Source organism: Amycolatopsis sp. EV170708-02-1, assembly GCF_022479115.1.
Classification (GTDB): Bacteria; Actinomycetota; Actinomycetes; order Mycobacteriales; family Pseudonocardiaceae; genus Amycolatopsis.
On the sequence record NZ_CP092497.1, the window covers coordinates 114,114 to 171,784 of the forward strand.

Genomic DNA, 57,671 nt, shown 5'->3' on the forward strand with positions numbered 1-57,671 from the left:
GTTGAACAGGAAGGTGTCCTGCGGTACCAGGGTCATGAGGCCGCGCAGGTCTTCCTGGGGGAAGTCGCGGACGTCGTGCCCGCCGACGGAAACCGATCCGCCGGTGACGTCCCAGAACCTCAGCAGCAGGTTGGCGCAGGTCGATTTGCCGGCGCCGGAGCGTCCGACCAGTGCGACGGTCTCGCCGGGACGGACCTCGAAGCTGATGTCCCGTACAGCGGGCCGAAGATCGCTGCGGTAGGCGAAAGTGACGTCGGTGAAGCGGACATGCGGCACGACCGGCCCCTCCGGCGGGCGGCTGACCAGATCGGTGACCGGGGCGGGCGCGTCGAGCAGCGTGTTGATGCGATCGGCCGACGACGCGACCATCGACAGCTCGCGCGCCACCTCGGTCACCTTCAGCACCGGCAGCATCGCCATCGAGGCGAGCACGACGGCGACCGGGAAGAGCGAGCGGTCGAGCTCGCCCGCGATGACGAGCCGTGCGCCCAGGACGAGCACCACGAGAATCCCCAGCAGGGCGATGGTGTCCGTGGCGGCGTACTCGATACCGCTGCGGCGCCCGTGCGCGGATTTCGCCTTGGCCAGCCGGACACTCTGTTTGCGCAGCAACCCGAGCCGCTGCGAGTGCGCGCCGAAATTCACCAGTTCGCGCAAGCCCTGGAAGGTGTCGGTGCTGTCGGCGCTCATCCGGCCGAGAGAGTCACGCAATTCGTTCCCGTGCAGTTCGGCCTGACGCCGCAACCAGGCCGGGACCGAGGCGAGCAGGATCAGGATCGGCACCAGAACACAGGCCAGCGACCAGTGGAACCAGCCCAGCGCGACCGTGGTGGCCACCGGGACGGTCGACGCGACGGCCAGCGGGCTGAGCGTGTGGGCGAAGAACAGCTCGATCTGTTCGACGTCGGAGACCGCGGCCGAGCCGAGGTCACCGGACCGCCGTTCGAGCATGTAGCCGGGCGAGAGCCGTTCGAAGGCGGCGAACACCTTCGCCCGGGTGTCGGCCAGCGCGCGGAAGGCCGCGACATGCGCGTACGTGTTGTCGGCGATGCTCAGGACCACCAACGGAAGGATCAGGCAGGCGAGCGTGATCAGCCAGCCGGTGAGCTGCTCCAGCGAGGCCCCCGACGCCGCCCGCGCGACCACGTACGCGCCGATCCCGGACGATGCGAGCAGGAGCAGCTGGTGCAGCACCCCGGCCAGGTAGGCCACCGTGATGAGCCGGCGGTGCTCCCCCAGCAGGGGCATCAGGCTCCGCAGCCTGGCGACGAGCGACCGGTCCGACCTCGGCGGCCCGGCTTCGCTGTGGCTGTGGCCGTGGCCGTGCTCGTGGATGTGGATGGTCGAGGTCATGCCGGCACTCCAGTCTGGGTCGCGACGAGTTCGGCGTAAAGGCCCTTGCGTGCCAACAGATCCGGGTGGCTGCCGAATTCGGCCACCCGGCCGGAGTCCATCACCACGATCCGGTCGGCGTCGCGCACCGTGGACAGCCGGTGGGCGATGATGATCGTCGTGCGGCCGCGGGTCAGCTCGCCGAGGGCCTCGGTGATCTCCGCTTCGTTGGCGGCGTCGATACTCGATGTCGGCTCGTCGAGGATGAGTACGGGAGCGTCTTTCAGCAGGGCGCGGGCGATCGCGATGCGCTGGCGCTCGCCACCGGACAGTTTCAGGCCGCGTTCGCCGACGATCGTGTCGAAACCCTGAGGCAGGCGGTCGATGAAATCGGCCGCCTGAGCCGCCGTCACCGCACGCCGGATCTCCTCGTCGGTGGCGTCCGGTTTGGCGAGCAGCAGGTTCTCCCGGATCGTGCCGTGGAACAGGTAGGTGTCCTGCGCCACGACGCCGATCAAGGATCGCAGGTGCGCCAACGGGAATTCGGAGATGTCGCGACCATCGACGCGGATGGAGCCCGCGTCGACGTCGAAGTACCGCATCATCAGTCCGAGCACGGTGCTCTTGCCCGCTCCGGACCGGCCGACGATGGCCACCCGCTCCCCCGGTGCGACGGTCAGGCTGAACCCGTCGAGAGCCGGAGCACGCCGGGTCGGGTAGCAGAACCGGAGATCGGTGAACTCCAGGCCCGGAGGGTTCTGCCGCAGCGCCGGGGCCGTGGTCGCGGTGTCCCGCGCGTCCGGTTCCAGGCGCAGCACGTCGGCGACCGCGCGTCCGGCCGGGATGGCGTGGTACGCCGAGTGATACGCCGCCTCCAGCTCGGTCATGGGCCGGAAGGTCTCGCGGGTCAGCATCAGGATGGTGAACAGCCCGGCGATGCTCACCGCGCCGGTGGCCGCGTGCCAGGCACCCAGGCCCACGGCGGCGGTCGTGCCGATCGGCACCATCAGGGCGCCGATGCTCGATGTCCCGCACCAGGCGATCATCAGCCGGATGGAGTCCCGGCAGAACGCCTCGCCCCGCTCGACGATCTCGCGGCCGCGCCGTCCGCTGGCGTTGAACGCCTTGAGTGTCCCCATTCCCTGCACCGCGTCCAGGCTCTCGGAGTACATGCCGCGGTAGGACACCATCCAGCGCCCGCCACGTTCCCTGATCGCCTGTTCCCGAACAACTTGGACAGTGGCGCCAGCAAGGCGCACGCGAGCACGACCAGGCCCACCAACGGATCGACCGCGATCACGTACACCGAAGCCAGGCAGGACCCCAGCACCGACGCCACCACGGACGGCACGAACCGGCCCACCAGCGGGTCGAGCAGCTCCACCGAGTCCACCAGCGTCGACTGAAGATCCCCGGTGCGCATCCGCTGCGCCTGGCCGGGCCCGATCTCCATCAGCTTGAGAGTCAGCCCTTCGCGCACCGCCTCCTTCACCCGCGCCGACACCCGGGGCGCCCACCAGTCCCGGACGACGATCAAGCCGATACGCGCCAGCTGCAGCACACCGATGACAGCCAAAGACGCCAGCAGACCACCGATGTCACCGGAGGAGAAGGCCTTGAACAGCAGATCCGCGATCATCAGGCCCTGGCCGACATACGTCGCCGTGATCAGCAGCATCAGGCCGACAAGACCGGCTATCTCCACCCAAGCCCGCGGACGCAAGCCCAGGAACAACTTGATCGTCGACCACACGGCCGCACCTCCACAGAAAGATTCGTTCGCTTGCGGACGGGCGATCCCGCCGGAACGGGACGGCGGCCGCCCGGCCGACGGGATCGATCTCGCCGGACTCACCGACGCAACTCTACAATGAAAACCGTTATCAATATCAGTCAGGTGGCCCGGGTTTCCCGGGCGCATCCAAGGAGCGGCGCACCTGCACTACGTTATTGATAATGATAATCATGTCAAGGTAGACTACGCGACGGCTCGCGGACCACACTTCCCGGCACCCGCGACGACCGGGCGCGTGACCGAAGAGAGTCCTCGTGGGCGGCATGCGCGGAGGCCTCTGTGAAGCCGACGCCGGTGTCGGTCCGGCGAGGACCTACCCGGCCAGTTGACCGGGCTGCGTCGTTCGAGGAAGACGATGTCGTGGCAGTGAGCGATGCGCCCGGGGATGCCGACGGTGCGGCAGCAGGCGTGGTTGTCGAGCCCTTCGCCGCATACCGGCGGACCGCCTCCACTCACGTCGGCCACATCATGCCCAAGCCGACCTCACCGACCGGACTCGGATCGCCACCGACGCGCCTGGCCTACCGCGCATCCGAACCAGGCGGGTTCCCGCGGGCAGGCGAATACCGAAAGCTCCTTACGTCGCATCGGACTCGACGAAAGGAGCCTTCAGCCCACCGCGACCCCACCCACTGGTCAGGACCGCTTCCACTCCTGCTGTTCCCACGCCGGGTCCAGCGGGGTATGAGCAAGGTGATTGGCGTACTTGGACAACGTCTTCATGCCCACGCCGAGGATCCACTCCAGCACGTTGCGCATGCGCGACCTTGCGGACACTCACGTTCCCGCGCGCGCTCGTTCAAGCCGATCACGACACATTCGTTGCCTTGCAAGACATCCACGAACAGACTGCGCACCACGGAACCTTCACCGACGTCGCCACGGCCGTCCGCTATCGCTCCCCGAAAAGGAGCCCGCCGAGGCGCGACGTTCGCCCCGGCGAAGGCACGCGGCGGATCACAGGGCCGTGCCGAGCCCCCGGGTGATCCGATATGCCGCCTCCGCGACGGCGCGGCCGTGGTCGTCGAACACCGCCTCGGTCATCCGCACGGTGGGGCCGGACACGGACACGGCGCCGATCGGGCGGCCGTCCGCGTCCAGGATCGCCGCGCCGACAGCGACGATGCCGTCGCTGAGGCCTTCCTGGTTGAGCGACCAGCCACGGGCCCGGATTTCCGCCAGCCGGGTACGCAGCGCATCCGGATCGACGATGGTGCGCCGGGTACGTTCCTCCAGCGCGCCACCTTCGAGGTAGGCGTCGACTTCGAGATCGGTGCACGCCGCCAGATACGCCTGCCCGGTGGCGGAGGCGTTGAGCGGGATGCGGTAGCCCAGCGGCAGGAACGCGCGCAAGGAATGCGCGGTGTCGAGCCGTTCGAGAAGCACCAGTTCCCGGCCGTCGGCAGCGGCCAGGTGGATGGTCTCCCCGGTGCCGAGCTGAAGCTCGTGCAGGATCGGCAGCGCGCGTTCCCGCAGCCCCCCGGCGTCACGCGCCTGGTTCCCGACGGCGAACGCCCGATACGTCAGCTGCCAGCGGGCGGCGTCGTCGGTGCGGCACCACCCGACCTCCTCGAGCGTCCGCAGAGTCCGCTGCACCGTGCTCTTCGGGAGTCCGACGGTGCGAGCCAGTTCGGACAGGCCGACGGGCTGCGACTCGCCCACCGCCTCCAGCACCTTGATCGCCGAGAGAACGCTATTCGTCGTCATCCGCTTGACCCTCCTCGCGTGTCCGTCTTACGGTAGCCGCCAGCGGTCCACATGGCGCACCATTGTGCCACACAGTGGACCGATCGGGCGGCGGTACACCAACGGAGGTGCGCACATGACCGTGCAGATCGTGGCGTTGACGATATTCGCGGCCGTGTTCGTGATCGCCGAGATCCGCCGCACGCATATCGGTATCGCGATGTTCGCCGCCGCCGCGGCGATGGGGCTGCTCGCGGGTGTGCCGCTCGACGACATCGTCAGCGGCTATCCCATCGACATCCTGATCCTGCTGGTCGGGGTGACGTTCTTCTTCGGGATCGCCAAGTCCAACGGCACGATCGAACGACTCGTCGACCGGGCACTGGTCTTCGTCCGGGGCCGGACCGGAGCGCTGCCCGTGGCCTTCTTCGTCCTCACCGGGCTGATCTCGGCGATGGGTTCCCCGCTCGGCGGCCTGGTGATGGCCCCGATCGGCATGTCGGTGGCACACCGGCGCGGGATCGACCCGATGTTGATGGCGCTCGCGATCGGCACGGGGTTGTCGGCCGGCGGGTTCGCTCCGACCTCCCTGTTCGGCATCGTCACCTGGGGCACCGCCGATTCGGCCGGTATCGAACTCGACCCGCTCGTCCTGTTCGCCGTCGCGATCGGCGTGAACCTGCTGCTACTCGCGGCGGCCTACCTGATGTTCGGCTCCCGAGGCGACCGGCGGACCCTGCCCTCGGACGACGACGTGGCCGACCCGGCCGGGATCCCGCCGCTGCGGGCGATCCACGTCATCACCGCCTTCGCCGTGCTGGGCCTGCTCGCCGTGGTCGTCGTGCTCGCGCTGCGGGACAGCCGGCCCGATGTCGGCGTACTCGCCTTCGGGTTCGGCGCGGTCCTCGCGCTGATCGACCCGGAGAGCGGCCGGACCGCGCTCAAGGAGATCGACTGGTCGACCGTGCTGCTGGTGGGCGGAATCATCACCTACGTCGGTGTCCTGCAGAAGATCGGCGCCATCGACCTCCTCGGCGACCTCGCCTCCGGCCCGAGCGCGCCGATCTTCGCCGCACTCGTGATCTGCGCGGTCAGCGGCCTGGTGTCGGCCTTCGCCTCCACGACCGGCATCCTCGCCGCCCTGGTCCCGCTCGCCATCCCCCTGGTGCAGCACGGGGATCTGCCGGGCTGGGCGCTGATCTGCGCACTGGCCCTCTGTTCCTCCATTGTGGACATTTCCCCCTTCTCGACGGTGGGTGCGGCGCTGGTCGCGACCACCGTCGATCCCGAAGCGCGGCCCCGCGTGACCGCGTTGCTGACCAGGTACGGCCTCACCATGGTCGTGCTCGGGCCGGTCGTCCTGGTCGGCGTGCTCGTGTTGCCCGCGATGGCGCTCTGATCACCCCAAGAAAAGAAGCCGGAGATCCCGTTGTTACTCACCTCGCTTGGTTCAGGACAAGACCTCGAGCGCGCCGTCGTCGTCGGAGACGAAGTGCTGTCGAGGTCCGGGCTGGCCGATCGGGCCTGCCGGTTCGCGGCCGCGATCCCCGACGCCGGGCCGATCGCGGTCCTGGCGACGCCGACGATGGACACGGTCGTCGCCGTGACCGGCTGCCTGCTCGCCGGCGTACCGGTGGTGCCGGTCCCCCCGGACTCCGGTCCCGCCGAGCTGTCGCACATGATCCGCGACTCGGGTGCGACGGCCTGGTCCGGCGACCTCCCGCCGTGTGTCGATCTGCCGACGATCACTCCCGGCCGGACCGCGATAGCGCCGCGAGCCGTCGATCCGGAGCGAACGGCGATGCTCGTCTACACCTCCGGGACGACAGGTGCGCCGAAAGGCGTGCAGCTGTCCGGCGCCGCGATCGCCGCCGGCTTGGACGGCCTGTTCACCGCCTGGGACTGGACTCCGGACGACACCGTCGTACACGGTCTGCCGCTGTTCCACGTCCATGGCCTCGTGCTGGGGGTGCTCGGCTCGCTGCGGCGAGGATCCCGTGTCGTGCACACGGTGGCGCCGCGCCCGGATCGGTACGCGGCCACCGACGGCACCATGTACTTCGGCGTCCCGACCGTGTGGAACCGGATAGCGCAGGACCCTCGGTCGGCTCATGCCCTGCGCAAGGCCCGGCTGCTGGTGTCCGGGAGCGCGCCCTTGCCGTCCCCCTTGTTCGAAGCCATCGCGGAATTGACCGGGCAGTCGCCGGTCGAGCGTTACGGCATGTCCGAAACCATGATCACGGTGAGCGCGCAGGCGTCGGGCGAACGGCGCGCCGGCTGGGTCGGCCTACCGATTCCCGGTGCCGAAACGCGGTTGATGTCACCCTCGGAGGACGACGCGGGCCCGGTCCCGGACGACGGCCGAACCGTCGGCGCGCTCCAGGTCCGCGGCCCGATGCTGTTCAGCGGCTACCTCGGCCGACCGGACGCCACCGCGGAAGCCTGGACCGAGGACGGCTGGTTCCGCACCGGCGACCTGGCCGTCCGCGATCCCGGCGGCTTCCACCGGATCGTCGGACGCGAGTCCACCGACCTGATCAAGTCGGGCGGCTATCGCATCGGGGCGGGCGAGATCGAGGCGGCGCTGATGGACCATCCCTCGGTCGTCGATGTCGCGGTGGTCGGAGTCCCGGACCCCGACCTCGGCCAGAAGATCATCGCGTTCGTGATCAGTCCCGATCGTGACGGCCAAGTTCTCATCGATCACGTCGCCCAACGCCTGTCCCGGCACAAGCGGCCCCGCGAGGTCGTGTTCCTCGACGAGCTGCCGCGCAACCAGATGGGCAAAGTCGTCAAACAGCGGCTGAGGCCGCGATAGCCCGATGCGGAACGCGGTCGGCCGGTGATGACTTCAGGGCGGCACCCGCCGAACTCGCGGCTCGACAGGCGCGCTCGAAATTGAGGAAATCAGGGCAGCCCGCCATCTCGACGCCGTAGGCGATGAGATGGCGGGCTGCCCTGACGGACTACATCGCTCAGGGAAGGCGGTGTCATGTCAGAGGCCGTCACGCTGGTCGATGCGTTCGCGGATGCCCACGGGGCGGTAAGCCCGGCTTGTCGGAGACATGGCACTTGACATGGCAATTCCAATCAAGGAAATCGTAGATGATCAGCTGAACTTTTCCCTTAATCGTCACTGCCAGGCATGCCCGCGCCTTGAATCGCAGGCGCCTCGAGTTCGAGGTGTTTACGTGCCACTACGACGAACATATCGGCCAATGGCGGTTCAGGGGTGACGGGCTCGCGCGCGATGATCGCGTGTAATGTCCCCCGGCGTGCCCTTGTTGCGCCACAATCCCGAACGAGCCGGCTCTACCCGATCGGCCAACACCGCCGCGCCGCCTGACCGGAGTGCTCTCGCGGTTCCGCCAGGAGCTCGCGACATCACGCTTGCAGCACCGAAGTCGGTATCCGTGCCGGCGTCATTCCTCTCCCCGGAGGACGAGCGACTGAACGCCGTCTTCACCGGCCACGAGTCAGCGGTACTCGACGTTCTTTCCTGGCTCGACGAAAATGCGGCATTCGCACACAGCGGGACGGATACATTCGGCTGCCGGGGGCTGAACACCATGGTGGTCCTGCACACCAGCAGCGCCCGCCGGCACCCGCACATCCACTCCCACGTCCTGGTCGATCCCACCGTCACGGGCATGGACGGTCGCCCATACCCGGTGGACTGGGACGTGTTCGAGCAGGCGCTCATTGCCGCGGCTCCGCTGTACAGAGCCTCACTGCGACACAATCTCGTCCAATCACTCGGCGTGACTTGGACTCGCGACCACCACGGGAGCGAGTGGCAGATCGCCGGCGTTCCCGAGGCACTGCTGTTTCAATGGCCGGACACAACCTGCGACTTCCCGTCATTTCACGAAGTCCGGTAATTCACCCACGCTGAGTGGGCCGCTCCAGCCGAGGCCGGGATCATGTGGGGGTAACGTGATCGATCCACGAACCGAAGCGGTGCTGATCCGCGATCGCCAGACCGGTGTCTTCAAGGATGAAACATCGCGAGTGGCGCGATACGAGTTTCAGCCTGCGAACCAACGGATTCGAATAACCTTCACCGGTCAAGGCAAGGTCTTCCCGTATGGGCAGGATCGCGTGCAGGTCCTGCGCAACGCGGTACGACGCATCGTGACGGGCGAAGACCGGGTCGAAGTCGACGGAGCCCTGTGGGAAAGCGCGACCGAAACCGTCACGTTCTCCGGAGTCGACGGCGCATGGTGCCGGGTCTTCTATCGAACTCGCGCTGGAGAGTCGTACCGGACCTACCCCGCTGCCCAAGTCCGCGTCATCACGTCGGGAACTGCGATACCCCTCGTCAATGCCGTATTGAACTACTGGCGCGCGATCGTGTCCCGCCTCGACTCCGATGATCCCTTGCGATCAGCGTACGACCGGCTCGCCTTCGTCCACCCGGAGAGCGTCCTCAGTTCGTACCTGACAGGAGCGCCGATAGCGTCGCGTCCGCTGGAGGCCGTCCCGATCTTCCCGTTCCGGTGCAATCTCAGTCAACGCGAGGCTGTCGAGAACGCCCTGAGCAGGTCGATCTCTGTCATCGAGGGACCACCGGGAACCGGGAAAACCGAGACGATCCTCAACCTGATCGCCAACATCACCGCCGTCCAGCACAAGACAGTCGGCATCGTCTCGTTCGGCAATGCGGCAGTCGACAACGTTCGCGACAAGCTCGACGAGCTTGGCTTCGGACACGTGCTCGGCAACCTCGGCCGTAAGGAGAAGCGAGAGGAGTTCTTCACGCGGCAGTCGCCCCGAAACGCGGCGGTCTCTCAGTTCGTGTCCGGTGCCCCGCAGCCGCCTGACCCGAGACAGCTGGCGGATCTGGATCGACGACTCCGTGATCTGCAGGAGCACGAACGCTTCCGTGCAGACCGGCGCCAGGCGCTCGACGCGCACCGTCTCGAACTACGGCACTTCGAAGGCCATCTCAACCGGGTACAGCTTCCTGATCTGGAAAAACTCCCGCTACTGAGGAAGTCCGCCGACCGGATCATCGACTACCTGGCCGAGAGTCAGCTAGAACTGACAGGCTCGCGCCCACGAATACTGAGGCGGCTCAGGAACTACTTCAAGTACGGGTCGCTGCGTGCACTCGACAAGGCCGACACCGACGTCGTACTCCGTCTGCAACTGGCGTACTACACCAAACGAATCGCCGAGTTGGAGCACGAGGTCGAGCTTGTCGACGCCCGACTGCAAAAAGCCGCCTTCGAGCAGATCGCTCAAGACCACCAACGGTTGTCCATCCAGCTCCTCCACGCCGAACTCGCCGATCGATACCGAAAACTGTCCCGTACCGACTACAAGGCGGACTCATATCGGAACGGGCGCACGTTCGCGACCTTCATGGAGGACTACCCGGCGTTGTTGAGCACGTGTCATTCACTGCGGGCCAGCATCGCCGACGGATACCTGCTCGACTACCTCATCATCGATGAGGCTTCTCAGGTCAACCTCCTGCTCGCCGGCCTGGCGATGTCGTGCGCCCGCAACGTGATCGTGGTCGGTGACCAAAAGCAGCTTCCGCCCATCCCTGTCGAAGCCGCGGCCGATCTCGCACCGCCGATGCCTGCTTATGACTGCCGACGCCACAACCTCCTGTCCTCGCTTTCGGAGCGGTACGGCGCGGAACTACCAAGTGCGCTGCTGCGAGAACACTATCGATGCGATCCCGCCATCATCGGCTTCTGCAACAAGAAGTTCTACGACGGCGAACTGATCCCGTACACGACGAGCGGCGCCGAGCAGCCGATGATCGTGGTACGGACCGTCGAGGGCAACCACATGCGCCGCCACCACACAGGGGGTCGCTCGAACCAGCGCGAGGTGGACGTCATCAGCCAAGAGGTGATCAGGGATCACTGCCGGGGCTTCACCGACGCGGACATCGGGATCACCACCCCTTACCGACTACAGGCTGACAAGACCCGCGACGTACTCGATCAGATCCAGGCCGACACGGTTCATCGATTCCAAGGCCGCCAAAAGCAGGTGGTCATCCTGACCACCGTTCTGGACGAGACCTGGCGCGGCCATACGGGGCTACCGTTCGTCGACGATCCGCAGATGATCAATGTGGCGGTGTCGCGCGCGGTCCGACGCTTCATCCTCGTTACGAACCACGCCATGATGCCCACCAGTCGTCATATTCAGGACTTGGTCGGGTACATCCGCTATCACAACCCCGGCGACGAAGTCGTCGACAGCACCGTGGTCTCCGTGTTCGATCTGCTCTACAAAGCCTATTCGCAGCGGCTGCGACCACTGGCCGCACGACTCAGGAAGGAACGCAAGTACCTGTCCGAAGACATCATCTGGACCGTGCTGCATGACATCTTCGCCGAGCGGCGTTACGCGCACCTGACGGCCGTTCCTCAGGTACTTCTGAAGAATCTGCTGCCAGATCTTGATCGACTCAACCCGGCCCAAGCCGCTTACGTGAAGAACCGGGCGTCGCTCGACTTCGTGGTGTACAACCGGGTGACCAACCAACCGCTGCTGCCCATCGAGGTCGACGGGTTCGCGTTCCACGAGAACAAGCCGGCCCAGCTGGCGCGGGACGCACTCAAGAACGAGATCTTACGTGTGCACGACCTGCCATTGCTGCGGCTGCCGACCACCGGCAGCGGCGAGCAGCAACGAATCCTGGACGCGCTGGGCAAAGCCGAAGACCACTGGGCGCGTCGATCAGCACAGTGACAGCGTCGGACGGTATCCGCACGTACCGAAGCCACGAGCAAGCAGGTAGATCGACGGAATGCGCTACCCGCTGAACGGTTGATAGGGCATTTTCGGCGGCTGTGCGGGTGGCGCGACAAGGTTGTCGCCTGGCCAAAAGGGACCGCCCTGCGCGACGTAGCCGCGGATGTGAGTCATGAGTTCATCAATATGCCGTTCACGCTCCTGCCACCCCACCTGAACCTGTCGCCCGTCTGGATAATGAAGCGTCAAGGTGGAGGTGGGGCCTTGTGCGAGCAGCGCGGCCATTGCTTCCGGAAGACCCATCGGCATCGCATCGCAGCCTTTGTGGCGAGCGATATGCACGACAGCGTCGACGACCCGTTCCCAGTTCGCGACCACGGGCCACAGCCGTCCGCCGTCAAGCTCGAAGGTCAGCGTGGAGAGAGGCACGAGACAACCCGGTTCGCGGAGCGGAAACTCCGTGAGGCACCTGTACATGCGGCCACCATCGGGCTGCGGAACGGACGGGTGAAGCAAAGTCGTCGCGTGCACGATGGTGGCGTTGATCGGCACCGGGTGCTCTGGAACCCGATAGGGCTCGTGCATCGCCAACAAGTAGACGTCTTTGACCGCCACACGTTCCCCTCGGTCTTCCGGAAGTTCGATCCCCTTCGTCCGCGAAGTATCGCAGACGAAGGATTGTCGTCGGCCGTGTCGGCACGACTACATGATCAGCTCATAATGCCCGGCCCTGGGTAGCGCCGGAGGTGCTGACCGTTCGCGTCGGATCAGATCTCCCACCCGTCGAACTGAGAATAGTTGCCGCAGTTCACCGTCCAGGTGCATGTGTGACACCGACGGCGCTCAGGCGACAGCGTGGGCCGATCAAGGACCGCCAGGGGGCTCGGCGACTTCCACGAGCCTCACCGACGAGGGCCGCGAAGTCTCCTGACTGGGCGGCCGTTCGCCTGACGAGACGACCAACGCGCGTTCAGCGGGTGCTCACCGTGATCCGTCCCGTTGCTCGCCCCTCGCCGAGGTCTGCTCGGGACGTCTCCGGGTGGCGACCGAACGGGGCGGTTCGGCGCGCATGTGGTCGCGGACGCGGGTCATGATGTCGCCCAGCACGTCCAGGTCCTTGCCGGACAGCGGGTCGAACAGCAGCCGGCGCGCCACCTCGATATGCCCGGGCAGCACCTTCGCGACCAGAGCCCGGCCTTCCTCGGTGATGGTGACGACGGTGGCGCGCTGGTCTTCCGCGCTCGGGCCGCGGGTGACCAGGCCCGCCTTCTCGAGCAGGCCCGCCTGATGGGTCAGGCCGCTGCGGCTGTAGACGACGCCGTCGGCCAGCTCCGTCATCGTCGCCTGACCCGTGGAGTCGGCGAGCCGGGCCAGAAGCTCGAACTGGACGTAGCTGATGCCGCCCTCGGCCTGCAGCTGCTGCGTGACGGCGTGCTGCAGCAGGCTGACGGCCTCCATGAGCGCGAAGTAAGTGTTGAGCTGCTCCGGTTCCAGCGCGTCCGACATTCCTCCAGTCTAGTTGCTTCGACATCGAAGCATTGTGGCAACCCTCACACCTTCGACGACTTGCTTCGATATCGAAGCATAGTAGTCTCGAGATTGCTTCGATATTGAAGCAGTTAGGGAGGATGTCATGAAGGCAGTGCGCTATCACCGCTACGGCGGCAGCGAAGTACTGATCCACGAAGTGGCCGAGCGGCCGACGCCTCGAGAGGGGCAGGTGCTGGTGAAAGTGGCCGCCACCTCGTTCAACCCGGTCGACATCGGGATCCGCGCCGGCGGCTTGCAGGAGGTGTTCCCCCTCTCCTTCCCGCACGTGCCGGGTATCGAAGTCGCCGGGACCGTCGCCGAGCTGGGTCCCGGGGTCGGCGGCCATCAGGTCGGGGACGCGGTCGTGGCCTTCCTGCCGATGAACGCCGACGGCGCGGCCGCCGAGTACGCGATCGTTCCGGCCGACGCATTGGCCACCGCGCCGCGGACGGTCGAGCTGGCCGACGCCGCCGCGCTGCCGGTCGGTGGGCTGACCGCCTGGCAGGCGTTGTTCGACGACGCCCGCCTGGAGGCGGGCCAGACGGTCTTGGTCAACGGTGCGGGCGGGGCGGTCGGTGGGTACGCCGTCCAGCTGGCCCACGAAGCGGGCGCGACCGTCACCGCGACATCGAGCCCTCGCCACGAAGACCGCCTTCGCGGCTACGGAGCCGACCGGATCATCGGTCACCTCGACTTCACGGCAGGCCCCCTCTCCGTCGACGGCGGACCGTTCGACGTCGTGGTCAACCTCGTGCCCACCACGCCGGAGGAGACAGCGGCGCTGGTCGGCCTGGTCGCCGACGGCGGCGCGCTGGTCAGCACCACCACTCCCCCGCCGGAGAACACCGCGCGCGGGGTCCGCACCGCTCGCGTGTTCGTCGTCAGCGACGCCGGCCGGCTGGCCGAGCTCGTATCCCGCGTCGACGCGGGAACGCTGCGGATCCATGTCGCCGATCGACGGCCGCTGACGGACCTCCCTGCCGTCCACGACGAGGCGACCGCCGGACGCCTCGCCGGCAAGACCGTCCTGATCCCCTGAAAGCACGAGAGGAACCTGAAATGACCACCGCATTCGACCCCGTCGACCTGGCGGGCAAGCGCCTGCCCAACCGCATCGTGATGTCGCCGATGACGCGCAGCCGTGCCTACGGGCCCGGTGCCACGGTGACCGACCTGACCGCGACCTACTACGCCCAGCGCGCGTCCGCCGGCCTGATCATCACCGAAGGGACCCAGCCTTCGGTGATCGGGCAGGGCTACCCCGACACGCCCGGTCTGCACTCCGCCGGACAGGTCGACGCCTGGCGAGGCGTGACCGAAGCCGTCCACGCCGAGGGCGGCACGATCTTCGCCCAGCTCATGCACACCGGCCGGATCGGCCATCCGAGCCTGCTGCCCGACGGTCTCGTCCCGGTCGGCCCGTCCCCGGTCCGGCCGCAGGGCCAGGTGTTCACCCACCAGGGCATGCAGGATTACGTCACCCCGAAGGAGCTGACCGAGGAGGAAATCCAGGAGACGATCGCCGACTTCGCCCGGGCCGCCGTCAACGCGATCGCCGCCGGTTTCGACGGCGTGGAGATCCACGGCGCGAACGGCTACCTGATCCACCAGTTCCTCGCCCCGAACTCCAACGTGCGGAGCGACGGCTGGGGTGGCTCGGTGACGGGCCGGATCCGGCTCGGCGCCGAGGTCGCCAAGGCGGTCGCGGAGGCCATCGGCGGTGAACGAACCGGTTTCCGCATTTCCCCCGGCAATCCGCTGAACGACATCGCGGAGACCGACCCCGCCGACGTCGAACGCACCTACACGGCTCTGGTCGCCGAGCTCGCGCCGCTCGAGCTGGCCTACCTGCACCTCCTGGAAGGACCCGACCGGGAGCTGACGCGGCGGCTGCGCAAGGACTGGCCAGGTGTGTTCGTCCTCAACCCGTTCACCTATCCGGAGCCGACCGGGCCGGAATCCCTCGACCTGGTCCAGGACGGCACCGCGGACCTGATCTCTTTCGGCGCGCTGTTCCTGGCCAACCCCGACCTGCCCCGCCGCCTCGCCGACGGCGGACCGTTCACCAGCCCCGACAAGGCCACCTTCTACGGCGGCGACCACCGCGGCTACACCGACTATCCGGCACTGCCGGCCTAGGAGACCGAAATGCCGTTCAAGGATTCGGCCGTCGCCTGGCGGCCCGCGCTGCTCGCCCGCACGTTCCAGGCGGTCTACCCGGTCGTCACCCGGCTCGCGCTCAAATCGCCGAAACTGCAGTTCGCGACGAAACCCGTCGCCGGGCCGGAGCGGATCACCATCCCGACCCGGCACGGGGACATCCCCGCCCTGCTCTACTCGCCTCTGCCCGCGGACCTCGAAGCGCAACTCGCAGCGGGGCGCCGTCCGCCTGTCCACCTGCTGGTGCATGGCGGGGCGTTCGTAGTGCGCCACCCGGAGCAGGAGGACAACGTCGCCAGGTACCTGGCCAGCGAGGTCGGCTGCTACGTGGTCCTTCCCGATTACGATGTCGGCCCGCAGGTCCGGTTCCCGGTCGCCGAACAGGAGTGCTACGACGCGTATCTGTGGATTCTCGAACAGGCAGGCACGCGGGGCTGGGACAAGGACCGGGTGTCGGTCGGCGGGGCCAGCGCGGGAGCGAAGCTCTCGCTCAGCGTGCTCGTCCAGGCCCTGCAGGACGGCCAGCCCGCCCCCGTGGCCGCCAGCCTGGAATACGGGGTCTCCGACATCTCCCTCCCCGACGAAAGCCGGACCTCACCGCGGAGAATGCCGATCATCGGCCCGTGGATGATGCGGATGATCCGGGAGACCTACTTCCTCGGGGCCGATCTGACCGACCCGGTGGTATCCCCCGCCAAGTACCCGAAGCTGGGCGACTTCCCGCCGCTGCTGATCCTCACGGGTGGTCTCGACACTCTTCGCCACGACATGCGTGCCCTCGCCGACGAGGCCGGCAAGAACGGCGTCGAAGTCGTCCGTCACGAGTTCGACGACTCCGACCACGGCTTCACCCATGTCAAACCCGTGGAGACCGCCCGCGCCGCCATCACGATGGTCGGCGACCACCTCCGCACCGCCTACGACACCACAACGAATCGAGGCACGGCAGCATGACCGACGTCACGGCGTTCAACGAGCGCACCATCGCCGAATTCCGCCGGAACGACGGAAAAGTGGGCGGGCCGTTCGCGGGCGCACCACTGTTGTTGTTGCACACCACCGGCGCCCGCAGCGGCAAGCCCCGGGTGAATCCGATGATGTACCTGGCCGACGGCGGCCGCTATCTCGTCTTCGCGTCCAAGGCGGGCTCCGATCGCAACCCCGACTGGTACTGGAACCTGCGGGCCGAGCCGCGGGCGCGCATCGAGGTCGGCGACCGGACGCTGGACGTGCGCGCCGTCGAACTGGACGGCGCCGAACGCGACGAAAAGTACCAAGTACAGGCGGAGCACTACCCAGGCTTCGCCGAGTATCAGCGCATGACCGACCGGGTCATCCCGGTCATCGCGCTCGTCCCCGACCGCGACTGACCGGAGGCCGCGGCGGATTCCGGCCGTCCGGCGGCGAAACACGGCTGTACACGAGCGTCGTCTGGACCTACCGTGACGCCGGTCGGAGAAACACCACATCGCAGTGCCGCGATGTGCCGGGAAGACCGCCGAGGTGAAGGCCATGTCGCCGACGAACGCCGCCGGGCCGGGTCCGTGGGACGTGCCGGACTCGATCAGCGAACCGGCCGGGCGGTTGCTGCGGACCGCCGACGTCGACCAGGCGGTGGCGGCGATCACGGAGAACTACCAGCCGGGGCGGCTGGAGATCGCCGACGCGAGACGGCCGCTGGACATGGTCATGTGGACCAACACCCTGCCGAACCTCCGCCTGAACTACCTCTCGTACGGCACGGACGTCATCGTGACGGCACCACCGATGGAGCGGTACGTCCTGTGCTTCCCCGTGACCGGTCGCCTGCGAATCGGTTCCGCACGGACGCAGATCGAGGCTTCGGCGAACCTGCTCGGCACGGCGATCAGCGCCGGTATCCCGATGTTCTTCGAGAAGTGGAGCGACGACTGCCGGGTGCTGACCGTCCGGTTCGCGCCGGTACAGCTGGAGGAACTGCTGACGACCATGCTGGACCGTCCGCTGACCGGACCCATCCGGTTCGACCTCCGGATGGATCTCGCCGATCGGGCCGTACAGCCGCTGCTGCGCACGCTGACCCTGGTGCGCACCGAACTGGACCGCCCCGGCGGGATCGTCTCGGATCCCGCGATGGGCGCCGGGCTCACCCGGTTGGTGATGACCGGGCTCTTGCTGGCCCAGCCGCACAACTACAGCGCCCTGTTACGCCAACCGGCGAAACCCGCCGCTCCGGGTCAGATCCGCGACGCCATCGAATTCATGGAGTCCCATCCGACCGAGATCGCCGGCGTCGCGGATCTGGCCAGGGCGGCCAGGTTGAGCGTGCGGGCACTGGAAGCGGGTTTTCGCAAGCACATCGGGATGCCTCCGATGACCTATCTCCGCAAGATCAGGATGGCCGGGGCGCGGTCCGATCTCGAGCGTGCCGACGCCGCCGCGGCCACGGCGGCGTCGATCGCGCGACGCTGGGGTTTCCACCACTATGGACGGTTCGCGACCGCCTACCGCGAAAGGTACGACGAGGCACCTTCCGACACGTTGCGGAAATAGCGGCCCACCGCGGTCGCATCGGGTGGATCCGTCGCAATCCGGCTCATGCCCGGCGGGAAACGGACCTGTCGACACCGTCATCGTTCCTACGCTGTCCGGCGAGCCAGTCGGTGAGCGTGAAGGAGGGTCACGATGTACCCGGATCTCGAAGACAAAGTCGTCATCGTCACGGGGGCAGGCGGAGGGATCGGCCGCGAAACCGTCAAACGGTTCGTGCGCAACGGCGCCCTGGTCATCGCCGCGGATCTCGACGAGACGGCGGGCCAGGAAACGGTCGCGAGTACAGGTGAGGAAAAGCGCGTGACCTATGTACGCGCCGATGTGAGCGACCCCGAGTCCATGGCACGGCTCGTCGAGCGGACCGTGGAACTCCACGGCCGCCTCGATGTCGCACACAACAATGCCGGGATCGAACTCAACGGTCCCTTGCTCGCCGATGTCACACCCGAACAGTTCAACCGGGTCATCGCCGTCAACCTCTCCGGGGTGTTCCTGGCGATGCGCGCGCAGATCCCCGCGATGGCACAGGGATCCGGCGGCTCCATCATCAACACCTCGTCCGGGCTCGGGGTCGTCGCGTTCGCCGGCCAGTCCGCGTACGTCGCCTCCAAGCACGGGGTCATCGGCTTGACCAAGACCGCGGCACTCGAGTATTCGTCCCGGGGAATCCGCGTCAACGCCCTCCTGCCAGGCGTCGTTCGCACTCCGATGGTCGAGGCCATCGAAAGGGATGTGCCCGGCTTCCTCGAAATGGCGACCGCGAAGCATCCGATCGGCCGGCTCGCGGTACCCGCCGACATCGCGAACGCCGTACTGTGGCTGGCCTCCGAGGCTTCGTCGTTCGTGACCGGCGCCTCGATCGCCGTCGACGGCGGATTCCTCGCCCAATGACCGCGAAAACCGGTACCTCACCGGCGAATACCGGACACCACGCGGACGGTCGGATTCCTATGCTTTTCCCATGGTCAAATCGTGGTTGTTCGACATCTTCAACTATCCTTACGATTCCCGGCCGGAAGGTCTCGATCCGGAATTGGTGCAGGAAGAATACGACTGGCACCTCGAAACCTGGGCGGGCGCGGAAGAGCTCGGCTACGACGGCGTCTTCTTCTCGGAACATCATTTCACCGCGTACAACATGAGTCCTTCGCCGAACCTGCTCGTCTCGGCGGTGGCGCAGCGCACGAACACGATGCACCTCGGCGTGATGTGCAACGTGACCGCCTTCCACAATCCCCGGCGGCTCGCCGAGGAGACCGCGATGCTGGACTACCTGACCAAGGGCAGGCTCGAAGTCGGTCTCGGCCGGGGTTCGGACGACTTCGAGTTCCGGAAAGAAGGCTTTCCCCTCGAAGACACGCGTGCCTGGTTCGAGGAATCGCTCGAACTGATGCACAAGGCGTGGGACCAGCCCCGTTTCACCCACCACGGCCGGTTCTTCGACTACGAGGACGCGTCGATCTATCCGCGGCCGAAGAACCCGCCGAGGATCTGGGTCACCGCGCTGAGCCCCGCCACGATCACCTGGGCGGCCTCCAGGGGATACCGGATGGCGATGTCGTTCCTGCCCAGTTCGGGACTCGCCGCCATGCGCGAGGCGTACAACGAGGCGGCCGCCGTGGCGGGCCATTCCACCTCGCCGGAACAGGTCGCGGTACTTCGCAACATCTTCGTCGCCGACACCGACGAACAGGCTCGAGAACTCGCCGAACCGGCGCTGGATCACGTCTTCCGCCTGTTCAAGGACGCGGCCGTACCCGAGGACATCGACCACATGGCGGAGGGATACGAGGGTTACTCGTCGTTCTTCCGGCCGTTCGTGACCGAGGGCGGCGTGACGTTCGGGGACTGCAGGACGCCGGGATCGTCGTCGTCGGCTCACCGCGGACCGTGCGCGACCAGCTCGTCGCGCAGGTCGAGGAAATCGGCTGTGGGCACCTGCTCAACTGGTTCTCCTTCGGACAGCTGACCAAGGAGCAGACCCAGCGATCGGTGGAGCTGTACGCGAAGGAAGTCATGCCCGCCCTGCGCTCGATCACGAAGGCAGACGAGCGATGAAGTTCTCTTTCCTGTGTTCGCAGATCTACGGCGACACCGCCCACTACCGGACCCAGACCGGCTGGCCGGTGCCCCCGGCGGGCTACCGGGCCGAGATCGGTGAACGCTCCACCGATTTCGCCCTCGATCAGGCCGCGCTGGCCGAAGAGCTCGGTTTCGACATGGTCAGTGTGTCGGAGCACCACTACTGGCCCTCGCTGCCGACCCCCAATCCGGCGGTGCTCGCCGCGGCGTTGACGCAACGCACCAGCCGGGTCCGGATCGGCTGGATGGGCCCGTTGGTGTCGATCGGCAATCCGCTTCGGGTCGCCGAAGAGGCGGCGATGCTCGACCAGCTCAGCCACGGCAGGCTCGATCTGCTGTTGTTGCGCGGGACCCCCAACGAGTTCGTCTCCTACAACACCAACCCCGCCGAATCCCGTGGCCGGACACAGGAGGCGATCGCGCTGATCACCAAGGCACTGACCGAACCACAGCCGTTCGGCTGGCAGGGCCGCTACTACCGCTATCCCACGATCTCGGTGTGGCCGGGGGTTTCCCAGCATCCGCATCCGCCGATCTACGGTTCGGGCAACAGTCCCGAATCCGTCCGCTACGCCGTCGCGCACGGGCACAAGATCGGGATCTCGTTCTATCCCTCGGCCTTGACCGCGAAACTGGTCCGGTCCTATCAGGACGCTTGCGCCGAGGCCGGCCGGAAGACCCGGCCCTCGGACATCCTGTACCGCGCGCACGTCGCCGTCGCCGAGACCGAACGCGACGCCAAGGCGCTGGCCGACAGGTACTACGGCGAGGGCGGGCTCGGCCAGGCCGCGGCGTTCATGGGCCGCGGTGCGACCGTCGCGTCCGAACTGAGGCCGCCACCCCCGACCGAGCTGGGCACCGACGCCGACGGAAAGAACCGCGAAGCCGACGCCAAGGGAACGGCCGCCGGGTTCGCCCTCGGCAAGCTCGACTTCTTCGGCACCCCCGACACCGTGGTGCGGCAGCTGACCGAGTTCTCCGAAGAGAGCGGGGTCGGACTCTTCGACCTCGGTTTCTCCGGCGGCGGCCTGACCGAAGACGAACGCGCCCGCAGCCTGACGCTGTTCGGCCGCGAGGTCATGCCGAAACTCCGGCACCTCGGTGCCGACCGCGACGAGGAGTACGCCGATGCCCAATGAGACCAGCACTCCCGTGACGTTCACCGAATCCCGCCTGCGCGCCGAGGGCTTCGACATCCGCTATCGGGAAGCGGGAACCGGGACGCCGCTGGTGTTCCTGCACGGTGCGGGCGGACCTGCCATCGCGCCGGCGCATGAGATCCTCGCGCGGACTTCCGTGTGATCCTCTTCGAGATGCCCGGATTCGGCGGCTCCCCGGCCGACACCCGCCACGAAACAGCTCGGCAACTCGCCGACACGATGCATGCGGCGGCCCAGCAGGTCGCCGGGGAACTCTACACGCTGGCAGGCACGTCGTTCGGCAGCCGCGTCGCCTCCTGGCAAGCGGTACGGCATCCCGGCGAGGTCGAAGCGCTCGTACTGCTGGCGCCGACCGGGATTCTGCCCGACGGCTTCGTTCCACCGACGGCGGACGCGATGCTCGGCGACCGAGCCGGCCTCTACGCGCACCCTGAGAAGTTCGACACCAGGTCCCCGCTCGACCGTGAGACGGCGCTCAGGCAGGCGGACGTCGTCGGTCGGCTGCTGACCCCGCGCGACGAAGAACTCGAGGAGGCCTATCGCGTCTTGGAGGTGCCGACGCTGCTGCTGTTCGGCACCGAGGACCGGCGCGTCCCCTCGTCGCTGGCGCGCCGTTACCTCGAATTGAACCAGGAGTTCGCCGTGTTGTTCGTCTACGACGCCGCCCACGTGCTCGAAGAGGAACGTCCCGAAGCCACCGCCGACGCGATCGGGAATTTCGCCAGGCACCGGCTCGGGTTCGTCGTCAATCGTGCCGACGAACGGGTCTTCCCGTGACCGGCCGGCTCTCGGGCAAGGTCGCCATCGTGACGGGAGCGGCGGGCGGGATCGGCGCCGCCGTCGCCGGACTGTTCGCCGGTGAAGGCGCGACCGTCGTCGCCACGGACGTCCGCGCCGGCCAGGGCCTCGTCGAGCTCGACGTATCGTCCGAAGTGGACTGGCGCGACGTCGTCGCCCAAGTCGAGCAGGAACACGGCAGACTCGACGTGCTCGTCAACAACGCGGGAATCGGTGCTCCGGACGGCATCGTCGACACCGCGCTGGCCACGTTCAACCACGTCGTCGGGGTCACGCAGACCGGCACCTTCCTCGGCATGCGGGAAGTGATCCCGCCCATGCGGCGCGCCGGTGGCGGTTCGATCGTCAACGTCTGCTCGATCTGGGGCGTCGCCGCCGTGCCCGGGCTCGCCGCCTATCACGCCGCCAAGGGCGCGGTACGGATGCTGAGCAAGAACGCCGCGATCAGCCATGCGCCGGACGGTATCCGGGTCAACGCGGTGTACCCGGGTTTCGTCGACACCCCGTTGACACAGGCCAACGACCCGGCGGCCAACGCGGCGATCATCGGCGTCACCCCACTCGCCCGCGCGGCCCAGCCCAGCGAAATCGCCTACGGCTGCCTGTTCCTCGCCTCCGACGAAGCGAGCTTCGTGACGGGTGCCGACCTCGCGATCGACGGCGGCTACCTCGCCCGCTGAAAGGAATCCACCGTGGACTTCATCCGCAGGTTCGACCCCGATCGACTGGCCGGGGACAGGTTCGACCACCACCCGCTCGCCGACTTCGAGAGCTGCCTGATCGAGGGCGTCCGGGCACCGCACGGAGCGGTGGCCTACGAGCGCCACAAACACGACGACGCCGACCAGCTCTACTACATTCTGGACGGCCGGATGTCGTTGGACCTCGACGGTGTCCACCACGACGTCGATGCCGGGTCGGTCGTGTTCATCCCCGCCGGGACCCCGCACCGCAACCACTATCCCCATGACGGGACCGAACTCCACCTCGACGTCATGGTGGCTCCCCCACCACGCGGCCGGCCGCTGGCCACCCCGGCCGAACCGGACGAACGAGGTGGTCCCGGCACCGGCTACGTCCGCGCCGCCGAAGACATCCCGGGCATGGAAGTCCTGCCGGGCTTCCACATGCGTGTCCTCGCCGACCGGGAAACAGGCAGCGGCCGGGTGTCCTTCCGGCTCGCGACGGTCGAACCCGATTCGCCCGGCACACCCTGGCATATCCACGACTTCGACCAGTTCTACTTCATCCTCGACGGCACTCTCGACATCGACATCGCCGACCGGCACTACCGCGCGGTGAAGAACGACCTCGTCGTCCTGCCCGCCGGTGTCCCGCATCGCAACCGCAACGCCGGGCCGGGCCCGGAAAGCCATCTCGTCCTGCTGGTGCCCGAACCCCTCCCCGGGACGCCGCCCGATCGCGAGGTCGACTTCGCCGCCACCACCCGCAGCTTCGGCTGAGGCAGAAAGGAACCCCGAACCATGGCAACGATGACCGTGGACGGCGACGTCCGCCTCCACTACCGGCTGGCAGGCACCGGGCCCGCGGTGGTGTTCCACCCCGGCTTCGCCAACACCCTCGACATCTGGAACTGGGTCGTGCGCGAACTCGTCCCCGACCGCACGTGCGTGACCTTCGATCCGCGCGGCCACGGTGCGTCGGACAAACCCGATTCCACCTACACGCTCGACGAACTCGCCGCGGACACGGGGGCATTGCTCGCCCACCTCGACCTCGCCGACGTCACCCTCGTCGGGCACTCCCTCGGCGGGGCCGTCGCCTTCCAGACCGCGCTCAAGCACGACGACGGGCGGATCGCGCGACTCGCCCTGCTCTCACCCGCGATCCCGACCTTCGTCGCCGCCGGCGACCTCGGCATCGGCGTTCCCCGCGAGGAATTCTCCGCCATGCGGCAAGGATTGGGCGCCGGGATGGCCTCGATGGTCTTGGGCATGGCCGAATTCTTCTTCCACCGTACCGACGACGCCACCGCGCGCTGGCTGCTGGAGAAATGCCTGGAGATGCCGGTCCACCTCGCGGAACGGTACTTCGCGCAACTCGGCACCATCGATTTCCGGCCGGTGCTGGCCGACGTCGGGGTCCCGGTGCTGACGGCGTGGGGCGAACACGACCGGATGGCCGACCTGCGGTGGGTGGAGTGGCTGCGGGCGGCGAACCTGCCGGGCTGGTCGGTGGAAACGCTGGCGCACAGCGGGCACGGGATGATGGTCGACGAACCGGAGGCACTCGCCGCTCTGCTGCGGGACTTCGGCGGGAGCCGGTCATGACCGGCGACCTGCGTGCCCTCTTCACCGACGTCATGGCCGCGGTACCCACCCCGGTGTCGGTGGTGACCGCGATGGACGGGGACCGTCCACACGGGACGACGGTCAGCGCGTTCGCCTCGCTGTCCTTGGAACCGCCCATGGTCCTCGTCGCCCTCGACCAGCGTTCGGATCTGCTGAAAGTCGTACGAGCGACGAGGCGGTTCGGGCTGAACGTCCTCGCCGGCACACAATCCCCGCTCGCGATGGCCTTCGCGCGCAAGGGCGAGACGAAGTTCGAAGGGGTCGCGTGGCACCGGGCGGACGACCTGCCCCTGCTCGACGGCGTCTCGGGCTGGCTCGCCTGCGACGTGTCCGACCTGACCGACGGCGGCGACCACGTGGTCGCGCTGGGGTCGGTCGTAGCGGCGCACCTGGGCGACGCCGTCCCGCTGACCTACCACGCCCGCACCTTCGGCACCCCGGTCGCGCTCGACGGAGCGACGCGATGACCGGGAGCTCCTCCGCCGACGCCGTCGAGCGCGCCGTATCCGCGCTCGCCGGTGGCGGACTGGTCGTCGTGGTCGACGACGCCGATCGCGAGAACGAAGGCGACCTCGTCATGGTCGCCGAATTCGTCACCGCCGAGCAGATGGCGTTCCTCGTCCGGCACACCACCGGGATCGTCTGCGTACCGATGCCCGGCGAACGCTGCGACGAACTCGGCCTGCCCCAGATGGTCGCGGACAACACCGACACCCATGGCACCGCGTTCACCGTGACCGTCGACCACGCCGGTACCGGCACCGGCGTGTCCGCGGCCGACCGTGCCGGGACCGTGCGCGCCTTGGCGGACCCCCACACCACCCCGGACCACCTGCGGCGGCCGGGCCACGTGTTCCCGCTCCGCGCCCGGCCCGGTGGCGTGCTGAGCAGAGCGGGGCACACCGAAGCCGCGGTCGACCTCGCGAAGCTGGCCGGTGGCAGCGGGGTCGCGGTGATCGGGGAACTCGTCGCCCCCGACGGATCGATGCTGCGCGGGGACCTGCTGGCCGCTTTCGCCACCTATCATGACCTGCCGGTGCTGACGGTCGCGGAGCTCATCCGGTACCGGCGAACCACCGAATGCCTCGTGGAGCACGTCGCCGATGCCACCCTGCCAACGAGGTTCGGCGAATTCCGCGCTCGGGCGTACCGGTCCACCTCGGATGGATCGGAACATCTCGCGATCACCCTCGGCGACGTGTCCGCGGCCGGGAGCACACGGGACGGTGTGCTCGCCCGCGTGCACAGCGAATGCCTCACCGGCGACGTGTTCGGCTCGCTACGGTGCGACTGCGGAACACAGCTCGATCAAGCCCTGCGAACGATCCAGGCCGAGGGCCGCGGCGTGGTCGTGTACCTGCGCGGGCACGAAGGCCGTGGAATCGGTCTCGCGCACAAGATCCGGGCCTACTCTCTCCAGGAGCAGGGACTGGACACAGTGGACGCCAACGTCGCACAAGGCCTTCCCGTCGACTCGCGCAGTTACGACGTGGGTGCGCACATCCTCGCGAAGCTGGGTGTGCGGCGGCTGCGGCTGATCACCAACAACCCGGCCAAGTACGCCGGGCTGGACTCCTACGGCCTGGAGATCGTCGGCCGGGTCGCCCTTCCGGCGGTGACCACGGCCGAGAACCTGAGCTACCTGCACACCAAGAAAGAGCGGCTGGGCCACCTGCTCGACATCCGGAGGAGCAGCTGATGAGCCACCTCGACGACCGTCGTTTCCACGGGTTCGGCCCGCGGCCCGACGGCCTCTACGCCCTGGACGGGGTCCGGATGAACGCCGCCGACCTTCCCCGCGAGATCGTCGCGCTCATCCCCGACGTCGTCGCGGCCGCCGAAGAACCGTTCGTCGGTGTCACCACCGACGGCATCCCCGTCCCCGATCTGTTCGCACTGCAGGACGAAGGTTTCGATCCTCGGCCTGCCGCGCGCGCGGCAGGCCGGTTCCTGGCGGACCTCACTCCCACGCAAAGGTCGACGGCGTGGTTCGACATCGGCGCGAAACACTGGCGTTTGTGGACCAACGCCTTCCCGACCTGGGAGCCGCACGGCGTGTTGCTCGAAGATCTCGAACCCGGGCAGCGTGACACCGCCTTCGCGGTCATGGAGGCGAGCCTGTCCGCGAAGGGATTCGCGGACGCGCGGGCCGCCATGGCCCTCAACGCCGCGCTCGGTGAGCTGATCCGGCAATATCCGGACACGCTGACGGAATACAATTACTTCTTCGCCGTCTACGGCACACCATCGGACACCGCCCCGTGGGGCTGGCAGCTCTGGGGCCACCATCTCGTCCTGCACTGCTTCGTCCTAGGCGGCCAGATCGTACTCACCCCCGCCTTCATCGGCGCCGAACCGACCATCGCGGACCGCGGACCCCATCAAGGGACCCGGCTTTTCGACGCCGAACGGGAAGCAGGCCTGGCCCTGCGGAACAGTCTCGACCGCCGGCAAGCAGGCCGTGCCGTCCTCCATCGGTCACTGCTGTCCGCCGAACTGCCTGCCGACCTGGTCAACTTCGTGGACGGGCGGCACAAGGGCGGAGCGGGGAGGGACAACCGAGTCATCCCTTACGAAGGTCTACGCTCCGACGCCCTCTCTCCAGGGCAGCGGGACCTGCTCCTCGCGCTGATCGGCACCTACGCCGGCCGCGCGCCGGAAGGTCCGGCGGCCGCGCTGATGACCCGCGTCCGCGCGCACCTCGACGAGACGTACCTGACGTGGATCGGCGGGGACACCGATGCGGACGCCTTCTACTACAAGGTGCACAGCCCGGTGCTGCTCATCGAGTTCGACTGCCATCAGGGCGTGTTCCTCGACAACGAGGAGCCGGAGCCGTTCCACGTGCACACGATCGTGCGCACTCCCAACGGTGGCGACTACGGCCAGGACCTCCTGCGTCGCCACTACGCACTGCACCACCACGGCACACACAAGCCGTAAACGCCCAGGAGACAAGGAAACCCATGCGCATCGCCAACCTCGACGGACGGCTGGTCCTCGTCGAAACCGTCGACGGCGCCGAACTGGCCGTCGACGTCGAGACGCTCAGCGACGGCCGGTTCAGCGCTGTCCCCCACCAGGTCTATCAACGCTGGGATGAATTCCGGCACTGGGCCGACGGTGCGGCCCGCCACGGCGGGGCACCGATCGACCAGTCGCGACTCGGCGCGCCGTCACCGGCCCCGCGCCAGGTGTTCGCGATCGGACTCAACTACGCGGAACACGTCCAGGAATCGGGAAGCACGATGCCGGCCGACGACCCGGCCGTGTTCACCAAGTTCCCCTCGTGCATCACCGGACCTTACGGCGAGATCGCGTTGCCGCCGCACGGCCATACCGACTGGGAGGTCGAACTCGTCGCGATCATCGGACGGCGGGCACACCACGTGTCGATCGAAGACGCGCTGGATCACGTCGCCGGCTATGCGATCGGACAGGACATCTCGGAACGGATCCTCCAGATGGCCACGCGGCCTCCCCAGTTCAGCCTCGGCAAGTCACTGCCCGGCTTCGGGCCGATCGGTCCCTGGCTCGTCACTCTCGACGAGTTCATCGATCCGAACGACCTCGAGCTGGGCTGCTCGCTCAACGGCGAACCCGTCCAGCTCGCCCGGACGAGCGAGTTGATCTTCCCGGTGCCCGCCCTGATCGCGAAGCTGTCCGAAGCCGTGATCCTCCTGCCCGGAGACGTGATCTTCACCGGCACTCCGTCGGGTGTGGGGCTCGGGAGGACACCGCAGCGGTGGCTCCGGGACGGTGACGTGCTCACCAGCCATGTCGAGGGCATCGGCGAGCTCCGGCATCGGTTCGCCGTCCGGCGGAATGCCTGACCGGCAGGTGGCGATGACGAAACAGAACCGGGCGCGGGTCGCGGGGATGGCCGGCTTCGTCCTGGCGCTGCACCTGCTGGGGTGGGGTCTGCTGCTGCTCGCGGTCGTCCCCGGCGGCTATCACATCGGACCGGCGGACGTCTTCGGCGTGGGTCTCGGCGTCACCGCGTACCTTCTCGGCGCGAGGCACGCGTTCGACGCCGACCACGTCGCCGCGATCGACAACACCACGCGCAAGCTGATGTCCGAAGGCCGCACCGCTCCGACCGTCGGGTTCTGGTTCGCCCTCGGTCACTCCACCGTCGTCATCGGCCTGTGTGTGCTTCTCGTGTTCGGCGCGCAGGCGCTCGCCGGTCCGGTGGCCGACGACGGATCCGCGCTGCACAACACCACCGGAGTCATCGGCAGCCTGGTCTCCGGCATGTTCCTTCTGCTCATCGGGCTGGTCAACCTGCTCGCGCTGCGGCACATCCTGCGCATGGTGCGACGGATGCGGCGGGGTGAGTACGACGACGCCGAACTGGAGCGGCGGCTGGACGAACGCGGTTTCCTGGCCAGGCTGCTGCGCGGCGTGATCGGCAGGATCCGCGAACCGACACATATGTACCCGCTGGGGTTCCTGTTCGGGCTCGGATTCGACACCGCGACCGAGGTTTCGCTGCTGATCCTGGCCGGCGGTGCCGCGGCCGGCAGGCTGCCGTGGTTCGCCATCCTGACGCTCCCGGTCCTGTTCACCGCGGGCATGACCCTGTTCGACGGGCTGAACGGCTTCGTCATGACCTACGCCTATGGCTGGTCCTACGCCTCGCCCGCACGGAAGGTGTACTACAACCTGGTGATCACCGGGCTGTCCGTGGCCATCGCGCTTCTGATCGGCGGGCACCAGCTCGTCGGGCTACTGGCCGAGCGGCTGCACGTCACCGACGGCCCGCCGGCCTGGATCGCCGGACTGGACCTCGGCACGCTGGGCTTCGTCATCGTCGGGATGTTCCTGCTCACGTGGATCGCCGCGGTGACCGTATGGCGATTCGGCAAGGTCGAGCAGCGCTGGGCGCCCCGCTCCCCCGCGGAATGACCTTCATCCGCCAGACCGCGCGGTTTCATCCGTTTGCCGGTCAACCTCACGGCCTCGCAAGGCGTAAGTGTGTCGTTACGTCCAGAAGCGAAAGGGTCGCCGGCGAGGGGAATCGCATCCGTGGCGGACAACTGGAAAACGATCAACGGAAACCGGGTCAACCTGGGGTCGAAGAACGGCGGGAAGGTCGCGGCGGTCGCGGCCGGCCTGGTGATCGCCGGGGTAGGGGGTGCAGGCGGGCTGGGGGCGTTGGGCGGCTCCGCCGGTTCCGGCGCGGGCGCCGGAGCGGAGGCCCTCTCGGGTAATACCGGTGGCGTCGCGGACGCGCTGCCCGGCAGGTCACTGAAGACACGGCGGGCGGAAGGCCGGGAATCGGCCAAGCGCGGCAACACCACCGAGGCATGGGGACGGCTGCGATTCAAGGAGCTCAGACGGGCACCCCGCAAGGCCCTGCGCCAGGCCGACTGCGTCGCGGCGGCCTCGGACGAAGTCCGGGACTTCCTGATCACCACACCGTGCACGTCGCTGGACGGAATGCTGCTGGCCGTGGGCGACGGCCACGGCAACGCCGCGGTCATTTCCGTGGTCCGCGTCGGGTTCGCCACCAAGAAGCGGGCACGCGACTTCGAGAAAGTCGAAGCGGTGCAGGGCAGCGGTGACATCCGGCCGTTCGACGTCGCGACGGCTTTGGGGATCACCGGCGTCACCATGACCGGCCATCACTACCATGCCCGGCCGGACGGCACCGCCATGGTCATCGCCGAAGCCGACGCCGCCGACGGCCGCGTCGACAAGCAGACCCTCGACGCCTTGGCCGACGTCGCGGCCCACCTTCCTGTTCGGTAGCTGTCGCTCGCCTCGCTTCGGCGCTCATGACGGTTCTCGGCGAGCGCCCCGGCCGTTGAGGATGTCCCTGATCCGATCGAGCGCCGTGGCGTCCTCGATCGTCGAAGGGACCGGTTCGTCCCTCCCTTCCGCGATACCCCGCATCGTCTTCCGGAGGATCTTGCCCGACCGGGTCTTCGGCAAGCGCCGTCGTCAACCGGTCGAGCCGCTCGGCCACGCGACCTGCGGCATCGAAGCGTCGATGAGCGGCGAAGCGGTGGCAGAGTCGCAGTGACCACCGAGCACCGGTGCACGCGCCACATCCCTTGCTGAGGTACCCCGTTTGAGGGAGCGTCCGGGTTACTCCGGGTACCACTTCCAGCGAGTTTGCTCTCGCCATCAAACTGTTACCCCAGTCGGACTAACGGCGTCGTATCTTTCGGACCAACACCTCTGACGGTTACCACCTAACGGAAGAGAGCAGCAAGCAGTCTCGCACCTTTCCCGCGGTCGGCGCGGCCACGGAGTCCCCCAAAGGAGCGAGTAAGGCGAGATCGAACTCGCCAGGTCGCGTCATCGGCGTACATCCCGGCCCCTCGCCGGGATCGCGCGACATCGTGAAAATTCCTTTGCCGGGCAAGGCAACGGGTTCCTTCGTCCGATATGGACAAGCAGGTGCAGGCGCCTGTTTGCCGTCGGCGGAATCGCGTCGCGCCCCGCAAACTTCGCGTTCGACGGGACGGCGGTCCCGTCGACGAATCGATCCGGGAGAACGTGGCGATGAAGACTGTCCTCAGCCCACTGTCCACAATAGACATCGAGGGTGGCCGTCGCCGGACGTATCTGTGTTTTCCTCCCGCCGGGGCAACCGTTCTCTGTCTGCGCGGGATCGCCCGCTTCTCGGTCGGCTGCGAGGTATGGGGGGTGGAATACCCCGGGCGCGGCGAGCATCTGACCGAGCCGCCCGCGGAGTCGCTCGGAGATCTCGCCGACCGGATCACGCAGGACATTCTCGTCCACTTCGGAGCCGAAAGACTTTCGCGAACCGTCCTCATCGGATTCAGCATGGGCGCGTTCGTCGCACACGAGGTGGCCCAACGCGTCCATTCCCGGGCACGCACGGCACCGGCGGCGTTGGTGGTCGTGGGAGCGTGCGCGCCCCAGCGGCGTGTGCCGGGAAGGTACGCGGAGATGGACGCGGCCGAGGTGGAGCGGCTGCTCGACCGGACCGGGCTGACGCCCGCCGCCGGCTACCGGGACTCGCCCGAACTGCGGGAATACGCGGTGGATCTGCTGCTCGGTGATCTGCGGCTGATGAGCGAATATGCCGGCCCCGCGAAGGTGATGCTGTCCTGCCCGATCGTCGCGATCCGCGGCGACGACGACCCGGCCTTCGCGGCGGGCGAGGAGGAAGTCCGGGCGTGGCAAGCATGGACGTCCGGGCGGTTCACCGGCGTCGCCGTGCCCGGCGGGCATCTCGGGATACTCAAGCCCGGACGGGAAGCCGAGTTCTGGTCCTGTGTCCGCCGTCCCGAACCCGCCCGGCAAGGAGCCTGGCGATGAGCGGCCCGGCACCGTCCACGGTGAACGGCACTCGACGGCGGCTTCCGCGGGTCGGCTGGTGCGACCTGTTCGAGCACCAGGCCCGGCGGACTCCGGACGGCATCTGCCTGGTCGCCGACGAGGTCGCCTGGACCTTCCACGAACTCGACCGCTGGGGTGACCGGCTCGCCCGCGTCCTCCGGGACACGGGCGCCGCACCGGGAACGGTGGTGGCCTGCGCGATGACGAGGTCCGTGCGGGCGGTGCTGGCCGTACTCGCCACGGCGAAGGCGGGAGCGGTGCATCTGCCGATCGATCCGTCCCTGCCCGCCGCACGCGTCGGCGCGATCCTCGCCGACGCCCGCCCTTCCGTGGTGCTGACCGATGCCGCGAGCCTCGCGGATCGGGCGGATCTGCTGCTGTCCGGCGAGGACTGGCAGGGCGAACTCGCCGGGCGGGACGAGCGGCGGCTGCCGCGGACCGGCGACGGCGCGGCGTACGTCATCTACACCTCTGGTTCGACGGGACGGCCCAAAGGAGTGGTGGTCGGCCATCGCAGCCTGGTCAACCTGCACGGCGAACTGACGGCCCGGTTCTTCCCGGCCGGTCGCGGCCCTCAGCGGGTGGCGCACGGATTGCCGCTGGTCTTCGACGCGTCGTGGAATCCGCTGTTGTGGATGGTGGGCGGGCACGAGCTGCATCTGGTCCCCGATCCGGTACGCGCGGATCCGGAGTCCTATGTGGACTTCGTGCGGGAGCACCGGTTGTCGGTCGTGGAGGCGGTGCCCGCGCAGATGTCTGCGCTGCTTCAGGCCGGGCTGCTCGAAGACCGCAACCGCCCGCGGACGCTGCTGATGGGCGGCGAGGCCATCGGCCAGGAACTGTGGTCGCACCTGCGTGGAGCAGTGGGCGTCACCGCGGTGAACCTCTACGGCCCGACCGAGTGCACGGTGTTCACCACGGCGTGCCGGCTGAGCGACCGCGCGACGCCGTCGATCGGGCGGCCCATCGGCAACACCGCCGTCCAGGTCGTCGACGACGAGCTGCGGCCGGTGCCGGTCGGGGAACCCGGCGAACTCCTGATCGGCGGCTCCTGCCTCGCGCTGGGCTACTTCGGGCGGCCGGAACTGACCGCGGACCGGTTCGTCACCACGGGCGAGCGCCGGTACCGGACGGGCGACCGAGGCCGCCTCGCGCCCGACGGCCGGCTGGAATGGCTGGGCAGGCTGGACGATCAGGTCAAGATCCGGGGTCATCGGGTCGAGCCGGGTGAGGTGGAGCAGGCGCTGCTTTCGCTGCCAGGGGTCCGGCAGGCCGTCGTCCGGGCCGAAGGCGCCGAGCCCCGGTTGGTCGCCTACGTCGTGCTCGGCACCGGCACCGTCCCTCTCGTATGGGAACGGCTGCGAGCGACGCTGCCGCCGTATCTGTTGCCCTCCAGTGTGATCCCGCTCGAGACGATGCCGCTCGGGCCGAACGGGAAGATCGACCGGGCGGCCCTCACCCCACCCGTTCCGGCGGTGCGGGTGAGCGTGCTGACCCCCACGCAGGAACTCGTCGCGACCGCCTTCCGGGTCCAGCTGGAGATTCCGGCGGTCGACGCGGACAGCGATTTCTTCGCCCTCGGCGGGCACAGCCTGTCCGCCGCGGCGCTCGCCGTCCGGCTGAGGGCGCTGGGCGTGCCGTGTTCGCTGCGGGACGTCCTGGCGCGCCGCACGGTCGCGCGGCTCGCCGAACTCGTACCCACCACACCGAAAGGAGCGACGCCGTCATGGACGACTACGACGTGATCGTGGTGGGCGGCGGTCCGGGCGGCTCGACCGCCGCCGGGCTCACCGCCGCGGAAGGCCACCGGGTACTGCTGCTCGACAAGGACGTCTTCCCTCGCTACCAGATCGGGGAATCCCTGCTGCCGGCCACGATCCACGGGATCTGCGCGATGCTCGGCGTACGCGACGACATCGAGCGGGCCGGATTCGTCCGCAAACACGGCGGGACCTTCAAATGGGGTACCAGGCCCGAGCCGTGGACGTTCTCCTTCGCCGCGTCCGACCGCATGGCCGGGCCCACGTCCTACGCGTATCAGGTCGAGCGCGCCCGGTTCGACACGCTCCTGCTCGACGGCGCCCGCCGGCTCGGCGCCGAGGTCCGGCAGGAACATCGAGCGCTCGGCACGATCCGGACCGGCGACCGGATCGGCGGTGTCCGCTACCTCGACGACACGGGACGGGAACGGCGGGCGACGGCCCGGTTCGTCGTGGACGCCTCCGGTCACGGCAGCAGGCTCCACCACGATGTCGGCGGCACCCGCGAGTATTCGCCGCATTTCCGCAACCTGGCGCTGTTCGGCTATTTCGAGGGCGGCGGCCGGATGCCCGCGCCCGGCTCCGGGAACATCCTGTGCGTCTCGTTCACCGACGGCTGGTTCTGGTACATCCCGCTTTCGGACACCCTGACCAGTGTCGGTGCCGTCGTCAAACACAGTTCGGCGAACAGGGTGCAGGGCGACCCCGCGGCGGCCTACACCTCGCTGATCGGGGAATGTCCGCTCATCGGCGAACTCCTCCGGAACGCCCGCCGCGCGACCGAACCACCGTACGACCGGCTCCGCGTCCGGAAGGACTATTCCTACGATCGGACCGCCCTGTGGGCCCCGGGGATGGTGCTGGTCGGGGACGCCGCCTGCTTCATCGACCCGGTGTTCTCCTCGGGAGTGCACCTGGCCACCTACAGCGCGCTGCTGGCCGCTCGATCCATCAACAGCGTCCTGGCCGGTTTCGCGGACGAGAAACGGTGCTTCGCGGAGTTCGAAGCCCGCTACCGCCGGGAGTTCGGCCTGTTCCGGGATTTCCTCGTCACCTTCTACGAACTGGACACCGACGAAGACGCCTACTTCGCGCACGCGCGACAGCTCACCGATCATCACGGGAGCGACGGCGAGGCTTTCGCGGATCTCGTCGGCGGAGTGTCCTCGAAGGACTTCTCCCGCGCGATGTTCGGCGACGTGCTCGCCGAAGGTGTGCAGCTGCAGTTACGCGGCCTGCTCGGTGAAGCCGCGGGCGACGAGCCGCCGATGTTCCCCGGCGGGCTCGTCCCCACCGCGGACGGCAGGCGGTGGCGGGTGCCCGATGCCTGACCTCCCGCTCCTGCTGGCCGCGCTCGCCGTGCTGCTGCCGCTGGCACGCTGCTTCGGCTGGGCCTTCACCCGGCTCGGGCAACCGGCCGTCCTCGGGGAGATCAGCTGCGGGCTCGTCGTCGGCATCGCCCTGCAAACCGGCTCCGGCCTTCCCGGCAGCGTCGAAACGGCGCTGGACGCCTTCGCCCAGCTCGGCCTGATCGTGTTCCTGTTCGGGGTCGGCGCCCGCCTCGCCCCCTCGATCACCCCCGCGCGGATCACGGCGGCGTTCGTGCCCGCGCTCGGCGCGATCGTCGTCCCGGTCGCCCTCGGCGCGCTGCTGGCACTCCTGCTCGCCACCCGCCACGCCCCCGCCGGTGTGACCCCGTTCGTCCTGTTCGCCGCCGCGGCGATGGCGGTGACCGCCTTTCCCGTGCTGGCGAGGATCCTGGCCGAACGACGCATGCTGGACGACCCGGACGGCCGCTGCGCGCTCACCGCGGCCGCGCTCACCGACGCCGCGGCGTGGGCGGCGCTCGCCTTCGTCGCCGCGTCCGTCCACAATGGAGCCACGGTCTGGTCGATGCCGGCCCTGATCCCGTTCCTGCTCGGCCTGACCGTCCTCGCCCGCCCGTGGTTCGGCCGGGCACTGGATCGGCTGTCCGCCCCGGCCGCGGCGTCGACCATGGTCGTCCTCGCCTGCGCGGGGGCGGCGGTGACCGGCGCGATCGGCTTGCACGCCGCGATCGGCGCCTTCCTCATCGGGGCCGCAGCCGGCCGCCCCGCGTCCCGCCACGACGCCGCCGCGGTGACCGCGCCCGTCGTGTCCCTGCTGGTCCCGCTGTACTTCGTCCTCATCGGACGGAAGGTCGACCTCGGTGACCTCGACGCCGTCCTGGTGACCGAAACCCTCGCGATCATCGCGGTCGCCGTCCTCGCCAAGGGCGGCGGCGCGTACCTCGGTGCCCGCCTCGCCGGGCAGGAACCCCGCCGCGCCGCGGTGTTCGCGACCCTGATGAACACCCGCGGTGTCACCGAACTCGTCTTCCTCGGCGTCGGGCTCGGCCTCGGCGTCATCGACAGCGCCTTCTACACCGCGATGGTCGCCATGGCCCTCGTCACGACCGCCATGACCGGCCCACTCCTCAACCACCTCGAACGGAACAAGGTGACCCGAGATGCCTGACCACCCGGCCGAACCCTGGCGGATCAAAATGGTCGAACCGATCCGCGCCACCACCCGCGAACACCGTGAACGGGCGCTCCGGGCCGCGGGCTGGAATCCCTGCCTGCTCCGCTCCGAAGACGTCTACATCGACCTCTTCACCGACTCCGGCACCAACGCCATGTCCGACCGGCAGTGGGCGGCCCTCATGCGCGGCGACGAAGCCTACGCCGGCGCTCGCAGCTTCTACCTCTTCGAACAAGCCGTCCGCACCCACTACGGCTACGAACACGTCATCCCCGTCCACCAAGGGCGCGGCGGCGAGAACATCCTCTCCCGGTGCCTCATCCGCCCGGGTACCCATGTCCCCGGCAACATGTACTTCCCCAGCACCCGCGCCCACCAGGAGCTCAACGGCGCCACCTTCCACGACGTCATCATCGACGAAGCACACGACCCCGCGGGCGAACATCCGTTCAAGGGCGACGTCGACCTCGGCAAGCTGCAGGCGGTCATCGCCGAACACGGCGCCGACATCCCTTACGTCTCACTCGCCGCGACCGTGAACATGGCGGGTGGCCAGCCCATCAGCGTCGCCAACCTCACCGCCGCCTGCGACCTCGCCCACGCCCACGGCATCCCGGTCTTCCTCGACACCGCCCGCGCGGTGGAAAACGCCTGGTTCGTCAAACAACGCGAGCCCGGCTGGGAGCACCACTCGATCGCGGAGATCCTGCTCGCCCTCTGCGCCCCCACCGACGGCGCCGTCATGTCGGCCAAAAAGGACTGTCTCGCCAACATCGGCGGCTGGATCGCCCTGCGCGACCCCGATCTCGCCGAACAAGCACGCGGGCTCGTCCTGCTCTACGAAGGACTCCACACCTACGGCGGCATGGCGGGCCGCGACATGGAAGCCATCGCCCAGGGCATCACCGAATCCGTCGACGAGGACCACATCCGCGCGCGCGTCGCCCAGATCGAATACCTCGGCCACCGGCTCCACACCGCGGGCGTCCCGATCGTCCGCCCCCTCGGCGGCCACTGTGTCTGCGTCGACGCCACCGCCGTCCTCGGCCATCTCCCCCGCACCGAACTCCCCGGCCAGACCCTCGCCGCCGCCGTCTACCTCGAAGGCGGTGTCCGCGGCGTCGAACGCGGAACCGTCTCAGCCGGACGCGACCCGGCCACCGGCGAAAACCGCTACCCGTCGCTGGAGTTCCTCCGGCTCGCCATCCCCCGCCGCGTCTACACCCAAAGCCATATCGACCACGTCGCCGACACGCTCATCCGCGTCCACAAGGACCGGCACCACATCACCCACGGACTCACCTTCACCCACGAACCACCCCACCTCCGCTTCTTCCAAGCCCGCTTCGCCCCGACGGCCGGCACGAGTATCCGCACCACCTGAACCTGCCCGTCCCTCTCCTCGTGCCCTGGAAGCCGCGGGAAACGTTGCGTACACGAACACGGATCCCGCGCTCACGGCCTGCCTTGTCGCTGCGGGGGCGTCACACTCCCGCCAGACCTTTCGCCATCTCCGTCAACGACTCCAGCCCCTCCCGGGCACGGGTGTCGTCAGGGTCGCAGACGTATTGCAGGGTCAAGCCGTCCACGCCGGCGACGATCATGCGCGCCAGGTGGTCGAAGGGAACAGCGGCGGTCTCGCCCGCGCGCTCGGCGGCGTGCCGGCACCAGTCGGCCACGACGGTGGCGTAGCGCTCGTACTGGAGCCGGGCGAGATCTTCGTGGCCCGCGGTGCGCAGGGCGTACATGGTGAGCTCGTACTGGAGCAACTGCAGCTCGCGCCCGTTCCGGACGAGTCTGCCCCAGTAGGCGTCGAGTCCCTGATGGATCGCGTTCGCCAGCCCCTGGTCGGTAGCCGCGGAGTCGGCGAGGACCTGGGCGATGTCGTCGACGACGCTCTCGATCACCGCGCGGAGCAGCTTCTCCTTCGACGGGAAGACGTACTGCATGGTGGCGAGCGGGGCCCCGGCCTCGGCGGCGACGACGCGCACCGATGTCTTGGCGACGCCGTGGGTGGCCAGCGCGGTGCGTGCGGCCGCGATGAACTGCTGCCGGCGTACCGCCGCCTCGACGTACGGCATGGCCACCTCTTTCGGTCGGATGACCGAGATTTTGCCACGAACGCTTGCCAGGGCAGGCGTGACGCTCCTAATCTGAGGCAACTCGGTCAATCGACCGAATCTCCGGATCCGAGGAGTGGGTCATGAAGGTCGTGGTCGTCGGTGCGGGACTGGCTGGGCTGTCCGCCGCCCGGGAACTCAGCCGGGCCGGAGCCGAGGTCGTGGTGCTCGAAGCCCGCGACCGGGTCGGCGGCAGGCTCGAAGGCGGCGAGCTCGCGGGCCATCCGATCGAGCTCGGCGGGACTTGGATCGGCGAGGGACACTCCCGGATGCACGGGCTCGTCGAAGAGCTGGGGCTGGAAACCTTCCGCACCTGGAACGACGAGGGCAAGGTGCTCATCCGGCTCGGCGGCAAGCGCGCCCTCGTCAGCGGCACCAAAGGCACCGTCCCCGGCTCAACCCCGTCGCGCTCGCCGACCTCGCCCAGGGCTTGGCCCGCTTCGGCAGGCTCGCCCGCACCATCGACCCCGCCCAGCCGTGGGCGCACCCGAAGGCGCGGCTGCTCGACGGCCAGACCTTCGAGACCTGGGTACGCCGCACCCTGCGCACGCCGAGCGGGAGGGCTTACTTCAGGATCGCGACCGAAGCGATCTTCGCCACCGACACCCACGACCTCTCCTTGCTGCACGCGCTCTTCTACGCGGTCAGCAACACCGACCTCGAGACCCTCCTCGCCGTCGACCGCGGCGCCCAGCAGGACCGCGTCGTGGGCGGCTCGGTCCTTGTGGCCCAACGGCTCGCCGACGGTCTCGACGTCAGGCTGTCCACCCCGGTCGTCTCGGTGGCCCACGACGCCACCGCCGTCACGGTCGGCACTCTCACCGGCGAGGACTTCGTCGCCGACCGTGTCGTCATCGCCCTCCCGCCCACGCTCGCCGGACGTCTGCGGTACGACCCGGTGCTGCCGGCGTGGCGCGATCAGCTCACCCAGAAACTCCCCGCCGGCACCGTCGCGAAGACCTTCGCGGCGTACCCGTCCCCGTTCTGGCGCGAGCAGGGACTCAACGGTCAGATCGTGTCCGACACCGGCCCGGTCAAGGTCACCTTCGACGTCTCCCCGCCGGGCGGCGAGATCGGCATTCTCCTCGGCTTCGTCGAAGGCGGCGACGCCCGGCGCTGGCAACGGCTCCCCGACGCCCAGCGCCGCCAGGCCGTGATCGACTCCTTCGTCGGCCACCTCGGTCCGCAGGCAGCCACCCCGACCGCGTACACGGAGAAGAACTGGAGCGCCGAGGAGTTCACCCGCGGCTGCTACGGCGCCCACTTCGCACCCGGTGTGTGGACCGGCTACGGCGACATGCTGCGGCCCGCGATCGGCCGGATCCACTGGGCCGGGGCCGAATACGCCGTCCACTGGAACGGCTACATGGAGGGCGCTGTCCGCTCCGGCAGCGCGACCGCACAAGAGATCATCGACGGTTGACCGCGAAGTCCGTTCCTCCGAGCTGCCCCGGGCTCAAGAAGCGACGGTGTCGATCAGCCGGTTGAACCGAAGTCGCGTCGCGCGTTCGACGGCGGAAAGCGCGGTCGCGACACCCAGCGTGATCTTTCCCCAAGCGGGCAGATTCGGTGACGGCCTCGGCGCCGTGCATGAGCCCGCAGTCCTTCCTGGGAGCGATCGTGCGGGCGCAGTGCCGGGCCGGGCCAGGGCCCGCCCGGCACCTACGGCCGGCGCGCTACTCGGAGGGCAGGACCTCGTCGTCGGCGTGCGTGCCGAACTCGGCGACCCGTACCTCCGCGATGTGCTCGTACCGGTTGATCCGGTCGGTCCACTCGGTGTCGACCCCGAACGCGGCCTGCGCGAAACCCACCCGGCCGATGGCCTCGGCCAGCCCCGGATCGCCGGGGGCCATCAGCCGCACCGGCGCGTCGAGGGCCACGGTGTGCGGCGGCACGAAGTACTCGTCCGGCACCACGGTCCGCGCGTGGACGAGCGCGCCGACGGCGACGACCGAGCCGGCCCCCAACCGTGCGCGCTGCAGGACCGTCGCCGCGGTCGCCACATAGGAGCACCGGCCGACCTCGCAGCCCAGCAGCGTGGCGTGCGGCCCCACGAAAACGTGGTCACCGACGAGCACCGGCTGTTCACCGGCGACCGCGGACCCGCGCACCACGGCGTTCTCGCAGATCACCGACGCCTCCCCGACCTCGATCCGGGCCCCTTCGGCATCGAGCACCGCCCCGTACATCACCCGAGCCCTCGGCCCCACCCGGACATCACCGACCAGCGTGGCCGTCGGCGCGACGTAGGCGGTCGGATGGACCTGGGGTTCCCGCCCGCGGTGCCGGATGCGGATACCCCGCGTTTCACCGATCATCAGCCGATATTCGCCTGGCCCGCCGCCGGCCTGCTGGCGGATTTCGGACATCGTGTTCGCCGCGCGGAGTCACGGTGTCGTCGGCTCGGGCAGCACGGCGGTCATCGCGCCGTCCACGGTGACGGTCTCACCGGAGACGAACCTGGCCTGATCGCCGAGGAGGAAGGCGATCACGCTCGCGACGTCCTCCGGCCCGGCGAGTTCGCCGACCGGCTGCAGCCCGGTCAACGCTTCGCGAGTGGCGGCGTCCTGCCAGCGATGCGCGTTGCGCGGCACTTTGACGAACCCCGGCCGGACGGTGTTGCACCGCAACCCGCGCGGTCCGAGTTCCACGGCGGCCGCGCGGCCGAGCGCCTCCAGCGCGGCCTTGGCCATCGCGTACGGGGCCTGCCCGCCCCACGCCAGGCCCGCGTGGATCGAACTGACCAGCACCGCGGCGCACGGCCGTCCCCCGGCACGGGCGACCAGCTGCTGCAACGGCTCCAGCGCGGACACCGCGCCGACGTCCAGCACCCTGCGCAGCGCGTCCGCGGTCTGCTCGGCGAAGGGGGCGCGATACTCGCTCAGCAGGCAATGCACCAGTCCGGTCGCGCCGCCGAGGGTGTCGAACGCGGCGCCGATCACGGCCGGATCGGTCGCGTCACCACGGATCCACGGCACCCCGGCATGGTCCGGTGGCGGTGGTGCGATGTCCACCACCGCCACCGGTCGTCCCTCCAGCAGCAACGCCCGCACCACGGCCGAGCCGATACCGCCCGCGCCGCCGAGTACCACCACACCGCTCATGACCACTCCCCACTGGTGAAAAAGGCACGCACGACGAGCCCCGCCGCCGCGACGACCAACGGATTGCCCCGCGCCAGTGGCCGGGCCAGTGCTCCCGGCGGAGCCGTCTCGACGCGATCGCGCACCGCGTCGAGCCATCGGTCCGACGGCGCGCCGCTGCCACCGAGGACGATCAGGTCCGGCCGCATCAGGTCGTACACCGTGTCGGCCACCAGAGCCACCTGGGCGCTGCGAGCCTCGAGCAGCCCGGCCGCGGCCGGATCCGTCGCCGCCAAGCGGATCAGCTCCCCCAGCGAGGTCGCCACGATCCCGGCGGACCGGGCGGCGGCGAGCAACGCCACGTCCGTCCCGCACTCACCGAAGCGCCCGTACCCGCCACCGGTGAGCTCGGGTACGAGAAGGCGGCCGAAACCGCCCTGAACGATGCCGTTCGAGTGCGTATCCACCGGCCTGCGGAGGAACCCCGTCTCCGTGACGTTGCCGATGAACAGGTACGACACGTCGTGCCGGCCGAGCCCCGCGCCGAAGGTGAGTTCGGCACCCAGCAGGGCCGCCACGTTGCCGTCCACCACGACGTCGAGCCCGGTCCGCTCGCGGAACACGCCGTCGACCCGGACGTCGGCCCAGCCCAGCACGTCGTTGCGCACGACCCGGCCGGTCGCCCGGTCCACTTCACCGCCGGCGGTGACCCCGACGCCCAGCACAGGTCCCGGCGCGGCGTCCGCCATCCCGGCGGCCAGCTCCGCGGCGTGCCGCACTGTGGCGGCGCTGTCCGCCGGATCGCGGGTCTCGGCGTACGTCTCGACGCAGCGACCGGAGAGGTCGATCAGTCCGAGCGTGGTCCGTTCGAGGCCGAGGTGCACACCGACCGAGTACCGGCTGGACGAGTCGAGCTCCACCGGCACGCGGGGCCTGCCGACCCGGGCGCCGACCGGCCGCTCGACGAGTTCACGGACGACACCGGCGGACAGCAAGGGCTCGACGATCCGGCTGACGCTGCCGTGGTTGAGTGACAGTTCCTTCGCGATGTCGCCGCGCGCCAACGGACCGCTCCGGGCGAGCAACTGGAGCACGGCGGCCGTGTTGGCCCGCCGGGCCTCACGCGGCCGGGTTCCGCTGTGGCCCGGGTGGTTCATCCTCACTCCGGCTTCCCGGACTCGACACCGTTGGTGTCTTCGAGCTCGACACCGGTGGTGGCCAGCCACGGGGACACCAGCACGATCACCGCGCTCACCAGGAACGCGCAGGCGTACCACGCCACGACCGTGATCCCGTGCTTCTGCGCCAGCATGGGTGCCAGGAACACGTTGAGCGCGATCGCGAGCCGGGTCACGCACTGCGCGATACCGGATCCCAGGCCCCGCAAGGAAGTGGGGAACGCCTCGGTGCTCCACACCCAGGACAGCACGCCCGGGCCGAACCAGGTCAGCATGGCGTAGACGACCCAGAAGGCCACCAGGCCGACGCCCGCCCGCTCGCCGGTGAACGCTATGCCCAGCCCGGCGGCGAACACCCCGAGGCACGTCCACACGCCCAGCCAACGCCGGTTGACCCGGTCGATGATCGCGGCCCCCGCCACCACGGCGACCAGCCCCACCACGAAACCCAGCAAGGAGAAGTGCAGGGTGTTGGAGACCCCGATGCCGGTGCTGCTGATGATCAGCGGTCCGGCGACCGTCGCCACCGCGCCGCCGAAGGCCTGGATGGCGAAGAAGGCCGTGACCGTCGCCAGCCGCCGCCAGGCACCACCGGCCAGCAACATCCGGTAGCTCCGCTTCTCCGAGACCTCGCGCTTCGGCGGTTCCAGCCCGAGTGCGTCGTAGATTCGCCGCGCCTCGTCGACGCGGCCGCGTGCGCTCAGCCAACGGGGCGACTCCGGCAGGAACTGCCTCGCCACCAGCACCGCGGCCGCGGGCAGTGCGGCCAGCCCGAACAGCAACCGCCACGTCTCATCGCCGAACAACGGCTGGAGCGCCAGCGCGAGCAGCACCGACGTGACGGCTCCGCTCAGCCACATCATGTTCGGCAAGCTGCCCGCGATCCGGCCCCGGCGGGATTTGGGGGCGATCTCGGTGAGGAAGGCGTGGGAGGTCGGGATGTCCATCCCCACCGCGACACCGAGCACGAACCGGGCCGCGACCAGTTGCCACACGTCCTGGACGAACGCCGCGGCGAGGGAGGCCACCACGAACACCACCAGGTTGATCATGAAGATCACCCGGCGGCCGAACCGGTCGGACAGATCACCGAAGACCACCAGGCCGAGCGCCGTGCCCACGAACGCCGCCGCGGTCACGAGGCCCACCTGGGACGCGGTGAGGTGGAACGACGGCTTGAGGAACAGGACGGCGGCGCCGATGACGAGCAGGTCGTAGCCGTCGATGAACTCGCCGAACGCGACCAGTCTTCCGGTCCAGTTCCGCACGAACCGCGCCCGCCTCGGCGACATCGCCGCCCGGCTCGCCATCCCCGACACCATCAGGATTCCTCCCCGCTCCGCCTTTTGTGCGACGTGCACCAAATTAGGAGCGGGTGCGCCTCCCCCGCCCGTATCGGGCGTCGCGGGGGCCGATCGGCCTGCCGAGTCAGGCCGATCGGGCAAGCGCCCTGGCGGTCGGCAGGGCTCAGGCGACGGTCTTGGACTCGACTTCCGCGTTCGCCTTCTCGTGCAGGTCGACGCCCCGCGTTTCCGGCAGGGTGAAGACGACCAAGGCGCTGATGATCATCAGCACCATGCCGTAGAGGACGAACAGCGACGGGAAGCCGTTCTTGGCGAGGAGCGTCTGCAGGTACGGCGCGGTACCGCCGAAGGCCGCGACCGCGATCGAGTACGGCACGCCGACACCGATGGTGCGGATGCGGGTCGGGAAGATCTCCGCGTAGACCGCCGGGCCGATGGAGGAGAACCCGGCCATGAAGATCAGCGCGATCGACATCGCCAGGAAGAGCTGCCACGCCTGGTCGCCGACCATCGCGTTCAACGGGAAGCTCAGCACCAGGAGGCCGACGATCGCGATGAACAGGACCGGTTTCCTGCCGATGCGGTCGGACAGCCTTCCCCACAACGGCAAGGCGATCAGGAAGACCACGTTCGCGAACACGCCGGCCCACAGCGCACCGGTCGGGTCGACGCCGCGCACGGTGATCGCGTACGACGGCGCGGCGACGGCCCACATGTAGTAGATGACCGTCGCCCCGACGGTCAACCCGACGACCTGCACGAGCAGCTTCGGGTTCTGCTTGATCGTCTGCCAGATCCGGCCCTTCTCGGCCTTCTTCCCGGCGGCGTCGTCCTTGGCCGTCTCGGCGAGGAACACCCCGGTCTCCCGCATGCGCAGCCGCATGTAGAGCGAGTAGATCCCGAAGACGCCACCGAGCACGAACGGGATCCGCCAGCCGAAGGAGAGCATCTGCTCGTGGCTCAGCGCACCGGAGAGGACCGCGCCCAGCAGCGTCCCGGCGAGCACGCCGCAGGTACCGGAGAAGTAGATCAGGCTCGACCACAGCCCGCGCCGGGCGGGCGGGGCGACCTCGGCGATGTAGGTCTGCGCCGAAGGCAGCTCACCGCCGTGCGCGAGGCCTTGGGCCAGCCGTGCCACCACGAGGATCACCGACGCCCAGACACCGATTTGGCCGTACGTGGGGGAAAAGCCGATGACGAGGCTGCCGCCGGCGGCGATCGCGACCGTCAGCGTCATCGCCAGCTGACGGCCTTTGCGGTCGGCGATCCAGCCGAAGACCAGACCGCCCAGCGGCCGGGCGGCGAAACCGACCGCGAAGACCGCCAAGGTGCTCAGCAGCGCCGAAACCTCGTCTTGGGCGTTGAAGAACTGCGCGGCGAAGAACGACGCGAACGTCGCGTAGATGTTCCAGTCGAACCATTCCATCGCGTTGCCCGCGCCGAGCCCGAACAGGGTGCGGCGGCGGTCCGTGCCCGCGGACGCGCTCATCGGGTGGCTCCTTCGGCGAAGCGGTCGAGACGGCGGACGGCGAGTTCGGCGTAGACGGTGGCGGCCCTGGACAGCACGGACGGGTCGAAATCGGCGTACGGGCTGTGGTTGTTGGGCGCGGTGTCCGGCTCGAGCCCGGGCATCAGCGCACCGAGCCCGAGGAACGTGCCCGGTACCTCGGCCAGCACCCGGGAGAAGTCCTCGGAACCGGCCACCGGATTGGGCAGCTCGGTGTAGTACTGCTCGCCGATCGTCTCGCGGACGACCTCCGCGCCGAACGCGGTCTCGTCGACGTCGGTGACGGTGACCGGGTACTCGCTTTCGAACACGACGTCGGCGGTGACGCCGTGCGCCCGCGCGACGCCGTCGATCGTCTCGCGGATCGCCGTGTCGAGCAGCGCGCCGGTGGCGTCCGAGAAACAGCGGACGGTGGCCTCGAATTCGGCGGTGGCGGGGATGACGTTGCGCTTGGTGCCGCCGCGGATGACGCCGACGGTGAGCACGGCCGGGTCGAAGATGTCCAGCCGCCGGGTGACCATCGTCTGCAGCGCGGTGATCATCGCGGCGGTCGCGGAGATCGGATCCTTGGCGCGGTGCGGCATCGACCCGTGGCCGCCTTCACCGTGCACGGTGACGAGCAGCCGGTACGACGCGGACATCAGCGTGCCGGGACGGCTGGCGAATTGCCCGCTGGGCAGCATCGACGAGAAGACGTGCAGCCCGTAGGCCGCGTCGGCACGGCTGCCCGCGGCGTCGAGCACGCCTTCGCGGAGCATCACGCCGGCGCCGTCCCAGCCCTCCTCGCCCGGCTGGAACATCAGGACGACGTCGCCGTTGAGGCGATCGCGGTGGGCGTGCAGCAGCCGAGCCGCGCCGACCAGCGACGTGGTGTGCAGATCGTGGCCGCAGGCGTGCATCGCGCCGTTCGTGGCGGCGAAGTCCAGCCCGGTCGCTTCGGCCACCGGCAGGGCGTCCATGTCCGCGCGCAGCAGGACGGTGCGCGGCCGGGCCGAATCCCGGGCCGTACCTTCGCCGCGCAGCACCGCGGTCACCGAGGTCGTGTCGGTGCCGGTGGAGACCTCCAGGCCGAGCCCGTCGAGTTCACGCAGAACCCGCTCCTGGGTGCGGGGCAGGTCGAGACCGATCTCGGGCTCGCGGTGCAGGTCGCGCCGCAACCGGACCAGCTCGTCCTGCAGGCTTCGAGCGTCGTCGTGAAGGTCCACCGGTCGATCTCCTCTTCGTCGGACGTCGGCGTCTTGGTCGTCGAGTGTGCGAATCCACGTCCGATATCGGGCTAGAATTGTCGGAATCGCTCAACGATCGGCCCCCGGAAGAGCAAATGGTGATCGGTTCGCTGGATGAGGACGACTTTTCGCTCATTCACGCTCTGCAACTGCGGCCCCGTGCCACCTGGGCGCAGCTGGGCGACGCCCTCGGTTCGTCGCCGGTGACGCTGACGCGGCGCTGGGAACGGCTGCGTGACGGAGGCGGCGCCTGGGTGACGGCCTATCCGCGCGTGCCCGGGCACTCCCGGATTCAGGCCGCGTATGTCGAGATCCGCTGCGCGAGCGGCCAGGTCCGGGAGCTCATCCGCGAGCTGTCCACGTGGCCTTCGGTGGTCAGCATCGAGGAGGCCTCACGCGAGTACAGCCTGGTGCTGACGGTGTTCGGCCTCGGCATGCACGACCTCTCCACCCTGCTGCTGGACGCGATCCCCGGGCTTCCCGGTGTCCTCAACATCCGTTCGCATCTGGTGTCGCGGTTGCACGTCGAAGGCAGCTCGTGGCGGGTGGGCGCGCTGGACCGGGGGCGCGTGCAGGCGTTGTCCCAGCTGCCGCCGTCCGGCGGCGCGGGCGGACGGCAGACGGCGGTGCAGCCGTGGCACGAGCCTTACGCCTCGCTGACCAGCGCGCTCGGCGAGGACGGGCGCCGCAATGCCGCGGACCTCGCCCGGCTCACCGGCCGTCCGGTGTCGACCGTCCGGCGCCAGCTCGGCCATCTGCTCGCCGCCGACGCGCTGACGTTCCGGTGCGAGATCGCGCAGGGGCTCACCCCGTCGCCGATCGTCGTCAACTGGTGGTGCCAGGTGCCCGTCGCGCACGTGCCGACCTGCGTGGACCGGCTGCGGGCGAACCCGGCCATCCGCCAGATCGCGAGCCTGCCCGGCCCGGCGAACCTGCTGGTGACCACCTGGATGCGCTCGATCGAGGAATCGATGCGGATGCAGGAACATCTGGAACAGGACCTGGCCCCGCTGTCGATCGTCGACTCGGCGCTGATCCTGCGGACGGCCAAACGGATGGGCTGGCTGCTGGACGATCTGGGGCGCAGCACGGGATTCGTCGTCACCATGCCGGCTCGCCGGGAATGAGCCTTGTGCCTGGGAGTCGCATAGCCACTCGGTCTGCACACAGAGGCAGCCGGAGCGGCTCATCCAGGAGATCTCGACTGTCCATAAGGGACTCAGCTTGCGGCTTGAGTGCCCGATTCAGGTGATTTACGCACCTCAGGGAGGGGTCGTGAGTGTTTTGGGTCGTTCTAACCTCCTTTACCACTCACGACCCCTGCGCGGAACTGCACATATGTACATTGATCGGACATCCAGCCGTCAGGAAGTGTCCCTTGTGGACACTCTTCGCCTGCGCCATCTCGACTTCGCCGAGCCCCTGACGCTGAAGGTTGGGGAAAGTGGCTTTCGCAACGTGTGTGGCCTCGACGCGTGTCGCGAAAGCCACTTTCGGGACATCACACGTCCCGAAAGTGGCTTTCGCGACACGATCGCTGCCCGCATCCGACCGGGGGGCTGAAGGCTCCTTTCGTCGCATCAGACGCGGCGAAAGGAGCCTTCAGCCCACCACCGACCCCGCCCCGGAAGACGAAGGTCACGTCATCGCGACCAGGGTCCGCCGCTTGCCCGTGAACGGCTCCCGCCCATGCGCCATCAGCATGTTGTTGATCACCATGATGTCGCCCGGCTGCCACGGGAACGCGTAGCTGACCTCGTCGTAGGCCGCCTTGATCGTGTCCAGGTCCGCCTGCGGGATCGGCGAGCCGTCGGCGAAGAAGGCGTTGCGGGGCAGGTCTTCCACGGGGTACAGCTCCAGCAGCGCCTCGCTGACCTCCTCCCCCAGGCTGGAAACGTGGAACAGATTGGCCTGGTTGAACCACACCATCCCGCCGGTGAGCGGTTCCGCGACGAAGGACGGCCGCACGTGGCGCGTGCGCAGGCCCTCGTCGGTCCACTCGAACGTCTGCCCGTTCTCGGCGCAGTAGGCCTCCACCGCCTGCCGGTCTTCGGTCTGGAACGCCTCCTGCCAGCTCAGCCCGAGGCCTTCGCGGAACGCCCGCGTGTAGGTGACGCCGCCCGCGAAGCGCTCGCGCAGGTCCTCCGGCAGCAGCCGGTACATCGCGCGGCTGTCGGCGATCGGCGTCGCGCCACCGGTTTCGGCCGCGATGTCGCACAGGAAGAACAGCCGGTCCGGCCAGTGCGCCGAGTACGAGCTCTCGTTGTGCATCGGGATCGACTCGGCCGGCGGGTACTCCGTCGAGGTGTAGATGTTGCCCGAGACCGCCGAGCGCGGCGTCGACCGTTCCGTGTAGGTCAGCAGCGAGCCGCCGATCTCCTCGGTGACCTGGTTGAACACCGTCAGGTCGGCGGGCATCCCGCGCAGCAGGATCGCGCCGTGTTCGCGCAGGCGGTCCTGCAGTGTTTCGCGGTGCGCGCGCACCCAGTCCAGGCCCGTGGCCGCGTACACGGCGAGCTTCGTGTGTTCGTTGCCCTCGATGTGACCGAGGTTCGCCGTGAGTTCGGCGGTCATGATTCCTCCAGTTCGAATCGGATCAGCTTGGCGGCCTCGGCGTGCAGCGCGGCGAGGTCTTCGGTGTCGGCGAACCCGGCGGCGAGCACGTTCACCGCGTAGATCTCCTGGTCGTCGGTGAGCAGCTGGCCGGGGCGCACGATCGTGACGACCTCCAGGACCTCGGGCAGGCCGGCGACCTCGTCGGTGCCGTCGACGCGGACCAGCCGCCCGGTGCCCTCGGCGTAGAAGATCAGGTAGCCGACCGGCACGGGCAGGCCCTTGCCTCGCGCGGGCGGCGGCGTGCCGAGTGCCAGCGACACGGCTTCGGCGATGACGTCGATGCCGGTCGCGAGCTTCAGCAGCACCGGCTGGGCGCCACCGGCCGGGCGGCCCGCGTTCACCTCGACGATCGTCGCGCCCAGTTCGGCGTCGTCGATCAGCTCCAGATGAGCGCAGGTGTTGTCCAGGCCCAGCGCGAGCGCGGCGGACGTCGCCGCCGCGAACAGCCGCTCGGTGTCCTTTTCGGACAGTTCGAGCGGCGGGCAGACCATGCCGAGCTCGAATTTGCGCTCGTCGATCAGCGGCTTCTCCACCACGGCAACCGGTTCCGCGACGCCGTCGCGCACCAGGACGTCGACCGCGTACTCCGGCCCACGCAGCAAGCCTTCCACGAGGAACGTCTTCAGCGGGTCGATCGACCCGACGAGCCGGTGGTACCGGGCGTCCTCTGACAGCGGCAACCGCTCGGCCAGCAGCCGGTACGCCGCCGCCAGTTCGTCCACAGTGGACACCGTGCGCACGAGATTGCTCGCCGCGCCGTTCACCGGTTTGACGATCGCCGGAAGCCCGACCGCCTCGGCCACCGACGCCGCCTCGGACTCGGCGGAGATCAGCGCGCAACGCGGCCCCGGCAACCCGGCGGCGGCCAGCGCCTGCCGGACCGCGAACTTGTTGTGCGTCACCGTGAACACCGACGCCGGGCAGCGTGCGACGCCGAGCAGTTCGGCCGCACGGGCGACGCTCGCGACGATCCCCTCGGCGGCGGTCACTACGCCGGCCGGAAGCGGGGTCCGCGCCCGGATCGCCTCGGCGACGGATTCGGCGTCACGGACGTCGGCGACGATGATGAAGCCGTCCACGACTTCGCCCAGTCGCGTCAGCTCGGCCGGGTCCAGGGGCTCGCTGACCAGCTCGGCCCGCAGGCCGGTCGCCCGGACGGCGGCCACGACGTCGGCGATCCACTGTCCGGCGGTCTCGCAGACCACGAACGCGGTGTTCACACTTCCTCCAGGTCCAGCTGGACGAGTTTGCTCGCCTCCGCGTGCAGGGAGGCGAGGTCGTCGTGGTCGGCGAACCCGGCCACGACGAGGTTGACCGCGTAGGTCTCCTGTTCGTCGGTGAGCACCTGCCCCGGCGAGACGGTGGTGACGACGTCGATCACCTCGGGCAGCTCGGCGATCTCGTCGAGCCCGCCGATCCTCGTCAACCGGCCCGAACCGGCCGCGTAGAGGATCAGCATGCCCAGCGGGATCGGCAGTTTCGCGGGCTCCCGCGCCGGCGGCGGAGCGTCCACCGCGAGTGCCGCCAGCTCGGCGAACACGTCGATGCCGGTGCGCAGCTTCGCCAGCAGCGGCATGATCGACCCGGCGGGCCTGCCCGCGTTGACCTCGACGATCGTCGGACCGCGGTCGGCGTCGTCGATCAGCTCGACGTGGGCACAGGTGTTGTCGAGACCCAGCGCGCGGACGGCGGCGACCGCCGCGGCGGTGACCAGCTCGGCCCGGTCGGCGGTGAGCCCGGCTGGCGGGCACGACAGCGCCAGCTCGAACTTCCGCTCGTCGATCAGCGGTTTGTCGAGGATTTCGACCGGTTCCGCCACCCCGTCACGGACCAGCACGTCCACCGCGTACTCCGGGCCGCTCAGGAACCCTTCGACGAGGAACGTCGCCGAAGGATCGAGTGTCCCCAAGGGACGGTGGTAGCGCGGATCCACCGACTCGGGCAGCCGCGCGGCCAGCAGCTCGTACGCGGCCGCCAGCTCGTCCACAGTGGACACGGTACGGACGAGGTTGCTGCCCGCGCCGTTGACCGGTTTGACGATCGCCGGGAGCCCGACCGCGGCGGCCACCGACTCCGCCTCGGCGGCCGACGAGATCAAAGCGTGGGAAGGTCCCGGCAGCCCGGCCGCGGCGAGGGCCTCCCGGACGGCGAACTTGTTCGCGCACAAGGCGAACACCGACGCCGGGCAGCGTGCCACCCCGAGCAGTTCCGCGGCTTGGGCGGTGCTCGCGATGGCGCCGTCCGAGCCGGTGAAGATCCCGGCCAAGGCGCTGCCCGCGATCTCCCGGACCTTCGCCGCGACGGCCTCCGCGTCGTGGACGTCGTCGAGCGCGACGACGTCGTCCACCACGCCGTCCAGCGCGGCGCGCTCGGCCGCGTCCATCGGCGGGGCGAGCAGCACCACGCGATGCCCGGCCGCCCGCATCGACGGGGCGACCTCGCCGACCCAGTGCCCGCGGGCCTCCCTGACCAGCACTGCGGTACTCATGCGGCTTCCTTCCCGGCGAGCTTGCGCTCCCGTTCCTGTGCCCCCACCAGGTCGTCGGGCAGTGAATCGGGCACTTCGGTGTCGAACCGGCGCAACAGCCGCAGCGAGAACCCGCCCACGTTGATCAGCAGCAGGATCAGGGCGAAGACGACGTAGGCGAGCCCGATGCCCCGAGTCTCACCCGTGCCGAGCACGGCACCGACCGACCCGGTCAGCGCGCCGCCCGGCGCCAGCAACGGCGAGAACCAGCCGACGGCCAGCGGCGCCAGCACGGCGAACCCGATCGGCAGCGTCGACCACGTGATCGTCTGGTTGATCGCGAACACCCGGCCGTGGAACCGCTGCGGCACCTTGACCTGCACCAGCGTCGCGTAAATACCCTGCGACACGGACATCGCGGCGGCCAGGAGGAACACCCCGGCCGCGACGACGATCAGCGACGGCCGCAGGCCCATCACCAGGCTGCCGAGCGCGATCCCGACGTTGCCGACGAGCACGCCGACCATCCGCCGGTGCCGCGGGCCGCCCCACAACGCCATCCCGATCCCGCCGGCCACCGCGCCGACGGCCTCGGCCAGCGCCACCTGCGCGACGTCGGTGACCGAACCGAACGACAGCACGAGCGGCGACAGCAGCACCAGCGCGGGGGCGAGGAAGACGTTCGCCAGCGCGAAGTACAGCAGCATCGTGCGGAAACCGCGATGGTTCCACGAGTACCGCAGCCCGCCCGCGATCGCCGTCAGCAGCGGTTCGCGCGGGCGCCAGCCCAGCATGTCCGGGAACCGCACCAGCAGCAGACCCACGATCGCGAACACATAGCTCGCCATGTCCAGGATCAGGATTCCGGACAGCTGGATCGTCGCCAGCAGCCCGGCCGCGATCACCGGCATCAGCAGCTGGGCGAACCCGGTGGACAGCTGCGCGAGACCCATCGCGTGCCCGAGGTACTGCTTCGGCACCAGCTGCGCCACCGACGACTGATAAGCGATGCGCTGGAACGAAGCGGCCACCGACCCGAGCGGGATCAGCACGTAGAACAACCACAGCTGGACGTGCCCGGTGATCAGCACCAACGCCAGTATCAGCTGGATCCCGCCCGCGATACCGCTGGCCGCGATCATGATCCGCCGCCGGTCGCCGCGGTCGACCAGCGCACCCGCCACCGGCAGGACGAGCACGCCGAACAGCAGCGCGAGCGCCCACAGCAGGCCGAGGTCGGCGACCGAGCCCGTGCGGGTGTAGAGCCAGATCGGCACCGCGAACGACGTCAGCGCCGAGCCGGTCGAGGACACCAGCTGCCCGATCGTGATCGTGACGAACCGGCCCATGCTCGGCCGCACCGCGGGTTTGTCGTCCACTTCTGCTTTATGGGTCTCGTGCACCGCCCAGCCCGCGTCCTCGCCGCGGACCCGGACGTCGAGCTCGCCGGGATCGTCCAGCGCCGGGTGCACGCGCGTGACGATCTCCGCGAGCTCCTCGGCCCGGTACCGCAGGAAGAAATGCCCGGCCTGGTCGAGCACCACGAGCGCGGTGGTGTCGGTGAGGAACTCCCATTCCCGGTACCGCTCGGCGTAGTAGTCGGTGACCGGGTCCTCGGAGCCGACGACCGACACGATCGGCGCGCGCAGCTTGGCCACGCGGGCGTCGAGCAGGCCGCTGAAGTACTCCTCGGCGGCGCGGCTGTCGGCGCGCATGTTCGTGATGATCCGGTCGGCCTGCGCCGGGTCGAGGTCGTCGGTGTCGACGCCCATGCCCTTGAGCCAGTTCGAGTAGTACCGGTTGCTGCGCAGCTTCTCCAGCCGGGTGCGCAGCGTCCCCACCGCGCCCTTCATCCGGGCGAACGGGAAGATCGCGCCGATGTAGACGACCTCCAGTTCGCGGCCGCGTTCTTCGAGCATCCGGGCGACGGCGACGGCGAGCGCGTTGCCGACACCGCAGTGGCCGTAGATGGCCAGCGGGCCGTCGATGCGGTCCAGGATCTCGTCGGCCAGCCGCTCGACCAGGTCGTCGAAGGGCAACGCCTCTTCGGACAGTCCGACGTCGTGGCCGGGGATGGCGACCGAGTAGAGCGAGTAGCCCTCCGGGAGCGCGTCGGCCAGTGGCTGGTAGACGATCGCGCTGCCGCCGCCGTAGGGGAAGCAGACGTAGGTCAGCGTCCGCTGTTTCGCCGGCTTGGTCAGCTCGTACAGCAGGTGCCGCGGCCGGTCGGTGTCGTCACCGTCCATGAAGGACGCCAGCTCGCGGATCGTGCGGTGCTGGAACAGGTCCATGACGCCGACCTGGCCCGCGCCCGCCTTGCCGATCCGCGCCACCACCTGGGTGGCCAGCATCGAATGGCCGCCGAGGTCGAAGAAGTCGTCGTCGACGCCCAGCTCGTCCACCTTGAGCACGTCGCGCCAGATCTCGGCCAGCAGGGTCTCGACCGGGGTCGACGGCGCGACCAGTTCCTTGGTCGCGTCGCGGGCGGCGACCGGAGCGGGCAGCGCCTTGCGGTCGAGTTTGCCGTTCGGGGTGAGCGGCAGCTCGTCGAGCGCGACGAACGACGGCGGGACCATGTAGTCCGGGAGGCTCTGCTTGAGCGCCGTCCGCAGCGCCCCGGGCTCGGCGTCGCCGACGACGTACCCGACCAGCCGCTTGTCCCCCGGCGTGTCCTCGCGGACGATCACGGCGGCGTCGCGCACGCCCGGCTGGGCGCGCAAGGTCGTCTCGATCTCCCCCAGCTCGATACGGAGGCCGCGCAGTTTGACCTGGTGGTCGATCCGGCCGAGGAACGCGATCGTCCCGTCCGGGCGCCAGTGCGCGAGGTCGCCGGTGCGGTACATCCGTCCACTGTGGAACGGATCGGGCACGAACCGCTCGGCCGTCAGTTCCGGGCGATGGTGGTAGCCCAGGGCGAGACCGACGCCGGCGATGTGCAGCTCGCCGGGCACGCCGACCGGGCAGGGCCGCCCGGCACGATCGAGCACGTAGATCCGGATGTTCTGGATAGGCGCGCCGATCGGCACCGACGCGACGTTGGCGAGCGCGGCGGGCGTGCAGTGCCAGGCGGTGACGTCGATGGCGGCTTCGGTCGGGCCGTAGAGGTTGTGCAGCTCGCAGTCCGGCAGCCGCCGCGTGAACTCGCGCGCGGCGTCGAGCGGCAGTTCCTCGCCGCTGCACACGACCCGCCGCAACGCCGTGCAGGTCTCGACGCCTTGTTCGGCCAGGAAGAGCGTGAGCATCGACGGCACGAAATGCGCGGTGGTGATGCCTTCGGACGCGAGCAGCTCACGCAGGTACGCGGCGTCCTTGTGGCCGCCGGGTTCGGCGAGGACGAGCCGCGCGCCGCTGATCAGCGGCCAGAAGAACTCCCAGACCGACACGTCGAACCCGGCCGGGGTCTTCTGCAGCACCGAATCGGTGCCGTCGAGGCGGTACACGCGCTGCATCCAGTCGAGCCGGTTGACGATGCCGCGGTGGCCGTTGGGCACGCCCTTCGGCTGCCCTGTGGAGCCCGAGGTGTAGATGACATACGCCGGGTCTTCCGGTCCGGCGAGCGGCTCGGGCGGCTCGGCCGTCTCGGCGAGATCGTCAGGGTTGTCTAGAACTATGACGGTCGCGTCCCCCGGTGGCAGCGTCTCGCGCAACGCGGCCTGCGTCAGCACGACGGGAGCGGCGGCGTCCCGCAGCATGAACGCCAGCCGGTCGGCCGGGTACTCCGGGTCGAGCGGGACGTACGCGCCACCGGCTTTCAGCACGCCGAGGAGCGCGACAACCAGCTCGAACGACCGCTCCGCGAACACACCGGTGAGCACGCCCGGACCGACGCCGAGGCCACGCAGCCGGTGCGCGAGCCGGTTGGCCCGCTCGTCCAGCTCGCGGTAGGTCAGCGACGCGCCGCGGAAGGTCACCGCGGGCGCGTCCGGCGTCCGGGCGGCCTGCTCCTCGACGAGCGCGTGCAGCGTGGTCTGCGGGAACTCGGCCGTCGTGGCGTTCCAGCGCTCCAGGACGAGCTCGCGCTGCGTGTCGTCGAGGATGTCCACTTCGGACAGCCGCCGGTCCGGCTCGGCGACGATCGAGCGCAGCAGCGTGACCAGCCGCCCGGCCATCCCGGCGACCGTGTCCTCGGTGAACAGCGCGGTGTTGTACACGAGCTTGCCGATCAGCCCGCGTTCGAGCTCGATCGCGTGGAACTCGAAGTCGAACCGGGTCGCGGGCAGGTCCATCGGCAGCCAGCGGAAGTCCACTTCGGACTCCCCGGCCGCGTCCATCCGGCCCATCTCGTAGTTCTGCAGCACGAACATCGCCTGGAACACCGGCGAGCGGCTGACGTCGCGGGGTACGCCGAGCGCGTTCACCAGCCGCTCGAACGGGACGTCGGCGTGGTCGAACGCGTCCAGCACGTGCCGCCGGGTGCGTTCGAGCAGTTCGGCGAACGTCGGATCGCCCGCGAGCTGGGCACGCAGCGGCAGCATGTTGATGAACATGCCCGCCACGCCCTCCAGCTCGGGCAGGCCGCGCCCGGCCGACGACGAGCCGATCGCGAAGTCCTCCTGGCCCGAGTACCGCGAAAGCAGCACCTGGTAGGCGGCCAGCAGCGTCATGAAGAGCGTGACCCCGTGCTCGCGGCTCAGCTCGCCGAGGGCACGGGCGAGCTCGCGCTCGACGAAGAACTCGTGGATCGCGCCGTCGAAGCTCTGCTTGGCGGGCCGGGGCCGGTCGGTGGGCAGCTCCAGGGGCTCGACCCCGGCGAGCTGCGCCTTCCAGTGCTCCAGCTGCCGGTCGAGCTCGCCGCCGGTGAGCGTGCGGCGCTGCCAGTGCGCGAAGTCGCCGTACCCGATGCTCAGCGCGGGCAGCTCGGCCGTGCCGCCGGTGCTCAGGGCGTGGTACTGCGCGGCGAGGTCACGCAGCAGCAGGTCGACCGACCAGCCGTCGCCCACGATGTGGTGCGTGCACAGGACCAGCAGGTGGTCCTCGTCGGACACCCGGGCCAGCGTCGCCCGCAGCAGCGGTCCCGTGGCGAGGTCGAACGTCTCGGCCGCGGCGGCGTCGACGGCGGCACGGGCCGCGTCCTCGCTTCCCGAGTCCACTATGGACAGGCCGACCGGGACCGAAGGTTCGATGTGGACGGACGGCTGACCGTCCTCCCCTTCCGGGAAGCGCATCCGCAGTGCCTCGTGCCGCGCGGGCAAAGTGTCCAAAGCGGACTGAAGCGCGGCGACGTCGAGCCTGCCGGTCAGCCGGATCGGCACCGGGATGTGATACGACCCGGTGCCCGGCGCGAACTGCTCCATGAACCAGACGCGTTCCTGCTGATACGACAGCGGGACGACGGCGTCGGCAGGACGCGGGGTGATGGTCGCGGCCGGCTCCGCGCGCCGTCGCAATCGCCGTTCGAGCAGGGCGCGGCGCGCGGCCGCGCTGGTTTCGTCGATCGCGGTCATGACTTCTCACCTTCGGCCAGCTGGCGCTGGACCTCCTCGTCGCTGAGCTGGTCGAGGTCTTCCTCGAGCCGCCGCTCGATCTCCGCGGCGAGCCCGGCGACAGTGGTGAGGGTGAACAGGCCCCGCACCGGGATGTCGACCTCGATCTGCTTGCGGAGCCGGGCCATCGCGCGGATCGCCAGCAGCGAGTTGCCGCCGCGGGCGAAGAAGTCGTCGTGCGCGCCGAGGTCGTCGATGCCGAGCAGCTCCCCGAGCACCTCGGCGACGAGTTCTTCGGCCGCGGTCCGGGGTGCGACGTACGCCGGTGCCTCATCGGGTTCGGGATCCGGCAGCGCGGCCCGGTCGAGTTTGCCGCTGGCCGCCATCGGCAGCGCGTCGAGCGACACGAACCGGGTCGGCACCAGGTACTCCGGCAACGTCTTCCTCAGGGCCTCGGCCGCGCCTTCGGTGCTGCCGACGACGTAGCCGACGAGCGCGTCGCCGCGGACCGCCACGGCCGCGTCCCGCACGTCCGACAGCTCCCGCAGCGCCGCTTCGACCTCGCCGGGCTCGATGCGGTAGCCGCGCAGCTTCACCTGCTCGTCGGCGCGGCCGAGGTAGTCGAGCGAGCCGTCGCGACGCCAGCGGACGAGGTCGCCGGTGGCGTACATCCGGCCGGACGGTCCCTCGATGAACTTCTCCGCGGTCAGGTCCGGCAGCCCGAGGTAGCCGCGGGCGAGCTGCGGCCCGGCGACGTACAGCTCGCCCGGGACGCCCGGCGGCACCGGACGCCGCCGCTCGTCGAGGACGTACACGCGGGTGCCGGGCACCGGACGGCCGATCGAGACCGGCCCGGAGGGAAGTTCGTCCCCGGGTTCGATCCGGTGCACGACGCAGCCGACCGTGGCCTCCGTCGGGCCGTACTCGTTGACGACGAGCGTGCCGGGGTGCCGGTCCCGCCACGGCTGGACGGTCTCGGCGGTCAGCGCTTCGCCACCGAGCACCAGCTCACCCGTCGGGAACAGCTCCTCGGCGAGGATGGCGAGGTGCGTCGGAGT

The 57,671-nt window shown here is 69.1% G+C and carries 48 protein-coding genes and 1 pseudogene (2 of these 49 cut by a window edge); 30 read left to right on the top strand and 19 right to left on the bottom strand.

Translation table 11 applies throughout. The features are described 5' to 3' along the window. The 5 genes from MJQ72_RS00495 to MJQ72_RS00510 all read right to left on the bottom strand — a co-directional run. Positions 1 to 1,353, bottom strand: the 5' portion of a protein-coding gene (locus MJQ72_RS00495; RefSeq protein WP_240597012.1) for an ABC transporter ATP-binding protein. 480 nt of this gene lie to the left of the window's left edge; 1,353 of the gene's 1,833 nt are visible here — the first part of the coding sequence; its start codon is at positions 1,351 to 1,353; its stop codon lies beyond the left edge, outside the window. Beyond that, positions 1,350 to 2,471 carry an ABC transporter ATP-binding protein gene (locus MJQ72_RS00500; RefSeq protein ID WP_240597013.1) on the bottom strand — a complete coding sequence of 374 codons (1,122 nt, stop codon included), beginning with the start codon at positions 2,469 to 2,471 and terminating at the stop codon, positions 1,350 to 1,352. The genes MJQ72_RS00495 and MJQ72_RS00500 overlap by 4 nt, the downstream gene beginning before the upstream one ends. Continuing rightward, positions 2,378 to 3,085, bottom strand: coding sequence for an ABC transporter transmembrane domain-containing protein (locus MJQ72_RS00505; RefSeq protein ID WP_240597014.1), 708 nt, complete (start codon positions 3,083 to 3,085; stop codon positions 2,378 to 2,380). The genes MJQ72_RS00500 and MJQ72_RS00505 overlap by 94 nt, the downstream gene beginning before the upstream one ends. Positions 3,086 to 3,763: 678 nt before the next feature. After that, complete coding sequence (locus MJQ72_RS44570; protein WP_256464097.1) at positions 3,764 to 3,886, bottom strand: hypothetical protein; 123 nt, start codon at positions 3,884 to 3,886, stop codon at positions 3,764 to 3,766. A 198-nt stretch (positions 3,887 to 4,084) separates the two neighbouring features. Then, positions 4,085 to 4,834, bottom strand: a complete 750-nt coding sequence (locus MJQ72_RS00510; RefSeq protein ID WP_240597015.1) for an IclR family transcriptional regulator — start codon at positions 4,832 to 4,834, stop codon at positions 4,085 to 4,087. Between the two features lie 115 nt (positions 4,835 to 4,949). Here MJQ72_RS00510 and MJQ72_RS00515 point away from each other — a divergent pair, with 115 nt between their 5' ends. The 4 genes from MJQ72_RS00515 (at position 4,950) to MJQ72_RS00530 (ending at position 11,533) form a co-directional block, all read left to right on the top strand. After that, entirely contained in the window at positions 4,950 to 6,212 is a 1,263-nt protein-coding gene (locus tag MJQ72_RS00515) for an SLC13 family permease (RefSeq protein WP_240597016.1), read from the top strand. A gap of 30 nt (positions 6,213 to 6,242) precedes the next feature. Beyond that, entirely contained in the window at positions 6,243 to 7,631 is a 1,389-nt protein-coding gene (locus tag MJQ72_RS00520; RefSeq protein ID WP_396426919.1) for an acyl-CoA synthetase, read from the top strand. Positions 7,632 to 8,088: 457 nt separating this feature from the next. Beyond that, the gene (locus MJQ72_RS00525; RefSeq protein WP_240597018.1) at positions 8,089 to 8,694 is read left to right on the top strand and encodes a relaxase domain-containing protein; all 606 of its coding nucleotides are present in this window, start codon (positions 8,089 to 8,091) and stop codon (positions 8,692 to 8,694) included. Positions 8,695 to 8,749: 55 nt separating this feature from the next. Next, complete coding sequence (locus MJQ72_RS00530) at positions 8,750 to 11,533, top strand: AAA domain-containing protein (RefSeq protein ID WP_240597019.1); 2,784 nt, start codon at positions 8,750 to 8,752, stop codon at positions 11,531 to 11,533. A 63-nt stretch (positions 11,534 to 11,596) separates the two neighbouring features. Here the strand turns inward: MJQ72_RS00530 and MJQ72_RS00535 are convergent, their stop codons facing one another. Further along, a complete protein-coding gene (locus MJQ72_RS00535; protein WP_240597020.1) occupies positions 11,597 to 12,151 on the bottom strand; it encodes a hypothetical protein in 555 nt (184 codons plus the stop codon). A gap of 366 nt (positions 12,152 to 12,517) precedes the next feature. Next, complete coding sequence (locus tag MJQ72_RS00540) at positions 12,518 to 13,042, bottom strand: MarR family winged helix-turn-helix transcriptional regulator (RefSeq protein WP_240597021.1); 525 nt, start codon at positions 13,040 to 13,042, stop codon at positions 12,518 to 12,520. A 127-nt stretch (positions 13,043 to 13,169) separates the two neighbouring features. Here MJQ72_RS00540 and MJQ72_RS00545 point away from each other — a divergent pair, with 127 nt between their 5' ends. The 24 genes from MJQ72_RS00545 to MJQ72_RS00660 all read left to right on the top strand — a co-directional run bounded on the left by MJQ72_RS00545 (position 13,170) and on the right by MJQ72_RS00660 (position 37,073). After that, the gene (locus MJQ72_RS00545) at positions 13,170 to 14,105 is read left to right on the top strand and encodes an NADP-dependent oxidoreductase (RefSeq protein WP_240597022.1); all 936 of its coding nucleotides are present in this window, start codon (positions 13,170 to 13,172) and stop codon (positions 14,103 to 14,105) included. 20 nt (positions 14,106 to 14,125) lie between these two features. Beyond that, positions 14,126 to 15,205, top strand: coding sequence for an alkene reductase (locus MJQ72_RS00550; protein WP_240597023.1), 1,080 nt, complete (start codon positions 14,126 to 14,128; stop codon positions 15,203 to 15,205). Positions 15,206 to 15,214: 9 nt separating this feature from the next. Then, a complete protein-coding gene (locus tag MJQ72_RS00555) occupies positions 15,215 to 16,180 on the top strand; it encodes an alpha/beta hydrolase (protein ID WP_240597024.1) in 966 nt (321 codons plus the stop codon). After that, positions 16,177 to 16,596 carry a nitroreductase family deazaflavin-dependent oxidoreductase gene (locus MJQ72_RS00560; RefSeq protein ID WP_240597025.1) on the top strand — a complete coding sequence of 140 codons (420 nt, stop codon included), beginning with the start codon at positions 16,177 to 16,179 and terminating at the stop codon, positions 16,594 to 16,596. Before MJQ72_RS00555 ends, MJQ72_RS00560 begins: the two co-directional genes overlap by 4 nt. 142 nt (positions 16,597 to 16,738) lie before the next feature. Beyond that, on the top strand, positions 16,739 to 17,758 hold the full coding sequence (locus tag MJQ72_RS00565) for an AraC family transcriptional regulator (RefSeq protein WP_240597026.1): 1,020 nt from the start codon (positions 16,739 to 16,741) through the stop codon (positions 17,756 to 17,758). Between the two features lie 132 nt (positions 17,759 to 17,890). Beyond that, positions 17,891 to 18,649: an SDR family NAD(P)-dependent oxidoreductase gene (locus tag MJQ72_RS00570; protein WP_240597027.1), complete on the top strand. Its 759-nt coding sequence runs from the start codon at positions 17,891 to 17,893 to the stop codon at positions 18,647 to 18,649. A gap of 70 nt (positions 18,650 to 18,719) precedes the next feature. Next, a complete protein-coding gene (locus tag MJQ72_RS00575) occupies positions 18,720 to 19,727 on the top strand; it encodes an LLM class flavin-dependent oxidoreductase (protein ID WP_240597028.1) in 1,008 nt (335 codons plus the stop codon). Positions 19,728 to 19,812: 85 nt separating this feature from the next. Then, positions 19,813 to 20,979 (top strand): LLM class flavin-dependent oxidoreductase, encoded by a 1,167-nt coding sequence (locus tag MJQ72_RS00580; RefSeq protein ID WP_240597029.1) that lies wholly within the window; start codon positions 19,813 to 19,815, stop codon positions 20,977 to 20,979. Continuing rightward, a complete protein-coding gene (locus MJQ72_RS00585) occupies positions 20,969 to 21,142 on the top strand; it encodes an alpha/beta fold hydrolase (RefSeq protein WP_240597030.1) in 174 nt (57 codons plus the stop codon). The genes MJQ72_RS00580 and MJQ72_RS00585 overlap by 11 nt, the downstream gene beginning before the upstream one ends. Beyond that, a complete protein-coding gene (locus MJQ72_RS00590) occupies positions 21,139 to 21,777 on the top strand; it encodes an alpha/beta fold hydrolase (RefSeq protein WP_240597031.1) in 639 nt (212 codons plus the stop codon). The genes MJQ72_RS00585 and MJQ72_RS00590 overlap by 4 nt, the downstream gene beginning before the upstream one ends. Beyond that, positions 21,774 to 22,478 (top strand): SDR family oxidoreductase, encoded by a 705-nt coding sequence (locus MJQ72_RS00595; protein ID WP_240597032.1) that lies wholly within the window; start codon positions 21,774 to 21,776, stop codon positions 22,476 to 22,478. Before MJQ72_RS00590 ends, MJQ72_RS00595 begins: the two co-directional genes overlap by 4 nt. A 12-nt stretch (positions 22,479 to 22,490) precedes the next feature. Beyond that, positions 22,491 to 23,261, top strand: coding sequence for a cupin domain-containing protein (locus tag MJQ72_RS00600; protein WP_240597033.1), 771 nt, complete (start codon positions 22,491 to 22,493; stop codon positions 23,259 to 23,261). A gap of 21 nt (positions 23,262 to 23,282) precedes the next feature. Then, positions 23,283 to 24,089 carry an alpha/beta fold hydrolase gene (locus tag MJQ72_RS00605; protein ID WP_240597034.1) on the top strand — a complete coding sequence of 269 codons (807 nt, stop codon included), beginning with the start codon at positions 23,283 to 23,285 and terminating at the stop codon, positions 24,087 to 24,089. Then, the gene (locus tag MJQ72_RS00610; protein WP_240597035.1) at positions 24,086 to 24,577 is read left to right on the top strand and encodes a flavin reductase family protein; all 492 of its coding nucleotides are present in this window, start codon (positions 24,086 to 24,088) and stop codon (positions 24,575 to 24,577) included. The genes MJQ72_RS00605 and MJQ72_RS00610 overlap by 4 nt, the downstream gene beginning before the upstream one ends. Further along, positions 24,574 to 25,809, top strand: coding sequence for a bifunctional 3,4-dihydroxy-2-butanone-4-phosphate synthase/GTP cyclohydrolase II (locus MJQ72_RS00615; RefSeq protein ID WP_240597036.1), 1,236 nt, complete (start codon positions 24,574 to 24,576; stop codon positions 25,807 to 25,809). The genes MJQ72_RS00610 and MJQ72_RS00615 overlap by 4 nt, the downstream gene beginning before the upstream one ends. Continuing rightward, positions 25,809 to 27,053 carry a DUF3500 domain-containing protein gene (locus MJQ72_RS00620; RefSeq protein ID WP_240597037.1) on the top strand — a complete coding sequence of 415 codons (1,245 nt, stop codon included), beginning with the start codon at positions 25,809 to 25,811 and terminating at the stop codon, positions 27,051 to 27,053. The genes MJQ72_RS00615 and MJQ72_RS00620 overlap by 1 nt, the downstream gene beginning before the upstream one ends. Positions 27,054 to 27,076: 23 nt before the next feature. Continuing rightward, a complete protein-coding gene (locus tag MJQ72_RS00625) occupies positions 27,077 to 27,943 on the top strand; it encodes a fumarylacetoacetate hydrolase family protein (RefSeq protein ID WP_240597038.1) in 867 nt (288 codons plus the stop codon). 13 nt (positions 27,944 to 27,956) lie between these two features. Next, positions 27,957 to 29,018 (top strand): HoxN/HupN/NixA family nickel/cobalt transporter, encoded by a 1,062-nt coding sequence (locus MJQ72_RS00630; RefSeq protein ID WP_240597039.1) that lies wholly within the window; start codon positions 27,957 to 27,959, stop codon positions 29,016 to 29,018. 120 nt (positions 29,019 to 29,138) lie between these two features. Continuing rightward, complete coding sequence (locus tag MJQ72_RS00635; RefSeq protein WP_240597040.1) at positions 29,139 to 29,864, top strand: hypothetical protein; 726 nt, start codon at positions 29,139 to 29,141, stop codon at positions 29,862 to 29,864. 759 nt (positions 29,865 to 30,623) lie between these two features. Further along, on the top strand, positions 30,624 to 31,406 hold the full coding sequence (locus tag MJQ72_RS00640) for a thioesterase II family protein (RefSeq protein ID WP_240597041.1): 783 nt from the start codon (positions 30,624 to 30,626) through the stop codon (positions 31,404 to 31,406). Next, positions 31,403 to 33,172 carry an amino acid adenylation domain-containing protein gene (locus MJQ72_RS00645; RefSeq protein ID WP_240597042.1) on the top strand — a complete coding sequence of 590 codons (1,770 nt, stop codon included), beginning with the start codon at positions 31,403 to 31,405 and terminating at the stop codon, positions 33,170 to 33,172. Before MJQ72_RS00640 ends, MJQ72_RS00645 begins: the two co-directional genes overlap by 4 nt. Further along, a complete protein-coding gene (locus tag MJQ72_RS00650) occupies positions 33,154 to 34,518 on the top strand; it encodes a tryptophan 7-halogenase (protein ID WP_240597043.1) in 1,365 nt (454 codons plus the stop codon). Before MJQ72_RS00645 ends, MJQ72_RS00650 begins: the two co-directional genes overlap by 19 nt. Then, the gene (locus MJQ72_RS00655) at positions 34,511 to 35,683 is read left to right on the top strand and encodes a cation:proton antiporter (RefSeq protein WP_240597044.1); all 1,173 of its coding nucleotides are present in this window, start codon (positions 34,511 to 34,513) and stop codon (positions 35,681 to 35,683) included. Before MJQ72_RS00650 ends, MJQ72_RS00655 begins: the two co-directional genes overlap by 8 nt. Next, on the top strand, positions 35,676 to 37,073 hold the full coding sequence (locus MJQ72_RS00660; RefSeq protein ID WP_240597045.1) for a tryptophanase: 1,398 nt from the start codon (positions 35,676 to 35,678) through the stop codon (positions 37,071 to 37,073). The genes MJQ72_RS00655 and MJQ72_RS00660 overlap by 8 nt, the downstream gene beginning before the upstream one ends. Before the next feature lie 100 nt (positions 37,074 to 37,173). On the opposite strand, the gene MJQ72_RS00665 is transcribed toward MJQ72_RS00660, so the two are convergent. Next, complete coding sequence (locus MJQ72_RS00665) at positions 37,174 to 37,770, bottom strand: TetR/AcrR family transcriptional regulator (protein WP_240597046.1); 597 nt, start codon at positions 37,768 to 37,770, stop codon at positions 37,174 to 37,176. 122 nt (positions 37,771 to 37,892) lie between these two features. Here MJQ72_RS00665 and MJQ72_RS00670 point away from each other — a divergent pair. Beyond that, positions 37,893 to 39,232: pseudogene (locus MJQ72_RS00670) on the top strand (flavin monoamine oxidase family protein). Between the two features lie 253 nt (positions 39,233 to 39,485). Here MJQ72_RS00670 and MJQ72_RS00675 read toward each other — a convergent pair. From MJQ72_RS00675 to MJQ72_RS00700, 6 genes are all read right to left on the bottom strand, one after another. Further along, positions 39,486 to 40,178, bottom strand: coding sequence for a gamma carbonic anhydrase family protein (locus MJQ72_RS00675; protein ID WP_240597047.1), 693 nt, complete (start codon positions 40,176 to 40,178; stop codon positions 39,486 to 39,488). An 18-nt stretch (positions 40,179 to 40,196) separates the two neighbouring features. Beyond that, positions 40,197 to 40,913 (bottom strand): SDR family NAD(P)-dependent oxidoreductase, encoded by a 717-nt coding sequence (locus MJQ72_RS00680; protein WP_240597048.1) that lies wholly within the window; start codon positions 40,911 to 40,913, stop codon positions 40,197 to 40,199. Further along, positions 40,910 to 42,049 carry an ROK family transcriptional regulator gene (locus MJQ72_RS00685; protein ID WP_240597049.1) on the bottom strand — a complete coding sequence of 380 codons (1,140 nt, stop codon included), beginning with the start codon at positions 42,047 to 42,049 and terminating at the stop codon, positions 40,910 to 40,912. Before MJQ72_RS00685 ends, MJQ72_RS00680 begins: the two co-directional genes overlap by 4 nt. A gap of 2 nt (positions 42,050 to 42,051) precedes the next feature. Beyond that, complete coding sequence (locus tag MJQ72_RS00690) at positions 42,052 to 43,392, bottom strand: MFS transporter (protein ID WP_240597050.1); 1,341 nt, start codon at positions 43,390 to 43,392, stop codon at positions 42,052 to 42,054. A gap of 145 nt (positions 43,393 to 43,537) precedes the next feature. After that, on the bottom strand, positions 43,538 to 44,863 hold the full coding sequence (locus MJQ72_RS00695) for an MFS transporter (protein WP_240597051.1): 1,326 nt from the start codon (positions 44,861 to 44,863) through the stop codon (positions 43,538 to 43,540). After that, positions 44,860 to 46,086: a M20 family metallopeptidase gene (locus MJQ72_RS00700; RefSeq protein WP_240597052.1), complete on the bottom strand. Its 1,227-nt coding sequence runs from the start codon at positions 46,084 to 46,086 to the stop codon at positions 44,860 to 44,862. Before MJQ72_RS00700 ends, MJQ72_RS00695 begins: the two co-directional genes overlap by 4 nt. A gap of 116 nt (positions 46,087 to 46,202) precedes the next feature. Here MJQ72_RS00700 and MJQ72_RS00705 point away from each other — a divergent pair, with 116 nt between their 5' ends. Then, complete coding sequence (locus tag MJQ72_RS00705) at positions 46,203 to 47,234, top strand: Lrp/AsnC family transcriptional regulator (protein WP_240597053.1); 1,032 nt, start codon at positions 46,203 to 46,205, stop codon at positions 47,232 to 47,234. Positions 47,235 to 47,745: 511 nt separating this feature from the next. On the opposite strand, the gene MJQ72_RS00710 is transcribed toward MJQ72_RS00705, so the two are convergent. The 5 genes in view from MJQ72_RS00710 to MJQ72_RS00730 are tightly spaced (each overlapping or abutting the next) and all read right to left on the bottom strand, a layout consistent with a single transcriptional unit that may run on beyond the window. Further along, complete coding sequence (locus MJQ72_RS00710) at positions 47,746 to 48,681, bottom strand: TauD/TfdA family dioxygenase (RefSeq protein ID WP_240597054.1); 936 nt, start codon at positions 48,679 to 48,681, stop codon at positions 47,746 to 47,748. Then, positions 48,678 to 49,943 (bottom strand): ATP-grasp domain-containing protein, encoded by a 1,266-nt coding sequence (locus tag MJQ72_RS00715; protein ID WP_240597055.1) that lies wholly within the window; start codon positions 49,941 to 49,943, stop codon positions 48,678 to 48,680. The genes MJQ72_RS00710 and MJQ72_RS00715 overlap by 4 nt, the downstream gene beginning before the upstream one ends. After that, the gene (locus tag MJQ72_RS00720; protein WP_240597056.1) at positions 49,940 to 51,211 is read right to left on the bottom strand and encodes an ATP-grasp domain-containing protein; all 1,272 of its coding nucleotides are present in this window, start codon (positions 51,209 to 51,211) and stop codon (positions 49,940 to 49,942) included. The genes MJQ72_RS00715 and MJQ72_RS00720 overlap by 4 nt, the downstream gene beginning before the upstream one ends. Continuing rightward, the gene (locus tag MJQ72_RS00725) at positions 51,208 to 56,634 is read right to left on the bottom strand and encodes a non-ribosomal peptide synthetase/MFS transporter (RefSeq protein ID WP_240597057.1); all 5,427 of its coding nucleotides are present in this window, start codon (positions 56,632 to 56,634) and stop codon (positions 51,208 to 51,210) included. The genes MJQ72_RS00720 and MJQ72_RS00725 overlap by 4 nt, the downstream gene beginning before the upstream one ends. Continuing rightward, positions 56,631 to 57,671 carry the 3' portion of an amino acid adenylation domain-containing protein gene (locus MJQ72_RS00730; RefSeq protein WP_240597058.1) on the bottom strand. Its footprint extends 1,995 nt past the window's final position, so the window shows 1,041 of its 3,036 coding nt (coding positions 1,996-3,036); the start codon falls outside the window, past its right edge; the stop codon is at positions 56,631 to 56,633. The genes MJQ72_RS00725 and MJQ72_RS00730 overlap by 4 nt, the downstream gene beginning before the upstream one ends.

What these genes read in the sequence shown, in the direction of transcription:
- MJQ72_RS00500 (WP_240597013.1), bottom strand. Translation starts at nt 2,471, where the DNA reads ATGGGGACACTCAAGGCGTTCAACGCCAGCGGACGGCGCGGCCGCGAG.
- MJQ72_RS44570 (WP_256464097.1), bottom strand. Translation starts at nt 3,886, where the DNA reads ATGCGCAACGTGCTGGAGTGGATCCTCGGCGTGGGCATGAAGACGTTG.
- MJQ72_RS00510 (WP_240597015.1), bottom strand. Translation starts at nt 4,834, where the DNA reads ATGACGACGAATAGCGTTCTCTCGGCGATCAAGGTGCTGGAGGCGGTG.
- MJQ72_RS00515 (WP_240597016.1), top strand. Translation starts at nt 4,950, where the DNA reads ATGACCGTGCAGATCGTGGCGTTGACGATATTCGCGGCCGTGTTCGTG.
- MJQ72_RS00540 (WP_240597021.1), bottom strand. Translation starts at nt 13,042, where the DNA reads ATGTCGGACGCGCTGGAACCGGAGCAGCTCAACACTTACTTCGCGCTC.
- MJQ72_RS00545 (WP_240597022.1), top strand. Translation starts at nt 13,170, where the DNA reads ATGAAGGCAGTGCGCTATCACCGCTACGGCGGCAGCGAAGTACTGATC.
- MJQ72_RS00550 (WP_240597023.1), top strand. Translation starts at nt 14,126, where the DNA reads ATGACCACCGCATTCGACCCCGTCGACCTGGCGGGCAAGCGCCTGCCC.
- MJQ72_RS00555 (WP_240597024.1), top strand. Translation starts at nt 15,215, where the DNA reads ATGCCGTTCAAGGATTCGGCCGTCGCCTGGCGGCCCGCGCTGCTCGCC.
- MJQ72_RS00560 (WP_240597025.1), top strand. Translation starts at nt 16,177, where the DNA reads ATGACCGACGTCACGGCGTTCAACGAGCGCACCATCGCCGAATTCCGC.
- MJQ72_RS00565 (WP_240597026.1), top strand. Translation starts at nt 16,739, where the DNA reads ATGTCGCCGACGAACGCCGCCGGGCCGGGTCCGTGGGACGTGCCGGAC.
- MJQ72_RS00570 (WP_240597027.1), top strand. Translation starts at nt 17,891, where the DNA reads ATGTACCCGGATCTCGAAGACAAAGTCGTCATCGTCACGGGGGCAGGC.
- MJQ72_RS00575 (WP_240597028.1), top strand. Translation starts at nt 18,720, where the DNA reads ATGGTCAAATCGTGGTTGTTCGACATCTTCAACTATCCTTACGATTCC.
- MJQ72_RS00580 (WP_240597029.1), top strand. Translation starts at nt 19,813, where the DNA reads ATGAAGTTCTCTTTCCTGTGTTCGCAGATCTACGGCGACACCGCCCAC.
- MJQ72_RS00585 (WP_240597030.1), top strand. Translation starts at nt 20,969, where the DNA reads ATGCCCAATGAGACCAGCACTCCCGTGACGTTCACCGAATCCCGCCTG.
- MJQ72_RS00605 (WP_240597034.1), top strand. Translation starts at nt 23,283, where the DNA reads ATGGCAACGATGACCGTGGACGGCGACGTCCGCCTCCACTACCGGCTG.
- MJQ72_RS00610 (WP_240597035.1), top strand. Translation starts at nt 24,086, where the DNA reads ATGACCGGCGACCTGCGTGCCCTCTTCACCGACGTCATGGCCGCGGTA.
- MJQ72_RS00615 (WP_240597036.1), top strand. Translation starts at nt 24,574, where the DNA reads ATGACCGGGAGCTCCTCCGCCGACGCCGTCGAGCGCGCCGTATCCGCG.
- MJQ72_RS00620 (WP_240597037.1), top strand. Translation starts at nt 25,809, where the DNA reads ATGAGCCACCTCGACGACCGTCGTTTCCACGGGTTCGGCCCGCGGCCC.
- MJQ72_RS00625 (WP_240597038.1), top strand. Translation starts at nt 27,077, where the DNA reads ATGCGCATCGCCAACCTCGACGGACGGCTGGTCCTCGTCGAAACCGTC.
- MJQ72_RS00630 (WP_240597039.1), top strand. Translation starts at nt 27,957, where the DNA reads ATGACGAAACAGAACCGGGCGCGGGTCGCGGGGATGGCCGGCTTCGTC.
- MJQ72_RS00640 (WP_240597041.1), top strand. Translation starts at nt 30,624, where the DNA reads ATGAAGACTGTCCTCAGCCCACTGTCCACAATAGACATCGAGGGTGGC.
- MJQ72_RS00645 (WP_240597042.1), top strand. Translation starts at nt 31,403, where the DNA reads ATGAGCGGCCCGGCACCGTCCACGGTGAACGGCACTCGACGGCGGCTT.
- MJQ72_RS00650 (WP_240597043.1), top strand. Translation starts at nt 33,154, where the DNA reads ATGGACGACTACGACGTGATCGTGGTGGGCGGCGGTCCGGGCGGCTCG.
- MJQ72_RS00655 (WP_240597044.1), top strand. Translation starts at nt 34,511, where the DNA reads ATGCCTGACCTCCCGCTCCTGCTGGCCGCGCTCGCCGTGCTGCTGCCG.
- MJQ72_RS00660 (WP_240597045.1), top strand. Translation starts at nt 35,676, where the DNA reads ATGCCTGACCACCCGGCCGAACCCTGGCGGATCAAAATGGTCGAACCG.
- MJQ72_RS00665 (WP_240597046.1), bottom strand. Translation starts at nt 37,770, where the DNA reads ATGCCGTACGTCGAGGCGGCGGTACGCCGGCAGCAGTTCATCGCGGCC.
- MJQ72_RS00675 (WP_240597047.1), bottom strand. Translation starts at nt 40,178, where the DNA reads ATGTCCGAAATCCGCCAGCAGGCCGGCGGCGGGCCAGGCGAATATCGG.
- MJQ72_RS00680 (WP_240597048.1), bottom strand. Translation starts at nt 40,913, where the DNA reads ATGAGCGGTGTGGTGGTACTCGGCGGCGCGGGCGGTATCGGCTCGGCC.
- MJQ72_RS00685 (WP_240597049.1), bottom strand. Translation starts at nt 42,049, where the DNA reads ATGAACCACCCGGGCCACAGCGGAACCCGGCCGCGTGAGGCCCGGCGG.
- MJQ72_RS00690 (WP_240597050.1), bottom strand. Translation starts at nt 43,392, where the DNA reads ATGGTGTCGGGGATGGCGAGCCGGGCGGCGATGTCGCCGAGGCGGGCG.
- MJQ72_RS00695 (WP_240597051.1), bottom strand. Translation starts at nt 44,863, where the DNA reads ATGAGCGCGTCCGCGGGCACGGACCGCCGCCGCACCCTGTTCGGGCTC.
- MJQ72_RS00705 (WP_240597053.1), top strand. Translation starts at nt 46,203, where the DNA reads ATGGTGATCGGTTCGCTGGATGAGGACGACTTTTCGCTCATTCACGCT.
- MJQ72_RS00710 (WP_240597054.1), bottom strand. Translation starts at nt 48,681, where the DNA reads ATGACCGCCGAACTCACGGCGAACCTCGGTCACATCGAGGGCAACGAA.
- MJQ72_RS00720 (WP_240597056.1), bottom strand. Translation starts at nt 51,211, where the DNA reads ATGAGTACCGCAGTGCTGGTCAGGGAGGCCCGCGGGCACTGGGTCGGC.
- MJQ72_RS00725 (WP_240597057.1), bottom strand. Translation starts at nt 56,634, where the DNA reads ATGACCGCGATCGACGAAACCAGCGCGGCCGCGCGCCGCGCCCTGCTC.